Annotated in this window: 35 protein-coding genes and 1 pseudogene (1 of these 36 cut by a window edge); 16 read left to right on the top strand and 20 right to left on the bottom strand. The window is 37.2% G+C overall.

Annotated elements, in window-relative coordinates:
• Window positions 1–170 (top strand): annotated as a pseudogene (locus FJX03_05560) (response regulator).
• Between the two features lie 2,453 nt (window positions 171–2,623).
• Here FJX03_05560 and FJX03_05555 read toward each other — a convergent pair.
• Together FJX03_05555 and FJX03_05550 are read right to left on the bottom strand one after the other, a co-directional pair.
• A complete protein-coding gene (locus tag FJX03_05555; protein MBM3633150.1) occupies window positions 2,624–3,487 on the bottom strand; it encodes a hypothetical protein in 864 nt (287 codons plus the stop codon).
• Between the two features lie 152 nt (window positions 3,488–3,639).
• Window positions 3,640–5,340, bottom strand: a complete 1,701-nt coding sequence (locus tag FJX03_05550) for a hypothetical protein (protein ID MBM3633149.1) — start codon at window positions 5,338–5,340, stop codon at window positions 3,640–3,642.
• Between the two features lie 196 nt (window positions 5,341–5,536).
• Between FJX03_05550 and FJX03_05545 the strand changes: the two genes are divergently transcribed.
• A complete protein-coding gene (locus tag FJX03_05545; protein MBM3633148.1) occupies window positions 5,537–5,989 on the top strand; it encodes a VOC family protein in 453 nt (150 codons plus the stop codon).
• A gap of 54 nt (window positions 5,990–6,043) precedes the next feature.
• On the opposite strand, the gene FJX03_05540 is transcribed toward FJX03_05545, so the two are convergent.
• Window positions 6,044–6,613 (bottom strand): response regulator, encoded by a 570-nt coding sequence (locus FJX03_05540; protein ID MBM3633147.1) that lies wholly within the window; start codon window positions 6,611–6,613, stop codon window positions 6,044–6,046.
• Between the two features lie 228 nt (window positions 6,614–6,841).
• Here FJX03_05540 and FJX03_05535 point away from each other — a divergent pair, with 228 nt between their 5' ends.
• The gene (locus tag FJX03_05535) at window positions 6,842–7,843 is read left to right on the top strand and encodes a Fic family protein (protein ID MBM3633146.1); all 1,002 of its coding nucleotides are present in this window, start codon (window positions 6,842–6,844) and stop codon (window positions 7,841–7,843) included.
• Window positions 7,844–7,885: 42 nt separating this feature from the next.
• Here FJX03_05535 and FJX03_05530 read toward each other — a convergent pair whose 3' ends face one another.
• Both FJX03_05530 and FJX03_05525 read right to left on the bottom strand, forming a co-directional pair.
• Window positions 7,886–8,416, bottom strand: coding sequence for a hypothetical protein (locus tag FJX03_05530; protein MBM3633145.1), 531 nt, complete (start codon window positions 8,414–8,416; stop codon window positions 7,886–7,888).
• 297 nt (window positions 8,417–8,713) lie between these two features.
• The gene (locus FJX03_05525; protein MBM3633144.1) at window positions 8,714–9,172 is read right to left on the bottom strand and encodes a hypothetical protein; all 459 of its coding nucleotides are present in this window, start codon (window positions 9,170–9,172) and stop codon (window positions 8,714–8,716) included.
• Window positions 9,173–9,631: 459 nt separating this feature from the next.
• On the opposite strand from FJX03_05525, the gene FJX03_05520 reads away from it, so the two are divergent.
• Window positions 9,632–10,114, top strand: a complete 483-nt coding sequence (locus tag FJX03_05520) for a hypothetical protein (GenBank protein MBM3633143.1) — start codon at window positions 9,632–9,634, stop codon at window positions 10,112–10,114.
• Window positions 10,069–10,578: a TraB/GumN family protein gene (locus FJX03_05515; protein MBM3633142.1), complete on the top strand. Its 510-nt coding sequence runs from the start codon at window positions 10,069–10,071 to the stop codon at window positions 10,576–10,578. Before FJX03_05520 ends, FJX03_05515 begins: the two co-directional genes overlap by 46 nt.
• A 75-nt stretch (window positions 10,579–10,653) precedes the next feature.
• Here the strand turns inward: FJX03_05515 and FJX03_05510 are convergent, their stop codons facing one another.
• Window positions 10,654–10,929: a hypothetical protein gene (locus tag FJX03_05510; protein MBM3633141.1), complete on the bottom strand. Its 276-nt coding sequence runs from the start codon at window positions 10,927–10,929 to the stop codon at window positions 10,654–10,656.
• 274 nt (window positions 10,930–11,203) lie between these two features.
• Here FJX03_05510 and FJX03_05505 point away from each other — a divergent pair, with 274 nt between their 5' ends.
• Window positions 11,204–12,382 carry a hypothetical protein gene (locus FJX03_05505; protein MBM3633140.1) on the top strand — a complete coding sequence of 393 codons (1,179 nt, stop codon included), beginning with the start codon at window positions 11,204–11,206 and terminating at the stop codon, window positions 12,380–12,382.
• A gap of 231 nt (window positions 12,383–12,613) precedes the next feature.
• On the opposite strand, the gene FJX03_05500 is transcribed toward FJX03_05505, so the two are convergent.
• Window positions 12,614–14,917 carry a hypothetical protein gene (locus FJX03_05500; GenBank protein MBM3633139.1) on the bottom strand — a complete coding sequence of 768 codons (2,304 nt, stop codon included), beginning with the start codon at window positions 14,915–14,917 and terminating at the stop codon, window positions 12,614–12,616.
• Between the two features lie 687 nt (window positions 14,918–15,604).
• Between FJX03_05500 and FJX03_05495 the strand changes: the two genes are divergently transcribed.
• From FJX03_05495 to FJX03_05470, 6 genes are all read left to right on the top strand, one after another.
• Window positions 15,605–16,144, top strand: coding sequence for a hypothetical protein (locus FJX03_05495; GenBank protein ID MBM3633138.1), 540 nt, complete (start codon window positions 15,605–15,607; stop codon window positions 16,142–16,144).
• A gap of 123 nt (window positions 16,145–16,267) precedes the next feature.
• On the top strand, window positions 16,268–16,561 hold the full coding sequence (locus FJX03_05490) for a hypothetical protein (protein MBM3633137.1): 294 nt from the start codon (window positions 16,268–16,270) through the stop codon (window positions 16,559–16,561).
• Between the two features lie 88 nt (window positions 16,562–16,649).
• The gene (locus tag FJX03_05485; GenBank protein ID MBM3633136.1) at window positions 16,650–18,032 is read left to right on the top strand and encodes an MFS transporter; all 1,383 of its coding nucleotides are present in this window, start codon (window positions 16,650–16,652) and stop codon (window positions 18,030–18,032) included.
• 69 nt (window positions 18,033–18,101) lie between these two features.
• Window positions 18,102–18,767 carry an MHS family MFS transporter gene (locus tag FJX03_05480; protein ID MBM3633135.1) on the top strand — a complete coding sequence of 222 codons (666 nt, stop codon included), beginning with the start codon at window positions 18,102–18,104 and terminating at the stop codon, window positions 18,765–18,767.
• On the top strand, window positions 18,748–19,425 hold the full coding sequence (locus FJX03_05475; protein ID MBM3633134.1) for an MFS transporter: 678 nt from the start codon (window positions 18,748–18,750) through the stop codon (window positions 19,423–19,425). Before FJX03_05480 ends, FJX03_05475 begins: the two co-directional genes overlap by 20 nt.
• A gap of 469 nt (window positions 19,426–19,894) precedes the next feature.
• On the top strand, window positions 19,895–20,605 hold the full coding sequence (locus tag FJX03_05470; GenBank protein MBM3633133.1) for a hypothetical protein: 711 nt from the start codon (window positions 19,895–19,897) through the stop codon (window positions 20,603–20,605).
• Window positions 20,606–20,650: 45 nt separating this feature from the next.
• Here FJX03_05470 and msrB read toward each other — a convergent pair whose 3' ends face one another.
• On the bottom strand, window positions 20,651–21,208 hold the full coding sequence (msrB, locus tag FJX03_05465; protein MBM3633132.1) for a peptide-methionine (R)-S-oxide reductase MsrB: 558 nt from the start codon (window positions 21,206–21,208) through the stop codon (window positions 20,651–20,653).
• Window positions 21,209–21,440: 232 nt separating this feature from the next.
• Between msrB and FJX03_05460 the strand changes: the two genes are divergently transcribed.
• Complete coding sequence (locus FJX03_05460) at window positions 21,441–22,214, top strand: Hsp20/alpha crystallin family protein (GenBank protein MBM3633131.1); 774 nt, start codon at window positions 21,441–21,443, stop codon at window positions 22,212–22,214.
• A gap of 63 nt (window positions 22,215–22,277) precedes the next feature.
• Here FJX03_05460 and FJX03_05455 read toward each other — a convergent pair whose 3' ends face one another.
• From FJX03_05455 to FJX03_05415, 9 genes are all read right to left on the bottom strand, one after another.
• Entirely contained in the window at window positions 22,278–22,481 is a 204-nt protein-coding gene (locus FJX03_05455; protein MBM3633130.1) for a hypothetical protein, read from the bottom strand.
• Between the two features lie 351 nt (window positions 22,482–22,832).
• Window positions 22,833–23,084: a hypothetical protein gene (locus FJX03_05450; GenBank protein MBM3633129.1), complete on the bottom strand. Its 252-nt coding sequence runs from the start codon at window positions 23,082–23,084 to the stop codon at window positions 22,833–22,835.
• 41 nt (window positions 23,085–23,125) lie between these two features.
• Window positions 23,126–23,314 (bottom strand): hypothetical protein, encoded by a 189-nt coding sequence (locus tag FJX03_05445; protein ID MBM3633128.1) that lies wholly within the window; start codon window positions 23,312–23,314, stop codon window positions 23,126–23,128.
• A 215-nt stretch (window positions 23,315–23,529) separates the two neighbouring features.
• Window positions 23,530–23,724, bottom strand: coding sequence for a hypothetical protein (locus tag FJX03_05440; protein ID MBM3633127.1), 195 nt, complete (start codon window positions 23,722–23,724; stop codon window positions 23,530–23,532).
• Window positions 23,725–24,176: 452 nt separating this feature from the next.
• Complete coding sequence (locus tag FJX03_05435; protein ID MBM3633126.1) at window positions 24,177–24,380, bottom strand: hypothetical protein; 204 nt, start codon at window positions 24,378–24,380, stop codon at window positions 24,177–24,179.
• Between the two features lie 211 nt (window positions 24,381–24,591).
• On the bottom strand, window positions 24,592–26,766 hold the full coding sequence (locus tag FJX03_05430) for an ATP-binding cassette domain-containing protein (GenBank protein MBM3633125.1): 2,175 nt from the start codon (window positions 26,764–26,766) through the stop codon (window positions 24,592–24,594).
• Between the two features lie 38 nt (window positions 26,767–26,804).
• A complete protein-coding gene (locus FJX03_05425; protein ID MBM3633124.1) occupies window positions 26,805–29,444 on the bottom strand; it encodes an ATP-binding cassette domain-containing protein in 2,640 nt (879 codons plus the stop codon).
• Window positions 29,441–30,736 carry an NHLP bacteriocin system secretion protein gene (locus FJX03_05420; protein MBM3633123.1) on the bottom strand — a complete coding sequence of 432 codons (1,296 nt, stop codon included), beginning with the start codon at window positions 30,734–30,736 and terminating at the stop codon, window positions 29,441–29,443. Before FJX03_05420 ends, FJX03_05425 begins: the two co-directional genes overlap by 4 nt.
• A 93-nt stretch (window positions 30,737–30,829) precedes the next feature.
• Complete coding sequence (locus tag FJX03_05415) at window positions 30,830–32,836, bottom strand: glycosyltransferase (protein ID MBM3633122.1); 2,007 nt, start codon at window positions 32,834–32,836, stop codon at window positions 30,830–30,832.
• A gap of 153 nt (window positions 32,837–32,989) precedes the next feature.
• On the opposite strand from FJX03_05415, the gene glnA reads away from it, so the two are divergent.
• Window positions 32,990–34,396 (top strand): type I glutamate--ammonia ligase, encoded by a 1,407-nt coding sequence (gene glnA / locus FJX03_05410; GenBank protein MBM3633121.1) that lies wholly within the window; start codon window positions 32,990–32,992, stop codon window positions 34,394–34,396.
• A 2-nt stretch (window positions 34,397–34,398) separates the two neighbouring features.
• On the opposite strand, the gene FJX03_05405 is transcribed toward glnA, so the two are convergent.
• Both FJX03_05405 and FJX03_05400 read right to left on the bottom strand, forming a co-directional pair.
• Complete coding sequence (locus FJX03_05405) at window positions 34,399–36,720, bottom strand: hypothetical protein (protein ID MBM3633120.1); 2,322 nt, start codon at window positions 36,718–36,720, stop codon at window positions 34,399–34,401.
• A gap of 295 nt (window positions 36,721–37,015) precedes the next feature.
• Window positions 37,016–38,047 carry a hypothetical protein gene (locus tag FJX03_05400; GenBank protein ID MBM3633119.1) on the bottom strand — a complete coding sequence of 344 codons (1,032 nt, stop codon included), beginning with the start codon at window positions 38,045–38,047 and terminating at the stop codon, window positions 37,016–37,018.
• A gap of 225 nt (window positions 38,048–38,272) precedes the next feature.
• On the opposite strand from FJX03_05400, the gene FJX03_05395 reads away from it, so the two are divergent.
• Together FJX03_05395 and FJX03_05390 are read left to right on the top strand one after the other, a co-directional pair.
• The gene (locus FJX03_05395) at window positions 38,273–39,934 is read left to right on the top strand and encodes a phospholipid carrier-dependent glycosyltransferase (protein ID MBM3633118.1); all 1,662 of its coding nucleotides are present in this window, start codon (window positions 38,273–38,275) and stop codon (window positions 39,932–39,934) included.
• 13 nt (window positions 39,935–39,947) lie between these two features.
• Window positions 39,948–41,138: a DegT/DnrJ/EryC1/StrS aminotransferase family protein gene (locus FJX03_05390; protein ID MBM3633117.1), complete on the top strand. Its 1,191-nt coding sequence runs from the start codon at window positions 39,948–39,950 to the stop codon at window positions 41,136–41,138.
• On the opposite strand, the gene FJX03_05385 is transcribed toward FJX03_05390, so the two are convergent.
• Window positions 41,107–41,144: the 3' portion of a lytic transglycosylase domain-containing protein gene (locus FJX03_05385; protein MBM3633116.1), read on the bottom strand. 955 nt of this gene lie beyond the right edge of the window; 38 of the gene's 993 nt are visible here — the last part of the coding sequence; its start codon lies off the right edge, out of view; the stop codon is at window positions 41,107–41,109. The genes FJX03_05390 and FJX03_05385 overlap by 32 nt on opposite strands.

Raw genomic sequence — 41,144 nt, 5'->3', positions numbered from 1 at the left:
TTGGATTTGCTGATGGATTAGGTGGTGTTAGCGTTCTTGGTGCTGCTCCTCCTGGTGTTGCTCCTCCTGGTGTTGCTCCTCCTGGCGCTGCTCCTCCGGGTGCTGCTCCTCCGGGTGCTGCTCCTCCGGGTGCTGCTCCTCCTGGCGCTGCTCCTCCGGGTGCTGCTCCGTTGATAGCTTGTTGTGTCCTTGTTGGATCAATAGAAGGTAAGCTACCAACATTATCTTTGACTACAGAACTGCCAATTTCCTTGCCATCACTACCATAGGCAACAAAATTACCATTTCCATCTTTATCTACCGTTTTAACATATCTAATGCCAGTATCACTATCTGTATAGCTCGTAATCGTATTTTCACCGACTGTTCTAACGGATCCTCCTCCCGTTAAGTTATTCCTATCGACGGAGCCAGCTCCTGTAGTGCCAGCCCCTTGCGTTGTAGGTCCTCCAATTGATGCCAAACTTCCAACACCATTATTTACAGTACCACTTGCACCAGCATTATTAGTGTTAATAGGGGTTGTGCTTACTACAGAACCATTTTTATCAGTTTTTACTACGGTTCCTTTGCCATTGCTGTCTGTAACCTCTTTATAATTGAAACCCCCATTTGAGTATGTAGTCGTCGTAATTACATTTCCATCTTTATCTTTTTCATAACTTACCGCTGTACCAATTCTAGGGCTGCCAGTATTGCCGCCACCGCCTGTATTACCGCCTGTATTACCGCCAGCATTACCACCAGTATTGCCGCCAGCATTACCACCAGTATTGCCACCGCCAGTATTGCCACCGCCTGTGTTGCCACCGCCAGTATTGCCACCGCCAGTATTGCCACCGCCTGTGTTGCCACCGCCTGTGTTGCCACCGCCAGTATTGCCACCGCCTGTGTTGCCTGTATTATCAGTATTGCCAGTGGTGCCTGTTCCTGTGGTCCCGGTGCCTGTTCCTGTAGTCCCAGTGTCTGTTCCTGTAGTCCCAGTGTCTGTTCCTGTAGTCCCAGTGCCTGTTCCTGTAGTCCCAGTGCCTGTTCCTGTAGTCCCAGTGCCTGTTCCTGTAGTCCCAGTGCCTGTTCCTGTAGTCCCAGTGCCTGTGTCATCTGTATTTTCACCGCCAGAATTATCCGTCGGATTGTCATTTTGGTAACCGCCATTATCTCTATAATCACGACCACCTTGATAACCACCACCATCTCGATATCCGCGACCGCCGCGATATCCTCCACCATAACTATTATCGCCGAAGAATCTATTACCTAAATTGGCAAGAAATCCGCCGCCGGCGCCCATTAATGCGTTTCCAATGCCCGAAAAGAAACCCCCCGTTGGGTCAGTTGGGGCATAAGAACTGGGATAGCTAGCACTTCCGTCATAATAGGGGTCATCATAACTTTCTATAGGGGCGGCAGCTCGGCCCCAAACATTTCCACCAATAGTGGGGGTGGCCATTTCCGTATTTCTAAATTGTTCAACCTGTTGTTGATAGACAGGATTATTGGGAGCCATCAACACAGAGTTTTCAAGCAAATTTAACTGATTGCTAGCTAAATTATCCGTGGGAACGGCATAAACTTTTTCTACAGCAGCACTACCCATATTTGCACGATCCAAAGGCTCAAGTGCCAAAAGGCCTGTTCCCGTATCAACGAGACGAATATCCGCAACTTTCGGCATTGTTTGATAGAGTTGGGCTAAATCATTATAGAGGGAAGAAAGAAATAATTTTTCTTCAGGCGCTAAAGAATCACGGCTTTCTAATTTTTTAATTTGTTCTAGAAGAATATATTCAGCAAGTAAATACCCCTTTAGTTGGGGATTTGCAGAATTATCGGGCTGCTTTGATGTCTTTAAGGCGTTGGCCATTAAATACCATTCATCATCATTCACATCGTCATTTGTATTAAAAATATCTTGGTCAATAATGTTGAGCATTTCCCCGTACGTATAGGGTTTATTGCCAAATTTCTTGTAAAATGCATCTTCACCTCGTTTAATGTTTGAAGCATTCACCGCGTTTGGATTCGTAGGCTGAAATGTCGTAACTCCCATATCAATATTGGGATGTTGTTTTAACAGACCAAAGGCGACCGAATCTTGAGAAAGCCTATTATACATCTTTCTCATGGGAGCACTGGCGGGATTTGTGCGGGCAAGTTCCATTCTTTTATTTAGATTATTGAAATAGGCATCTCGCGCTTGCATCGCTTGACTATCCACTTGAACGGGAGCCATGGGCGTAGCGTTCTGCGGGTTTACAGGGGTTCGTGCAACATTTTGAGGGCCATACACTTGTCCTTGTTGATTATTTTGTGTGTAGGCAACGGGTGTTGAACTCATTTGACCTGGCGTTGCCAATGATGTTTCCAGCAGAAGGAGGCTAATGAGAATTGTGTATTTTTTTTGCATGATTCTACTCTAATAAATTGTCATTATATTTTATTGTAGCTTTTAGGAGGTTAAATTTAAGTTAAGCGTAAATCTTTAATAATTTCCTCGAAGGAGTAGATCTAGTTGTATTTGAAATTTAGAAAATAAATATAACGGTCTTTCAGACAAATTAATGACTGAGAATAAATTTCCGAGTCCTAGGATTTGAAAGTTATGATTACCCAAAATATTATTTTATTTTGTTACTTGTTGTTTTCTTCTTTCCGCAAGAATTTGATCCTGTCGGGACATTTGCGCACCTGGCCGCATACTTTGCATTTGTTGAGAAGATTGACTCATTGTTGGTTGGCTCGGTAAAGCGGGTCTCGGTGCTTTTCGCTTTTGCTCAGCTAGCTTTCTTGATTCTTCCTTGCGAGCATAATTATTATAAGGAGCAGGGGAGGGTGTCGTTTTTGAACTAGAAGCGGGTTGAGACATTTGTTTAGAAGATGCTGGCGGGTTCATTTTTAAGTTTTTCATTTGTTCACGTGTTAAGTTTGATTTAGAGAGTGTTGAATAAGATATTCCCCCTTCTACCCCTCCAGTATCAGTCCAACTTTTATTACCACTTCCCAAGTAACTGCCAGATCCTAAACTCAATGAGTCACTATATTGGTTGCCAACCTTATTGGCACTTTTATCCATGGTAATAATATTAGCCCCCCAATCTTTATTGGTACTCCCCCAATTTTTATCGGCTTCATAAGTGCCCGGAACGTATGAAGAGCTATATTGGTTGCCTACCTCATTGGCACTTTTATCCATGATAATATTAGCACTCCAATTTTTATTGGCACTCCCCACATTTTTATCGGCTTCATAAGTGCCCGGAACGTATGAAGAGCTATATTGGTTGCCAATCTTATAGCTATCAGTATACTTATTAGTACTAATCCCACTCTCTAACTCTGAATAATTTTTATCATTTCCAGCATGAGAAATGCCTACATCCAAAGATTGATTCCAACTTGAATAAGAATTTTGGAGGGAAGGATCAATGGATTCGGCCATTGAAATATGGGCAATCATTAAAATAATGCATACATAACCTTTTTTCATGAAGGGCCCCCAAAAGAAAATTATTCTATATTCTAAATATAGATTTTCATGAACAGGCTTCAAGGGATTGAAAGATTTTAAAAAATAAAATTAGCGTGTATAGCGGTTAATTATTTATTTATAATTTTCACAATTCAACTCGACATTTAAATTTAGAATTTATAATAGGCGCCAAATTGAAAGCGATTCCCGATACCGGAATAGTTGTTAATGGTATCTCGGCGAAAGTAAGCATACTCAATTCCAACTTCAAATTTTTTCATCGGTGACCATAGGAGATTGATATAAAATTGGCGCATAAGGTTGGATATGCTATAACCCGTTGTGGCAATAGTCATAAGAGTATTGGCGTTTAATCCGATAACGTTGCTTCTTCCGCTGGGAATAAATTTTGCAACATCTGCCCGAGCTTGGCTATAAATAATATTGCTGCGCCATTGATCGCTCCAATAGTGTTCTGCGCCAATCAGAAATCCACAACCAAATTGAGTTTGCATCAATCCTTGACTCGCATCAATCGCGGCCGCATAGCCATCTAGAGCAAAAATGTAAGCGCCAATACCCTTTCCAAAGCTTGTTTGTGAAAATACATTTGATTTATCGCGAATAAAATATCGTCCCCCTAAAGCAACGCCATATCCATACTTCTTGCCAGCAAATATGGGGTCATTCGCTCCCGTAGTTACGACTTTTTTAACTTTTAACTCACGCACCATCCCACCGAGGAAAAAGTGGTAGGAGCTTTTTTTTTTGTAAGAAACTTGTCCCACTAAGTCGGGGAGGGATTGATTACCATCTCCGGAAATACCCCCTAGAAAACTACTGTGCGACCGGCGGTACTGGGAGGAATTATAAGATGGGCTTGTTCCGCCAGATCCTGCCGTTAAGACTCCAGGCCCACTTCCCACAAATGCAGGTGTAATATCAAGATATTCTGTAGCTCCGCTTTCTAAAGATGCTGCAAATTTCCAATTATCATGGGTATGGCTATAGCGGAGTTGGGGGCGTCGTATTTGAGCTGTTGTTTCGGGACCATTAAATTCAATCGTTGATCCGGCAGATCGGGGATCATAAAATAAGGACCACATTTGCCCAACGTCAATTCGGTGTTTTGCATTAAAACAATAGCTTCCATAAGCATGGCGGACCCGAAAATTGTAGGCGTTTGCACTGGAATTATCCGCGCGAGTGAAGCTACCTGTCGATCCTTCGGCAGAACTTCCAAAGAAGTCTCCTTCAAAATAAGCAAGGACTTGACCTTCGCTAGTATTCGTTTCTGTACCAACAGAAAAGCGGGTTTGTTTCGCATGAGCTTTGAAAACGTTGCTGCGTAAACCATCAACATCTAACCCTTTAAGCCTTAATGTTGGCAAATTGGAAGAGTCACCCGTATATTGATTCACATCATAAATTCCATCTACCTTGACATAGCCACCAAACTTAATAACGGTGTTAGTGCCGGGCAGAGAAATATAGCCTGCTTTGTCAGCACCTCTTTCATCCGGCAAGGCGGATGCAGGCGTTACGGTCGGAGTAATACCTGCTTCTAAACGATCTATTTTTTCATTAAGCAAACGAATTTGTTCTTGTACACCTTGGGCCTTGGGCATTGTGGCTACTTGTGTTGCTCTCTTTTTGGCTTCTCTCTTTATATGTTTCGCGCGCTTAACAGCTTTGGACTTCGGTTTAAGCTTTTTCAGTTTTTTAACAACTTTCTTCGAATCTTTTTTTAAACTCGGTTTAACTGATTCTTCTGAAGGCTCTTCATCCATTTGATAATCAAAAGCATATCCTGTCGTAACGGTGAGTGTAAGCACAGTCCCCAGAAGTATGGACTTTATCAACGTATTCACCGATTAATTCCTTTGTTAAATGTTCGCTTATCTAAAAGGTTAATATTTAATTAAAATTTAATCAATCCATAAATTTTTGTAATATCTTAGGGAAAGGTGGCTTTTTTTGATTGCGGCCGATTGACCTCTTGATTGCAAAGCCAAGTTAAATTAACTGTAAAAATTAAGAATAATATTTTTTGATAAGGATGAAGGTATGCCGAATCCATCTTATAAACCGAAAGGATTTCCAGGATTATTTCCCTATTTAACGGTTAAGGATGCAAGCCTTGCCCGCAAATTTTACGAATCAGCTTTTGGGTTTATATTAAGCAGTCCGCCATCTCGAGATGATAATGGGATTATTCAGCATGCAGAAATGAAATTTGGGGATGATGTGGCCATTATGTTTGCACGGGAAGGGGCATGGGGCTCTTCACGTAAAACGCCGAATTCACTCGGTATTCAACCATCTTTAACTCTTTATATTTATTGCGAGGACGTAGATACTTTTTACAAACGTGCCGTAGCTCAAGGAGCTAAGTCTGTAACGGAACCCTGCGACGGTTTTTGGGGAGATCGATTTTGTACCCTTGTAGACCCTGATGGTCATGAATGGATTTTTGCTACCTATCTGGGGGATTCAATGCATCACCACGCACAACAATAAAATTAACAGACACAACTCCAGAAGAATATAAGTCACAATAGAAATTGGCTGAAATTATTGTTTCTTCATAATTTCATCAATAGCATTACAGACAGTCCTTGCGGTAACGGGTTTCATAATAATAGCATTAGCGCCACATCCTGTGCATTTTTCTTTTAAATCTTCTGAACTACATGATGTGACAGCAAATATAATGAGAGTAGCGTTTCCAATTTCCTGTCGAATTGTGCGGATTTCTGTGTAACCATCCATAGGGTCCATTTCAATATCGGTAAAAATAAATGAATATTTATCTTGATTTTCTTTAACAGCAGCTACGGCTTCATGACCACCGGAAGCAAGATCCGTCGTAAAACCTAAAGAGTTAAGAATTCGGCTTAAGGCTGTACGCATCATCTTATCATCGTCCACCACAAGAACATGGCCTTTAAATTTGTAAGTTAGTGGCGGCGTGCGTGACAGGATCGGCGAGCCGAGAGGAGAATCTGGCAATTGTGTAGATGCTGCGACATTAACCGCACCTTGGAGCGAGTCATCCCCCATTTTTTGATCTAACTCCATCGCTTTAATAGAAGGCATAAAATTAAAAAATAAACAGAAAAAGATTAGAAATATTTTATGCATATGACTTCTCTCAAAAATGAAGAACTTATAAACTATAAATCCTGCGTTTTATTCATTTAGTCAAGAATAAACTGATGAATTTGGTGATTTGGTACAGATAATATAATCCAATAATTTACATGGTTATTTGTGGATATATATGTTAGTTATACGTTATTATAGAATAGCTTATATAAATAGTCTCCCTATGGTTATTTATAAATATTAGCTGAGTAGGAGAAAAATTAAATGATATCCCATGACATCCACATTACTCCTGAAATTCTAATGATACTTAGCGAAATTGATGAATTTAAAGGACGCTGGAATGCTTCCCCAAGTCTGACCTTAAATCGTCTAAAGACCTTAAAATGGTTGGCAACTGTGGAAAGTGTAGGGGCATCTTTGCGGATGGATGGCGAAAATTTACCAAACTCAGCAGTTGAAAGCCTATTGAGTAGCCTTACTTATCGAGAATTTCAAGAGCCATGTGAACAAGTCGCTGCAGGGTATGCTCACGCATTACATGTCATTTACGAACAATATAAAGAAATATCTCTTACAGAATCGCGTATTAAGCAGTTGCACGCCGTCATGTTTCATTACAGTCCACAATCTATACATAAAGGACGTTATAAAACGTCCCCTACAGACAGTAAGCTTCTTATTCCTCTTGACATTACGCGAGAGATGGGCACGTTGGTTGCATCAACTCAAAATGCTCTTGGAGACAGATTTACACATCCTTTATTGATTATTGCTCAATTTACCCTCCATTTTTTACGGATCCGACCCTTCGAAGAAGGTAACGAGGCCTTGTCAAGGATATTGACTGCTTTATTGATGTTGAAGTCTGGATATAGTTATGGGCCTTATTCATCTCATGAAATAATACTAGAAACAACCCGTGAAAACTATGCACAGGCGTACTATAACACCCCCAGCTCGTTAAACGAAAACCAAAATGATGACACTGAAATTCTCATCTTTTTAAAGTCATTAGGTAAACAGGTCGATAATCTCAAAGCTGAAATTCAAAAAGAGCATTTGTCCATGAAAAACACACCGGCGCTATCTGCTCAAATTATTGACTTAATTGAAAAAACTGGGCGAGCAACTGTTGCCCAAATCTTGAAACATACAGAAGCAAAAAGACCAACCATAAAGAGTTATCTAACTCAAATGGTCAACAATGGAAGTTTAACCAGGCAAGGAGTAGGGCGCTCAACCTGGTATACGTTATCCTCTTAACTGTTAGATAAACTCTTATAGCTTTAAAAATTGTCATCTCAATCATTTGGCGTTGCTTGAATTATATTTGCAATCAGAGATTTTATTATATATCTCATCTAGCATACCCTTTTTCGGCAACATACTTGAAGCAATATCTACTTTTCCGTTTGAATCAATAATTCTCAGAAAACGATTTTTATTTATTATTAATATTTCTAACGAATGTATGTCTTTAAAAAGGATTGTTCGCCCCTTTTTAAAGGAAAATATGCCCGTGTTAGGTATAGTGATAGATTTGATGGTTAATACAAGTTCAGCCTTTGAGATCAGAGATAAATACAAGCCACATAGACAAAATAGAGCTAAGACAGCACCCAAAACAGTTAAAATCCATAGCATATAGGTTGCTTGGGTGGCACCGAGTGTCAATTCAATTATATGTCGAATAAAAACAAGAGTTATCCCTTGATCATTCGTTTGAGCTTCATAAGCAAGCAACCAGGCCGCACAACCAAAAAAAAGCACACCCAATAGCATTATCACTACCTTGGGTTTGTAAGGATATTTGGTTGGTGGAAAATCTTGGGTCATATCGTTTTCTCTGCTTTTGTGGGGTAGATGTCGGACGTTTGAATGACGGATAGGTAACAAACTCCACTATAGTATAGGATTCTAAAAGATAAAAGTACTGACAAGAATTTTCGGGAAAGTTTCTAAAACTTTGATTTTATTGTGTAGATTCTTAGAATTTTTCAACAAAACCTGTAGTTTACCTCCAATTTCAATCTTTCAGCTAACTTTCTATCCAATCGACGTAGGATTGTGTGTAAAATTGATAAAACCCTCCTAATTTATTTTTAGGACTCTGAGAAATTATTCGGTAAAAATTCAATCAGAGTCATCTTCTCCAGATAAAACCTTGTCCCATGGATTTACATAAAACTTATCAATATTGATTTGAAGTGGGGCCCACTCATTTGTCAGCATTTCTTGTAATTGTTCACTTGCACTGAAAAAAGAGATTCTTATTGGGACTTCACGCTGTGTCGCAATTTCATATGCCTTTCTTATTAAGGCTCGCGTAAAATCGATATGTTTATCAGTGATATTCTTAATATGAATATACCTTTTTTCATTGTCATTTGCACCTTTTAGTATGGCTGCACCAAGTCTATTATAGTTTGACTGCATGGAGGCAAGATTAGGATTTGTATCTTTAGTCTCTAACATTACAAAGGCTCCTGTATGATGTTCTTCTTCACAATCATCATACTGATATTCAATTTTCATACCTGAAGCACTTTGCAGAATAAAAAATGTTAGTAGAATATAAATAGCTTTCATCATATTTTTTTCCTACTTCTGTTAAATATGCTCATTTATTAAGAATGTCCCATTAATTAATATCACAATTTACAATTTCTAGACAATGCTCACAAAGCTATCGTTAGTTTGATTGGTATCATTACGTATGTTGTAACTTTATGTAGAAAATAACATGAATCATTTTCCATAATATATATTATGCAATCGAATATATCGGCAGAAGCTTTAGTTATTTCTGGTATATAATCCTTAAACGCACACTCTTCTCTTTCATCATAAAGGTAAAGCACCTTGCTATAGTAAGCTTGTTAATGTCATATTGAGGAGTAAGACAGAACCTGATAATATTAAAACGCTTGTATTTCCATTAAAAAAAAATCAATAATTGTTAATTTTGCACAAAATTAAACTATAAAATAGCATTACCTATTACAATCTAAGTTTATTATTTATTGATTAATTCTCAAAAGCCAAATCCTGATGAAATACCTAATACTATGTGCCATGATCTTAACCGGATACTCACCGATTGTAAAAGCATGCTCCTACCTTGTCACAGATGCGGAAGACAAGCCTTTAGGCAAGATTGTTGGTAAATCCCACTACTATGACCTATTCAGAAGCAAAAAACCTATCGACATTCAACTATCACAGCAAATACGGGATATGATCAATCAATGCGATATGGCGTATGATGAGCATGGCGGCTTTACGCAAGGTGAACTTGAGTTTAAAATTATACTGCAACATGCTCGTCATATTGCTAATGGTAGTGCCGACAAGCCATTTAGCCAAATCTTTACAGTGGATGAACAAGCAAAATCATTAGAAAGTTACGTAGATCTTGGATGGATGCGGATATTGTTGAGGAAATTATCCGTGATATTGATCTCTATAAGCCTTGGTATATTTGTTAAATGTTATCAACTTGTCCAGACATGGCGCCGGAAGATGAAGCCTTAAATTTAGTTGTTCTGGCAAGGAATGTTGGAATGGATAAAGATATTGATTGTGCCCTCAATAGAACGGGTAAAAAAATCTATTATTTAGAAACATTGGAAACGTTTTTATCGCACGTATACCATGAACTTCCCCCAGAAGCGGCTATAATAGAGTGGATTAGACATTCTATTTCACAAGACTATTTCGAAAGTGATATAAAAACACAACCGCCTTTTGGAGCTGAGCCAAAAGTTTGGGAATTATTTTTACAAAGTCTCCCCAAACGTCCACAAACGATTCTATTTAATGATGGTGCAAATTTAAAACGAAACGCATTATGGGCAGATGTATTAGATAGAGAATTCCAGACCGGCCAAACCAATCTTTTCATCTCAGTGGGTATTGCTCACCTATATGGTCAAGGCAACCTCTTAGAACTGATTAACCAGAGAGGCTATAGGATAAAGTACCTACCCCTAGATTAAGAAGTTCAATTAAGTTAAGGGGTAATTTAAAGGGAGGGATCCAAAAAAAGATCCCCCCTACTCTATTTCTGATGATTACTGATTAGCAGTTTTCTTACGAGGAGCCTTTTTCTTTTTCTTATCCATATTCTTACCGATTTCTTTGCCCGCAAAACCCGCTGCTGCTGCCCCTACGCCTGCTCCCAAAACGGCGCCTGGAGGTCCGCCCATTTCAGCGCCTAATATTCCCCCGACCGCACCACCGGCTAAACCACCGACGACCATTCCACCTGTTTCATTGGGCCCTTCTGGGGTTGTGCAGGCCGCTAAGGAAAGACCGGCAAGACAAATTATAACGATATATTTTTTCATAATATTCTCTCTTTAAATAATAAATTTTTGTTTAATTTCACTATTCTTTTATACGCCCAATACGAGAGTTTGTATATTTAATGTAAGACATCCCCCAGAGATAAATTGTCGCACCACTGGTGTCTTCGGGTAGCATTATAATTGATAAATTTTAAAAAATTAGTAGAGTGAGATTTTTTTAAAGTTAATTTCTTATTTTAGCGAATTGACAGAATACAGAAAGATTATTATGGTATTTTTACTCAATAACTAAATTTGCAGCAAGGCTACGTTCATGATAAAAAAAATTCTACTCCTTTCTTGTTTTGTTTACAGCCAATCACAACTTTATGCGGCTGAGGAGCTTTCTGCCACATCTGCACAAGCCCCAAATGCAGATGAAATTATGAGATTATTTCGGACAGACCCCACTAATTTTGAGAAAAAAGGAGGTTTAGCCGGATGGTTAGCAGCTGATGCTCCCAAGGAAGAGGCTATTAAAGCCTATTTCGAAATGCTTGTTCAACAAAATAGAGATTTACGTGACCAGCTGAATGTTTCTAATGGGGCAGCTCAAAATGCTGATGCTGTTAGAAGAGCTTTAAAGGAAACACAAGACCAGTTGGACAGGGAAAGAGCCATTCGCGAACAAAAGGAACATGAGCTTATTGCCCAACAAGAGATCAATAGAGTTGTAGAGAAAAAACGTCAGGAGTTACTCTCAGGATTAAACAATGCAAAACTTCTCCTAACCGTTGAACAACAACGCAAAGAAGAAGTTGAAGTCAAAAATCGCGCATTAAAGGCCGTCATGAGCCAAATAGCGGCAATGGTACAGGAGATAGAAGCTCTTGAGAGTTCAACAGCCGACCTCAAAGAGTCCAAAAATTTGCCTCAAGAAGGAACAAGTGAAGAAATTTCAATAAGGTTGGGTCGCATTACAAAGATAATTGAACAAAATAATACTCAATTAGAACGGTTAAAATCTGATAAAAGGAATTTAGAAAAGCGTCAAATAGAAACAGAATCGCAAATTCAAGCTTTAAAGCAACGCATTAAAGAAAATGATTATTATGCACAAATCTTAGAAATGATTAAAGATCGAAGTATTAGTGATGAAGAGCTAACATTTAGAATTATATGTATATGCACATTTTTAGAGACCAATCTGGATATTCTCTCAGAGGGCCGTACTCGACTCATAGAAGAACTTTTGGACCATAGCTTGCCAAGATCAGAACGTCCTAACAATATACCCAACCCCTTACCTCAAGGATACGTAGAATTAGGTCATATTGAAAATAGATTTAGATATATTGGCAATGATTTCGGCCAAGAGTTGGACTGGTATGGCGAACCGATGGATTACTCTCAGTCCCGCCATGTAGACAGCCCTTTTGAAAAGAAACAAGGTCAAGTAAAAAACCAAGCTAAAGAATATATTCGGAGTTTGAACGAGGGTGAAAAAAAATAAAATTTTAAGACGCTACTCTGAAAGACCGGTTGAGAACTGCATCTTATAGGCTAAAACTCTCTACCCAAATCTTAAGCTTATATAAATATTGCTAGATTAACGGTAAAGCAAGGAGAGTTGAGACTTCTTTCATGTAACGCACATGTGCTTTGGATTTTTAAGAAACTTATTTAAATCCCCTATGCATCTATGGCGTGCTTCTTAAAGGAACGTTTTGTTTTAAGCGGCACCCTATTTTATTATATAAACATGATTACCAGGTGTACTTTTCTTGTCCTGAAGTTCAATTTTTCCCGCCTGAATAAGAGCATTAATATATGCAGATAGCTCTTTAGCACCCTCATACAAATCGCCGCTATTTCGGCGTGCATAAGCGACAATATCACTACGTTTCACGGGGGCATTATTATGCTCTCTGGAAAATTTTGTCATCCAACGTAAAAGAGGACTTGCTTCACTTAATTCGGAAGCAATAGCATCTCTCCTTTGTAAATTGGCACTAGCTAGTCTTTCTTGAACAAGTTGTTCAGGATTTTTGACTCGCCATTCATCTATTTCTGTTTTCTCAACTTGCATAAACTTTAGGCATTCACTCCCCACAAATAGAGATCTTTTCATTTTTTCTTGCTGAGATTTAGGAATTTTATTAAAGGGAGTGTTATCTGCAACTTTGTACGCAACATCTTTTTCTGCTTTTTTTGCTTCTTCTGCTTCAAATGCCGCAATTTTTTTTGAGGTACCGTGCTTTGGATGGTATACTTGATAAATATTGTGCAAGCCATCGTAGCCACACATTTGACACTGACCCGTTGCATCTCGAATTGTTCTAAGATGTTCCCAGTTAAAATGTGGAATAACAACTTGTTTAGAATGAGTTTTCCATTTACCTTGAATACTATCTGCAAAATGTGAGGGATAATACCAACACGAGAGTTCCCAATTATGCTCTCTTAAATAATTGATGAGTTCATCAAAGTTTTTTCGACCAACTTCATCTGTCGCCTCATAAAATCCTCGGATATCTCCCTGTATTTGTGCGGAACCAGTTTGTTCCGCTAATTTTCGTTTGTTTTCTACAAAAGCTTGCCCAATCCATTTACATAACTCTAAGCCTTCAGGGCTATTCGTCCAAAAAGCTTCTTTTTCTCCATTATTATCAGGATACTTTATTACATAAACTCTTAATTGCTGCCAAATTTCCTTCCAAAATTGCTTATCTTTGGGTTCTTGTACTTGAGAAGTTGTAATTAAACCTGACGCTGGATAATTATGCTTATACTGTTCACGTGCAACGACATTAAAAACAAGTCTAATACCATTTTGTCTGCAAAGTCTTTGATGTTTTTCTAAAAAACGGCTGTGACATTCATCGCAAATCTCCCACCAACTAAAAGCATTGATTGTTAAATTCTTAATCTTATTGGGATGTTGCTCCATCAATCGAGGCAAAATAAAATTTCTAAAAACTAAATCGTAGTAAAATTCAGAATGAAGAGTTTTCTCCTTGCCACGCAGCTTTTCGTAAAATCTTTTAGCTGATTCACCATTTTTTTTAAGAAGATGCTTATATATCCATTCAACTCGGACAATTTTTACCTTTTGCCCAAAGAAAATTTCATAGACTTTCGCAACGGTTTTTTCCCAGGCGTTATGAGTTCCACCACTAGCAAAAACACAAATCTTATCCTTAATTTTAAAGAATTCAGGGGGGCCTTTTTGTACAGAGCCGTCATCCTGCTTAAGATCCAAGACATATTGAGGGAGAAAAATGTTCGCTCTTTCGTCAAGATTTCCTAAATACACATTAGCTAGTAACTTTAGTGTTGTTCCAAAAGAAATCAAGCTATCAAAATTTACCTGATTAGTTATATCCTCAACCCCAGCGCTATTGTCAGTGCTATTATCGTCATCATTATTCCTTGAACTTTCCCTATGGTTATCGACATTTGCATGGTCTGATTCTTCATTATCGGAATCTAAAACTCTTTTATGAGGTTCTGACATAGCGTATCGTCTCTGCAAGTCGGACATTTCCGCCGTAATTCCCATATAATCATAGTAGACAATGTTTGGTAATTTTTTCTCTTTGGGCAATATTTCGTTATACTCATTTGCGGAATTTAAACTGCTTTGCCAACTGGAATCACTCAAGAGCGATTTTGATTGAGATAATTCTGGATCTTTTACTGTTAATGATCGACTACGTTTGCTTTTGTTTTGATTGGGGCTGTATTCTTCATCGTCACCGTCATCACTGCTTTCATCTTTTTTATGTTGTCTCTTTTTGACTAAAGTTTTTTGAGAGAGTGCTGAATATTGTCTGGTTTGAGATTTTGGAGCATCTTTTTTTGATAAATTTAGTGCCTCCTCTAAATCATCTATGCTTGAGTCGGTTTGTGTGAAACGATTAGTGCTTGTTGACTGTTCTCGTTCATCATATGCCTGCAAAATACTTGAGGAAAAGAGAGACAGCAGGATCAATGCTATAAAAAGAAAATAAAATTTAAATGAATTGAGAATTGAACTATCTGACATGTTTCTCTCCAGTTATTTGCTATTATTTATGATAATTTATAGCTACTTCTCTCTTATGTTGCAATCTATTGCACGACAGGACAAAGTAATAGGCTTTTTTAGGTGTTTCTGATCATTTATTGACTCTTGAGTTGTGAGGTAAGAGATAGAATTTATCGAATAATAAGGATGATACGATACTGAGTATTTATGGTCTAACATAATACATAAATTTAATTAGCAAAAAATAATAAGAAGATAATGTATAAAATTATCTAAAATTTTTTCTTTAATATTAATTTTTTATTGTCCACGAATAAGCATGACAACATAATTAAAAAGTAGGGTATAAGATCACTTTGTTTCAGGCAAGATTTGCATATCAGACATGTTAATAATTAATATATAAAAAATCTTGCAATTTGAAATAAAGTGCATTTAAAAGTATTTATAATTTTAAAGCACTTGGGCCAACGCGGAGCCTATAATCCGCGACAATTTTTTGTTTTTAATTAATCTTTGAGTTTTTTTATATTTTGATTCAATAATAATATAAAATATTGTCCTAAACATAGTCAAGTGTTACAATGTCGCATAATCGATGTTCCCTACATTTATTCAATAACAATTGGCCTCTAAATTTTTTTATGAAAATATTCCAATTATCAAATAAATTTCATTAAGTTTATAATTTAATGGAGAGAAAAAATGATGACTAATAAATCTTTTTCCATAACCTATCCTTATAAGATGAAAAAAAGTCATTTGATTCTTATTGCAGTCGTATTTGGTTATCTCACATGGATTTCGGCACTCGAGGCTCTAAATAACCAAGAGAGCCTAACTTATGTTCTTTATCAGAATGTTATTGAATTAACCTTCAATCCCACCCAAGCAACTTTTATATTGTGGATTCAGACAGTTTTGAAGGCATTTGGATGTTTTTACGGTCTATACGCAACGTATCTAACATACACGTCTAAATCTCAGATTGTGCTTACCGAAACATCAATCTTCATTCCCGGACAATTTAGTCAATTAAAAAATGACCGCACGATACTCTTTGAAGATTTAGATTCTCTAAGAACATTTAGACTTTATAAAATTACTATTTTAATGCTTGTTGGGCCTAAAGTAAAAGTATCGATACAAGATAGTATGTTACCTAAAAAATGCATGCTTGACGAGATTCGTAACCACATCATTACGCGCATTAAAAATGAGGAACAAGAGCATAGCTTTATTTAAAGAATTTTGCTTTCCCCCTTAATAATTCTTTCCTGTTGATTCGTTGTGATAAATTTAATTATAATATTGTCCTGTGTAGGAACACAGAGTTTTTAAATCATAATTGCAGAAGGAATCATCATTATGAAACAGATACTCGGATTTGTAGTGGTTTCAGTATTGTTTATACAAGTCAATCATATTTCAGCACTCGAGGAAGAAATTGAGAGACTTTATGAAGCAAGGGCAACAAAAGGAAACATTATGACTTATTTACGCTCAGAACAATCGCGTGAATTCAGCGATAATGGAAAAGCCAGAAAAAGGCTCGATCAAGTTGGCAAAGATGCCGTGAGGAACAGAGTATTTCGGGCACGAGGCTATTCAATAGAGCCAAACCTATACGAAATGCTCAGGCATTATCAACAACGTCGATAAGTTCTGATGGTTTTTTTGTCAAAATAGGTTGAGACCTTTTGAACATTGACAAAAGTTGGATTTTCCCTCACAGGTATTAGTAATAAAAATGCCTGTAAAGGGAAGATCTATGAAATTATATTCTTTCTTAAACCGAGAACAAAATGAAGCTTTAAAGCTTTTACAAATTGGTACTTTCCTTGAATATTTCGACCTTATGCTCTATGTCCACATGGCCGTTGTGTTAAATGAGCTCTTTTTTCCCAAAACGAACGCCCATACTGCAGCTTTGTTGGGAGCATTTGCCTTTTGCTCTACTTTTGTTTTTAGACCCATTGGGGCAATTGTATTTGGCTGGATGGGTGATAAAGTGGGGAGAAAATCAACTATCATTTTAACAACACTTATTATGTCCCTTTCCTGCTTAGTTATGGCCAATCTGCCAACATACGCTCAAATTGGCGTTACGGCCGCTTGGATAATGACAATCTGTCGAATGGCCCAAGGCATGTCATCAATGGGAGAATTAATTGGTGCAGAAATTTATATTGCTGAAAGTGTTCCCCGCCCAGCCTGTTACCCCGCCGTTGCCTCAATTGCTGTCGTTGCTAATCTCGGTGTGATGTCCGCTCTTGGGGTTGCCACAATGACAACATCCTTTATGTTTAACTGGCGCATTGCGTTTTGGGTAGGTGCCGCTGTGGCTTTAATTGGGGCACTTGCACGCACGCGACTTCGCGAAACGCCTGACTATTTAAAGTTAAAACGACAGCAAATGCAGGAAGCCGTTTCCCAAATCAACAATGATGATAAGAAAAAGGAAATAAATCAACCACCTGAGACAAAAAATCCTGTTTGGAAAGAAAAGATCAATCCAAAAACTTTAATGTGTTATTTTTTTATGCACTGTGGCTACCCCCTCTCCTTTTATTTAGCCTATCTCTATTTCAATCCTATTTTGAAAGAAAGTTATGGCATAAGCGGCGAAAGCATTATAAAACGCAATTTTTGCTTATCCCTCATATTTTTAGTTCCCTATATTGCTATGGCAATTATCAGCTACCGAGTCCATCCTTTAAAAATTTTGCGAATTAAGGTTGGGTTCAGTGTTCTTTTAATGATATTGCTACCCTTCCTTGTCCTCAACGCAACATCCGCCACTCAGTTGTTTTTAATACAAGCTATGATTCTTGTATTTGCATTTGACACGGTCCCGGCAAGTGTTATTTTGATTTATCATTTACCCATTTATAGCCGTTTCCGCTGTGCAAGCTTTTTATGGGCAACAACCCGAGCCATTATTTATATAATTACCTCTTTCGGTTTGGTATATCTCACACAATCGTTGGGCCCCTATGGGCTGTGGATCGTCACAATTCCCCTATCACTTGCCTTTTTGTATGGAATTCGCCACTTTGTAGATCTAGAGCGTAAAATGGGAATGTACCCCAAAATTGGGGAGGCAAAACGAAGAAAGGGTCATTTTAACTGATTGACAAAATTCGGACTTTCCTTCATGTGTAGACTGCAATCTTTAGAATACAAAAAATAAGGAGTTTGCATGGGTATACTGAATTCTTTGAATCGAGAACAAAAAGAAGCCACTGGACTTCTTCAAATTGGGACATTTCTCGAATATTTTGATGTCATGCTCTATGTTCACATGGCAGTTATCCTTAATGAATTGTTCTTTCCCAAAACAGACCCTCATACAGCTTCCCTCCTTGCAGCTTTTGCATTTTGCTCTACCTTTGTATTTCGACCAATTGGCGCGCTCATTTTTGGCTGGATAGGCGATCACGTAGGAAGAAGATCCACAATCATTCTCACAACATCTCTGATGTCTGTTTCTTGTATTCTTATGGCTTGTCTACCGACATATGCCCAAATTGGTATTACCGCCACGTGGATTATGACTTTATGTAGAATTGCTCAAGGAATGTCATCTATGGGCGAAATTGTGGGCGCTCAAATTTATTTAACGGAAAGTATTCGGCGCCCTACTTCCTACCCCATGGTTGCATATATCAGTGTAGCTTCAGACATGGGGGGCATGGTTGCTCTGGGTATTTCATATCTCGTAACTTCTTTTCTATTCAATTGGCGTCTTGCCTTTTGGATTGGTGCCATTATTGCTTTTGTGGGAGCCGTCGCTCGTACACGTCTAAGAGAAACACCAGACTTTTTAAGTCTTGAAGCGCGCGCAAATGAAAGAAGCTACCACTAAATTGCGCAATATTGATAGACCTATTTCCGCTAAGAAATCTGGGCATAAATCCGCATTCTCTTGGAAAGAAAAAGCATTTTCCCAAACCACACTTTCATATTTTCTAATCTATTGTGGTCGCCCCTTAACGTTTTATCTAGCTTATCTTTACTTTAATCCTCTGCTGAAAGAGGAATTTGGTTATACCCCTCAAGACATTATCAAACATAACTTTTGGTTATCCGTAATTTTGCTATTTTCGGCAATTGTTTGGGCACAATTAAGCGCTTATATTCATCCCCTTAAAATTATTAAAGTCAGAGGCATCCTCACCTTATGCCTTATGCTTAGCCTTCCTATCCTTGTTGGGCTTGTAACCGATCCTATGCACCTATTTTTCATTCAAACCCTTATTCTTATTTTGCAATTAAGTGGTATGCCGGCAGGAGCTGTATTTATTTATCATCTACCCATCTACAGCCGCTTTACCTATGCAAGCTTTCTATATGCTCTTGCCAGAGCAATGATGTATATTATTACGTCTTTTGGGCTGGTTTATTTAAGCGAGTACTTTGGATTTTATGGCTTGTGGCTTATTACGATACCGGTTTCAGTTGCCTTTTTATATGGAGCTTCCCATTTTGAAGGCCTTGAACGAAAAGGCGGTCACTATGCTTAATATAAGGGGAAATAATGCCTGAATAGGAAAATAACTAATGTAAGGCGCTACCCGTTTCTATAGGCTTTAGATTTCACGAAATTTTAATAGATTCCGATTACTCTGAGATAGAGTAGATGGAGCCTCCAGAATAATGACGCCTAATTTCTTACTTTATTTTATTTTTAGCACCCTATTATTTTATATAGACTCATATGCTTCCCGCGCATTTTGCTTGGACAGAGTTAATTCACAAGGAAATAGCCCCCAAAATTTGCCAAAGTGCAAACGCGTCTTTGAAAAGACAATCCCCCCAAAGGTAATACCTAAAAAGGACCCGTTAGACCTAATTAAAGAACTTTTCAAATTAATTAAAGAAGATACCAATAATCATTCCTATGACCAGATGTTGGAGGATGTGAAAGCTGAACATAGTATCAAATATCACAAACCTAACGCGCCGTTTTTCTATAGTAATGATGCCTTTGTGATGAAAGATATAATAGATCTTCTTCTTGAGGACCCTGATGGATTTATTGATGAGACTAAAACAAAAGGAGTTTTAAAAGTTTATCGCAATAATGACTTTCACAACGAAATTGAAGAATTATTTGACCGGGAACCCTATTATCGACGCGATATTCCTCAACCCAAGAAATTTCAAAAAGATTATCTGGGGCTGACAGCAAACGGCCCGACAAATCAGGTTATGGTGACGCTGAAATTAAAAGGTGATGAGCAGAACGCTGATACCCTAGAAAAACGGCTGGCTTATATTGGGAACAATATTGTTTTTGTGGATGCCTTTCCCGTCAAAAACCCCCCTCCTCCTTCAAAAGCTAAAGCATCACGCCCTCTTACAGAGAATAAATCATTAATTAATGAAGTAAAACCTGATAACTCAAACTCGGAAGACCTTAAAACAGGAGAATCAAAGCCTACAGATTCCCAATCGGATAAAACGACCCCTGAAGAATCAAAAGTAACAGACACCAAAGCTGAAAATCTCAAGGAGGATAAGTTACCAGTAGATAGCAAACAAGACAAGCCGATGACTGAAGACTCAAAAACCACAGACGCCAAATCTAAAAACATACAGTCTGAAAAATCTCAAAGTGAGGACTCAAACGCTGAGAAAGGTAAGCCTGAATCTAAAGAGTCTAAATCCGATAAAACCAAACGAACAGAACCTACAAAATAAGTAAAATATGCTCTTTTCAAGCTAAAAAGTTCGCAGCCGTACTTTTTAACCCGTTGGTTTTTCATCCTTCTCAAGTTTATGGATTGGCTTCTGCCCTTGCGGCACAAAAGTCAAAGCTGGCGAATTCATGCAATACCGTTTGCCTGTATGTTCTTTGGGGCCATCATCAAACACATGCCCCAAGTGACCCCCACATCGGGAACAGATTACCTCTGTGCGTGTTTCTACGACTCCATGAAGTCCACTTCTGTCTTCCTTCAAGGTTACGCTTTGAGGGGAAATAGGCGCCCAGAAACTTGGCCAACCTGTTCCGGAGTCAAATTTTGTATCTGAGGCATAAAGCGCATGATCCCCGCCGCAACAGGCGCAGTAATACGTTCCTTTTTCCCAAAAATGATTATATTTGCCGAACCCAGGCGTTTCGGTGCTTTTTTGACGACAAATGGAATAGACTTCTGTGGGTAAAACTGCTTGCCAAAACGTATCGGGCTTATTCATATAATCAATTGTCATCGTCGTTTCCTCGGTTAATAACTCATTCGACCATAGACCATTCCCGAAAATTCCAAAAAACACAATACTTATAATAATTTTTTTTATCATGCTCTTTAACCCTTATTATAGCCCATATCCATTATACTCATAATTATAGCTACTTTTCGTTGGGAACAATCTCTTATATCTCCAAATATACAGGATGCAACCCTTGATAACATAGAAATATTATTTTTAACCTTAGCTTTTTATTAAGAAGTTTTGGGTATTCTTAAATATTGTAAGCAACAATAGTAAGTATTAACAAAATAGTATTAATCAATTTAGAAAGGATAAGATAATGACAACGCAAGTAAGCACATTCATTCCTGTACAAACACAATTTGCAGGTCTAGGAATTAATGGAATGAATCAGAATACAGTTCTAGGTTTTAATAACTTAAATCAAAACCAAATTCTTGGCTTTAATGGTTTGAATCAAAATTCACTGATCGCACTTGGTGGTTTGAATCAGAATTCAGTTCTTGCATTGAATGGCTTTAACCAAGCTCAAAATCCAAATGCAGCAACAGTTTTTGTTGTACCAGCTTATGGAACAAATCAAGCCGAGCTCAACTCAGCTTTCACTCCAAACAATTCACAAGTTGCGTTTGTTCCTCAAAATGCCGCTCTTTCTGGAACATCCATTCTTAACGGAAATACAGCCGTACAAGGCATTCCAACAAATGCAACAGTCTTTGGTGTTGCAGGAACATTGCAAAATGCACAACAAAATTTCAACACACAATCCTTGGCAACTGAATTGTCCGAAAATAACAATGAATATGTTATTTCCTTTGACGTTCCTGGAATTGAAATCCAAGATTTAGATATTTCTTTGGCTGGAAATACAATTTTGATCAATGGTGTTCGTAAAAATACTTATGATTCATCAACATTAGCTTACTCAGAGGTTGCTCGTGGTAATCTTTCCCGTGCAGTTGCTGTACCTTTTGATATCAGCCCAAGCAAAGCGATTAATACATCCTTAGAAAATGGTGTTTTGAAAATCAGAATTGCAAAAGAAAATCAATCTGAGAGAAAATCAACAACACGTAAAGTAAAAATTGGTTAATAAAAAAATTCTCACCCCGACATTATGTTCGGGGTGAGATCTTATTATAGTAAGTATTAGTATTTATAAATTAAGTTGACCCAGCATTGCTTGTAAAGAGCCTGAAAAATTATTGCCGGCTACAACAATGAATCCAGTATTAGTTTGAATATTTGGCGCAACTATTATTTGGGGGGCTATATTAATATTTATACCGCCACGACGCCTACTGCCTACGATACTTTTCATTTCATTTTCCGTTAGTTCTATTATTTCCTGATTTGACATCTCTTATCTCCTTATAAATAAATTGCAATATAAATGATATTTATCATTATTATTTTATATTCCGAATTACACTAACAATAGGTAAAATAGGTCAATAAAGAAATTATTCAATATATGAAATCAATTTTAATATAATATAATTATTTTATATTATTAATTTTATAAAGTTTAAGCCACGGGGGCACGTTGTACATGATTTAATTTAATTAAACGCATTCATATTTGTGAATATATATCATTCTAAATAATCTTTATGGCAGCAAAATATATATATGAAACAATTATTTATATTTTAAATGCAATAAGGCGACTATAAAGCCGCCCTTGCACTATAAATCTCATCTATAATTCTTAAATATAATTAGCCTGAGTTACGTCAATTGCAAGCACACTGTTAATAAGTGTTAAGTTTTGTATAATAATAATAGAGCTATTTGTTTGGATGTTATTATTATAGCTGTTAATATTATGTGTAACACCCAAGCTACCGCCACTTTGTCCCCCGCCACAAGCAGTTGCCCCAGGTGTAGGATTAAAAGTAATATTGTTACCGCCACATATAGAATCTAATTGCATTTCTGTCAGTTGTTTCATCATAGACATTTGAATTCTCCTCTACAGAAATAAAATAGTTTTTTATAATATTATCCAACATTATTAATTTGAGTTATTGAATTAATAATAGCTCCATTATAATTGGCATTACCACTATTTATGATATAAGCTGTATTTGTTTGCGTATTACCGCTATAAGCACTTAAATTAAATCTTCCAAAATATCTGTATCGACCACCAACTACTTCTTCAGTCATGGATTCATTTAATATTTCCATTGGAACCTCCTAGATAATTTTTACTTCTGCTTAAAAAAATAAATTTATATGCCGTCACATATTATTAAATAGGTCATTATTAAATTTGTTCAATATATATAATAAAATAAATAATTATTTTATAAAAATTTTATTATTATCAAAGAGCAAATAATAAATCTCCAGATGCACCAATAGGACACCTGGAGATGAATTTATTTAGTCAAATTACAATGTTAACCAACATTATTTCCTTGTTCAATTACATTTTGAACAGCTCCATTTGTTCCATTTGCGCTTCCAACATTGAAAATAGAAGCAGTATTTTTTTGTTTGTTAAAACTATAGACGCTCAAGTTAAGTGTAACTTTTGTACGTGTAATAGATCCACCTGAAACTTCTTCTAACATTGTATCGTTTAATGTCAACATGAGAACCTCCAATATTTTATAGATTAAACTTAAGTTTGCAAATAAAAACCAGATTTATTTGCCATTACGAATGATAAGATAGTGCAATAAAAAAATTAATCAATATATCTAATAAAATTATTTATAAATTTAAATTGTTTATTGCTTAATTATTAATTTCTCTAACACTATGAACTATATAAAATAAAATAGAGATTCCATAAATTATTAAATAATAATAGAAAATTTCAAATTTATTATATAAAAAGAGGATATTGGCATTTTTTAGAAAAATTCATTATTACGCTTTAACTGTACAAAAGCTATATCGTCTATTTTTAGTGTTAATTATAAATTCTTATAATTTATCAATTATGGTATTTAATTTACGCTAAACAATAAAATCTCCAGATATCCTAGAAGATATCTGGAGATAAGATTAATAAACATAGATAAGTAAAGAATTAAATTACTTACATAGGACCAACATTGTTACCTTGAGATATTCCATTATTTACAAAACCATCACGGCCATTTGCACTACCAGTATTAATGATAGCAGCTGTATTCTTTTGTTTATTGAAGCTAAATAAACTTACATTAATCTTAGTAGTTGTAATATTTCTATTTGTGCCGCCTGAAACTTCTTCTAGCATTGTGTCATTTAATGTCAACATAGTGACCTCCAATATTAAGTGATGAGATGCTCGCAAATAAAAACCAAATTTATTTGCCGTTACGAATGACAAAATAGGATAATAAAAAAATTAGTCAATATGTAACCATAATTTATTTATATTTTTATAATATTTTTTATAAATAATACCGATATTTATCTATATATAATAAATAAATAATATAAACACTATTAAATTTATGCAATTATATTCAAATACTTAAAGGAAAATTAGTATTGTCTGGGTTGGATGGCGATAGGATCGATTTATTATTCTCTTCTGTTTTATCAACAACTTTACCTTGTTCTAAATGAATAATGCGATCAGCGCAGCGTATTGTTGACGAACGATGGGCAACAGTAATCCGCGTAATGGGAAGCTGTTTTAACGTATTTAAGATGACATCTTGGCTAAAATTATCCAACGCACTTGTCGCCTCATCCAATAAAATAAGGGATAATGGCTTTGCCAAACACCTGGCTAATACCAATCTTTGCCGTTGACCCATGGAAAAGGTTCGACCATCTCCCATAATAACCGTACTTAAACCCATTGGCATTTTTGTTACATCATCTTTAATAGCAACTAAACTTAAAAGAGCCATCATCTCTTGCTCGGAAAGATTTGGATTGGAAGCATGCAAGTTATCAAAAATGCTCCCTGGTAAAAGCTGCGTATTTTGAAGCACTGTGGCCACCTGACGTCTTATGGTTTGCATATCAAGTTGCTGCAAGGGAATATCATCAAGAAGAATTGTGCCACTAATACACTCTTCTAGCCCTAAAATCAATTTAACGAGCGTAGACTTCCCCGCCCCCGAAGGGCCAACAATAGCCACCCACTCCCCTGGATTAATCGTAAAACTCACATTATCCAGCACCAGAGGGCCTGTTGAACCATAATTAAAACTTACATTTTGAAAGGTAATTTTTCCTTTCAAGAATGTTTGAATCTTCTTGATTCCATCTTGTTCTCCAGGAATTTTCAAAATGGGCCCTACCCGTTCAACATGCGGAATAAGGTGGAGAAGTTTATCAATAACCCCAATCATCCCAATAATGGCAGCAAAATACTGCCCCATAGCCATTTGAAGGCTAATAAATTTCCCAATGGAAAGTGCGGGGGCAACAGGAGCTAGGGGATTATTGCCAATCATGAGAAAATAGAAAGAAACCGTAATAATAATAGGAACAACAAATTCTAAAATGTGGCTATAAACAAGTAAGTACTGGGCGCCAATAAGATGGTTGGTTTTACTAAACTCCATATTCAACCATCGCTGGAAGATTCGTTTCTGCGAATTTGAGGTTTTTACCTTAATCACACTGCGAATGGCTTCGAAAAGAAAACTCATGAGCTTGGCGTTTGTTTGCGTAATGGATCGGTAATAAATAATCATGCGGCGGGTCAATAAGACACGGATAATCCCAAATATAAGAGTAAGGCCAAGTAAAACGAGTCCCAGCAAAGGCATATACACAGAAATGAATATCAGAATGATAATCGAGAAGAAACCTTGAGATAGCGCATTCATGGATGCAGTTGTTAATTCCTTTTGAATTTGATCAACGGCAACAAGTCGTTCATGAAGGTCTCCAAGCCTGTATATTTTAAAAAATTTTAGCGGAAACGTTAGAACGCGATGCCACAATGCAGATTCCAAATAGGCACTACTTTTGACATGAAAACGCATCATAGAAAAGTTTTGAACAACTTTAAAAGCCATAACACCAATGGTCGCGGATAAAAGTCCAAAAAAAACTTGGTCAATTAAGCTATACTGACGCAACTTAACAACATCATCAAAAATAATGCCCGTTAACAAGGGTTGTAAAAGCATCACAATGCCAACGCAGATTTGAATAATAATAAAACGCTTAAGATCTTTGTGGGTTTCTCGATAGGCCATTTTCAACATTTGAGCTATGGTTTTTGATTTTTGTGGCCATTTTTTATAAAGTACAAAGCCTAATGTTTGGTAATTTTTAAGGAGTGCCTCGTCTAAAAGCTTATTGGTGCCCGTTGCCGGATCGTAAACGTAAGGTTTTTCATCCTTATAATAGATTAACCCAGGATTCGAAGTCTCTTCCATAAAGGCAATTGCAGGATTTGTTTCTGTTGTTAACATCATATTATGAATATTAATTTCTCGAGGCATAAAGCCACAGCTTCCTGCCATTTTTTCAACAACTTCTTCAACCGTGCGCGCAAGTGGATGCAAACTTGGCTTTTCATTCGTGTTATTCATAAAGGCCAGGGCTTCAAAACAGGCTAATAGAGCTTGATCATGATTAAAATTGTTTAGGTTCGGAAACATCGCCTTTTGCAATGTAGGAGCCGCCTTAAATAAAGGATTCTCAAAAGGGAAGTTATCTTGCTTTGTCATAACATAACCTCCATATATGTCTGATAATATTTCATTGCTTAAGCTGTCTCCAATTTCATGAGGGTTTTATAAATTCCCTCATTTTCCGCAAGAATATTATGCGATCCACTTTGAACAATTTTTCCTTCATGAATAACGTGAATCATATCTGATTGTTGGATGGTCGATAAGCGATGCGCGATAATAATGGTTGTTATACTAAGTTGGCTTAAAGATTTAAATATATGCAACTCATTGGGAACATCTAAGGAGCTTGTCGCCTCATCAAGGATAAGAACATCCGCCTTTCGAATAAGGGCACGTGCAATTTCTAACCGTTGGCGTTGCCCCCCGCTCAAATTAACCCCATTTTCTCCAACAGGACTGTTGAGAAGACCTCGAGGCAACAATTCATTATATAATCCCACCAATTGCAAGGCATCGATAAGCACTTCATCATCAACGTCTTTATCCCATGAGGTAAGATTGTCTCGCACCGTGCCGTCAAATAAGTAAATATCCTGATCTACAAGGGAAATGCGTTTGGTTCGCAACTCTTCTTTAATTTCATGTATGGAAACGTTATCCCATAAAATTTCACCCTTTGTTAACGGGTACAAACCACAAATAACTTTAGAAATAGTTGATTTTCCGGAACCACTCACCCCTACAAAAGCCACAGTTTTCCCATACGGAATTGTCAAATTCAAATTTTCAAAAATGGGGGGATCCAAAGGAGCATAACCAAAAGTTATATCTTTTAAGATTATATTATCTTTGAGCGCAGGTAATTCTTTCTCTTTGGCTTTACGCTTTGAAGCAAGAGTATCTTTTTCTTCCAGGGAATCATGAAGTAAAATATCGTTAAATCTATTAATTGAAGCTTTGATTTTTTCAATTTTGCTGGAAAAGTCTAAAAAGGTCATTAAAGGCCCATCTAAATATGCTGAAAGAGTCATAAAAGCCATAAGCGTACCAATAGTTAATTGTTCTCCCATAACCAAATAGGTACCCTTAAACATCAATCCTACTGTCATGAGGCCAGCTAATGTCATCAGCATGATACTGGTGCGCTGATCAATTAGTGATACGCGCTGTTGTTTATTCAAAAGAACATCGTGATTAGCTGCCCAATTTTTAAAAAAGATATTCTCGAGATTGTTTGCTTTTAAGGTATCAACCATGTCCAAACCATTCATGGCAATACCAGAGACCTTACCGAATTGTTGCTGAAAATGGATGTTTGATTCCCTTATGCTTTCCCGAGAGAAGTAAAATACAAGAATGCGCAAAGCTATAAAAACAAGCATAACAAGAAACAGAGGCAAAGATAGCTGCATTAAGACAATAGTGAAAATAATCATACCAAAAATATTGGATAGAGCACCCATAATTTCAAGGGATAAAAGGTCAGAAAGCTCTTCTGCTGAAGAAAGACGATATAAAATGTCGCCACTGAAACGTTGATCAAAAAAACGAAGGGGCAAATGAAATAATTTATGAATAATAAGACTTTCTAAAGTTAACTTAAAATGAAGACTTAAGCGGACAAGCAAGCGTTGTTGGAAGGAGAGAAGTGTTGATTGTAAGATCACACATCCTGCTAAAATAAGCGTTAGGGGAATCAACCAATATGACATATTTTTAACCATAATATAGTCAATAAAAACTTTACTGGAAAACGCAATCAGGAGGGTGGGAAGTATCTGTAAAATGCTTAGGAAAAATGCAGCTAAAATACCGCTTACACCTCTTTTCAAAGATAGAGATAAAAAATTTCCAAGCGCACTTTCCTGTTGTTTTTTTCTAAATTGTTTCGTGGGTGTTAAAATTAATATGACGCCCGTGAAATTTTGGTTAAATTCTTTGAAATCAACGCGTCTCCGGCCTGTTGCAGGATCATTAATATAAAAATATTTGCCAATACGACCCTCGTAAACGACAAAATGGTCAAAATTCCAATGGATTATAGCTGGCAAATCGCATTTATCTAAGTCCCCTAAATTTTTTAGGCTGTATCCCGCAGCTTTCATATTATATTGACGCGCCGCCATTATTATATGGCTTGCCTTGCTTCCATCGCGCGAAACACCACATGCACAACGAGCTTCCTCTGCGGTTAGTTCGTGCCCATAATGGGCCAGCACAATCGAAAAACAAATAGATCCACATTCTGTAGCCTCCATTTGCAAGAAAGTTGGTGTTTTATGAACACTTTTTCGACGTGAAAAAGGGTTACCAAATAAGGGAGAATCTTGCATAGATTTAAAAATATCATAAGCTTTTCCGAACACAGATGATTTGTTCGCAATTCTCTGGTGGAGCCATCGCTTAACAGCTTTTTTTTGACGGTGCCAGTCGTCTCGAATCCTCAGCAAATGTTGATACAATTGAGGTGTCCACGTCATCAAGAAAGATATGACGGCTAATTGAGCAGCTTTTTTCCATTTTTTAAAATTTTTAGAATTTCTTCGCACAAACACCATCATTGCGGAAATTTTAGATTTTAACACCTTCGCCACCTTATTTATCGTCTTAAGGATGGAGCGTATAAAAGGCTTTGCTTTTTTATCTGCGCGCTTTGCTAAACTACTTAAAGTATGAAAAAAGAATACAGTATTAGCTTTTATCCACTGTGCTAGCGGAATTTTTTTGTTAGAAAATGATGACTTTTTTTGCGAAGGTTGTCGCTTTGTCATGGCGCAATCTCAACCAATTTTTTTAGTTCTGGAATAATAATGGCAAATGGTGACCGACTCTCAATAATGACACGTCCATATATCCAAGTTCCTGGAGATAGTTTAAAGGTCTCTACAGGCGATTTTTCTTTATTCTTTATGTTTTTTATAATACGAATACGGGCACTAAGTGGTGGACTGGTCTCTGTAAATTTCTTAACAAGTTCCTCGTTTTGAAGTGTTGACATGAGGCTTCGAGCTGTTTCGGGGTAGGAAGAAATTTCCATCACTTCACCTTGTACATAACCCACATGTTCCTTCTCCAAGTGGGTGGGTATCATATAAACTTTCATACCAACTTTAACTTCTTTTCCTTCAAGCGGGTTCAGATAGATCAATCCCTCAAGCTGACTTTCATCACCTTGACTAACTGTAATTAAAGGTTCGTTTGCAGGCACATTATCTTTTATTTTATGGTGGACACTGATGACCTTACCTTTTAACGGGCTTTTAATTACGCGTGATGTCTCCTGGCGTGTTTTTAAGTCATCAAGACCCCGAATTTCGTCTCCAAGTTTGAGAGCGATTTCTCGTTCACGCTGTGACCAATTCTCTTGATCTACCATCAATTCTTTCTTAAGTTGGACAAGCTTTTCTTGAGCATGCAAGTCTTCTTGCTTTATGTTGTTAATTTGGCTTTCAACATCAAGAACATTTTGTTGTCTTGCATATCCTTTTTCTAAAAGTCCTTTTTGTTTTACGAGATTATCTTCAAGGTTTTTTAAATATTCGACTTTTGTTTTTAAACTGTCCTCAATGATTTTCTTTTGGTGTTCGTAGTTTTCTTTCTTTTCTTTAATGCTTTTTACGGCTGCAACCGATAGTTCATCACGCTTTTTTGTGAGATCTGCAATATATTCCGTACGTACAGCAATAGATTTCGTAATTTCAGGATTATCTAAAATGGCAACGACTTGATCCTTTTCAACAATTTGATCCGTCTTGACCATCAGCTCTTTAATAGTGTTGTAGCCTTCTGGAGAGGTAATCGTTTTAAATATACCACCCTTCGGAATGAGGATCCCATGCCCTTGCAATGTAATTGGAATACTTCCCCAAAACAACCAACCGACGCCCATCACCATCGCAATGATAAAAACAGTTATTAAAATCCAAGTTCCAGAGCCAACCACAGAGATAATTTTATTAACGTCGCTGGGCGTGGAAATATAAGCCAAAGCTTCGTCGCGGAATATGGTTTGTGTATCGTTTTGTTGCTTACCATCTGTAGTATCTTGGTTAGAATCTGACATAACGGCTCATCTCTATTTGCCTTATTATTCCCCTACTTAAATTGTACGAATTATTTGCTAAAGATTCGTTAAGTTAGCAATCAGAAATGTGATTTATTGGGCCTTTGTGTCAGGCGAATAGAGCGATTTATGATTATGAAAAATGCGTCGCAAAAGACGTCGCATGAAATTATCATATTTCAATTCACTCACATTGCTATATCTTCCTGTATAAAGATGCTGAATCAAAGTATGCCGCAGCGTACCCGTTAAATTATTAAATTGGACTTGGAGAATACCACTTTTTTCACGGACAACGGCTGCAGGGATCTTGCCGTAAGATGGCAGCAAAATCTCAACTTCCTGATGCTCCCGCAATTTGTCGTGCGACGTTATTTCTTGGCGAATCCTTGCCCCCCCAAGTGAGATATCATAAATATGAATAGGAAATTTCTTGCCATCCACGAACATTTCCCCAGCTTCATCGATTTTGAAACGTTCATCCGTTCTTGGCCGAGGATGCTCTACGCTTAATAAGGTCATAATAACAAGCATGAGGACATTCATGGTTGCCCAAATAGAAGCTATAGGAAAAAATCCACCTTCTGAGATTGGGCTTGTTTCAGGAACAAGATTTATTAATATTCCAAATGACGTTAAGAAAAGTAAGGTTAAACATACCCAAAATGAAAAATGATGAATATGTCGTTTCTTTTCTGGACGACCCATACTTCCCTTAGGTGTAACACCAAACTCTTTCTTAAAGGGAGCCATGAGACTATCCATAACTGTGGGGATAACTTGAACAGCTTCCAGTGATGCAACCGAACTGCTTAATAAAGGAATATAGTGGCGTGGGGCAAGCCAAAGCGTGACAAAAAGATTTATGATGTAAGCCGGAAAGTGGTAATAAATTAGCTCAGAATAATGCGTAATTACCAAAGCCGGGAACCCTGTCAATAAAAACACAATAGGAACAATAAAGCTAAATATTCTGGTAAAGGGGCTCACCAACCAGTGCCAAGGGAAAAACAGCACCCGGTGTATAAACCTAAGTCTCGGTCCCAAAGGGCCATCATTCATAAACATTGTTTGAATGGTGCCTCGACACCAGCGTCTACGTTGAGTAAGAAGACTTGGTAATGATTCGGGAGCGAGACCATGGCTTAGCTTTTGATTGAGGTAGCGTGTAATGTACCCATGGCGCAATAAAGCCAGCGTTGTTGTCAAATCTTCCGTAATAGATTTCGTGGGAACACCCCCCGTCACTTGCATGGCGGTACGTCGAGTGAGACTACAAGATCCACACCAAAAAGCGGCATTCCACCCGTCACGTGCAGGCATCATGACATCAAAAAATAATCGTTGATCATCGGGCGCGGAATCATAAATATGCAAGTTTGTCTGGACATAGTCTTTATTGAAAAAATGTTGTGGTGTTTGAACAATGGCAACCGTCGGATCAACGAAAAATCCAACAACGCGATACAAAAAATTACGGAAAGGAACAAAGTCAGCGTCGAATACAGCAATAAAGTCACCCTTCGTGACTTCAAAGGCGTGATTTAAATTTCCCGCTTTAGCATGAATCCATTCTTGACGACGAATATATCCTGCCCCCACTTCTTCACAAAATTCCTTTACCCAATCTCGCTTTCCATCATCAAGGACCCATACCTTGAGTTTCTCTTTCGGCCAATCAAGATGTAAGCAACCCAAAATGGAGCGCTCAATAACCTGAATTTCTTCATTATATGTTGGCACAAATACGTCAATAGTGGGCAAATCATTGGCAGGCAAATCCCGTAAAGCTTTTTCATATTTATCCGCCTGACCCAGGCGATCTGAGTGACGGAGCATGGTGATATAAAATATTAAACTTTCAACGGAAACTAAAATTTCGATAAAGAAGCAAAACCAAATCCATATTCCAAGTCCAGTGGGCATAGGGATAGGTAAAGTAGTATCACACAAGCGCCATAGCATATAACGTGCCCAAAAAATGGTCAATATGCCTATTACGGCAAGGCGAACCCACCGATTATCTCTGTTAAGATGAGGTAAAAGCAATAAACAAAATGCAAATACCCCTACAGAAAGCGCATAAATGTCGAAACTCATGAATTTTCCTTCCTATCTTAATTTAAAATAGAAATAAAAAATAAATCGTTAACTTCAATCAAAAAATATACATAATTTGTTAAATCTTATTGGAGTATATTTTAGAGGTAGATACTCTTAATATAGAATAAACCAAATTACGAGGTGAAGGTTATGGCAGGCCCGAAAGAATTTCTTACCCAATTAGTGTCATCTAATACCCAATATGTAGACTTTCGATTCACGGATTTATCAGGGGCTTGGCATCATATGTCCATGCCAATCTCTGCTGTTACTGAAAATCTTATACAAGAAGGTATTTTCTTTGATGGCTCATCAATTCCGGGTTGGAAGGCCATTCATGAGTCTGATATGATTTTGATTCCCGATCTAACGCGGACCATGATAGATCAATTTTCATCTCAACCAACAACGATTGTTTTTTGTGACGTTTATGATCCCGTAACCCGTTTACCTTATGATCGTGACCCTCGCTCCCTGGCAAAAAGAGCTCAAGCGTATCTTTTAGAATCAGGCATTGCAGATAATGCCTGTTTTGGTGCAGAACCAGAATTTTTCATATTTGATAATGTATCGTTCGATTCTGGCACAGCAACTTCATTTTATGAACTCGCCTCAGACGAGTTTCCCCAAGCAAATGGACAGTCTGTAGACACTTCTAACCATGGACATAGACCATTAACTAAAGGTGGATATATTCACGTTGGTCCCAAGGATTCACTGTGCGATTTGCGAGCAGAAATGGTCACGACCATGGCAGAATTTGGTTTAATTATGGAAAAACACCATCATGAAGTCGCTCCCGCTCAACACGAAATTGGCGTAAAATATGCAAATCTATTGGATGCGGCGGATGGCCTTCAAATTTATAAGTATGTAGTCCGCAATGTTGCCCATTCTTACGGAAAAACAGCGACTTTTATGCCCAAACCCGTGTATGGGGATAATGGCTCTGGAATGCACGTTCACCAATCTCTTTGGTTAGGAAACAATGCGCTGTTTGCTGGAAAAGAATATGGTGGATTATCCGAGACAGCTCTTTTCTATATTGGGGGTATTTTGAAGCATGCCAAAGCCTTAAATGCATTTACAAATCCCACAACAAATAGTTACAAACGTCTAATTCCAGGTTTTGAAGCCCCCGTGATGCTTGCCTATTCTGCAGGAAACCGATCAGCCGCTTGTCGTATTCCTCTTACTTATGGTGATAATTCAAAAAGGGTAGAAGTTCGTTTTCCCGATCCAACAGCGAATAGTTATTTAGCCTATTCGGCCATGATGATGGCAGGACTAGATGGAATCAAAAATCGCATTCATCCTGGTGAGGCTGCAGATCATGATCTTTACGAAGAAAAAGAGATAGCCAAAACCTTACCTACTGTATGTTCCTCCCTTAGAGAAGCTCTGATGAGTTTAGAGAAAGATTCAGCTTTTCTAACAGCAGGAGGCGTTTTTTCTCTCGATTTCATAAAAAGCTATTGCAATTTAAAGTGGGCAGAAGTCTTTGCACTTGACCATGCACCTCACCCAATAGAATTTAGGCTCTATTATAGTTCTTAAAGCTATGTAAAGGTAGATTTGCTTATATTTTTTGATGGATTTGTAAGGAAATATTTTGATTTCTTTTGCAAAATCATTAAGCCAAAAGTAAACCAAAAAACGCGCTGATACATTATATCATGTGCCATGCTCATCAGTAGAAAAATGGTTAATGATCCTATTAAAAAAGTCTCATTATGTGGCAAGGGAATTTTATTTTTCTTAGCTAAAATTACACTTTTATATAATTTTTTTAAACATAGATATGAAAACCATAAAATTACAGCTATTCCCAAAAGACCACACTCAGCCCATATCCAGACCCAAACATTATGAATCACGAGAAAGCGATTATTACTCACCGCCTCATCATGCACAAAAGCACCTAAACCCGCCCCAAATATAGGGTGATGCCACCCCATCTTTAATCCCTTAAAAATTGTATATATTCGCTCTTGTATTGAAGAATCCATAGAAATATTTATTGAAGGAGGTGATAAATATAATAAATGAAACCCAGACAAAGATAGATTTGATGCAAACCTTAGACCTAATAAAAGAATTAAACCCAAGAAGCTTGATAAGGTATATCGAATAAGCTGGCGAAAGTTAATGGCACGAATTAAACTATAGACTAAGATTAAAAATACACATGTTATTATGGCTGATCGAGAGGCAGTCATAATTATTCCAGCAAGAATAAGTCCTAAATGCAGAGAGTGCCGATTTGGCATAATGCTTTTATTCCCATCATCCCGCCCCCGGATAAAGTGAAATAAAGAAATGGTCAGCAATTGAAATGCAAAAGCATTTCTGTTCAGAGCATACCCGTCAAGATTATGATCCAAAACAAGATTTTTAAAAATAGGCACTACTTTTAAAAGATATAGCCCATGTTTGACCAATAAGATTGTCGTTATGGAAAGTATAAGTATATCAATGAGGCGTTTATTAAATTGGTCATTAATATAAAATCGACATAAAACACCAATAGAAAAATATCCAACTAGGCAAAACCATCCAAAATAGCGAGACAAAAGGGCCCAGTGTGTTAAGCCAAAATTCATTATACCAATTAGGAGTGATAATGTCAGAATACCAGTAATAATTATTAAAAATTTTTGTACGTTAGGTAGAGAAAAATCTAGTGTTTTATTGGACCACATAATTTCTGAAACAAATATAAAAAGAGCCGCGTAGGCGAAAATATCGGCAAGATTTACAGTTATTGAATAAATTTCATAGTGAATTCGAAATTGAAACAATATCAAAAAAGCAACAAGATACCCCATTAAACCAATAACAGTTTTTACCCGTAAGGATGATATAAAAGAATTTAATACATTTTTTTGATCCCTTTTTAAGGGATGGATAAGTATTTGTGAGAACAAATTTTTTCCTAATTTTGCTTCTCGGTCATCTCTGGATTTTCCAAAAGCATTTTTGACTTTTGTATAATACTTGGAATATATAAGGATCTTTATTCCATATAATAATAAGATAGCCAAAACTGAAGAAATACCAACCAACAGTGAAACTAGAAGTGCCGTATCATGTTTTACGCCTAACTCACCAAAAACCTTTATTGACGCAAGCTCTCTTATTCCCCATCCATTAACACTAATCGGCAAACTGGCGAGAAAACTCGTTACGATACCTCCTCCCACATAAGATGCCGTTGGAAATAATTTATTGAATATGGCAATACCAACGATAAATGAAGAACCAACAACAAGCCAACCGATACTTGTTATCAATGTCATTATCCCAAAATATTTCAAAGACCTTTTTATAAAAAATGATTTAGCTAATTTTGCTTCATGTTTATTAAAGCCTTGTAGGATAAAGATAAGCACTACCCCTACAAAAACCACTAAAGCTTCGATAAGTCGAGAATATTGACTTATGTAATATGATAGGGATGGTTTAAATAAAAGAACACAGCTAATGAGGGACAATACTACGCCAATAATGCTGACAAAAAGTCGTTCATAAACAACCGCAAATGCAATGAGTGTATTAGGAATATTCTTTGTAGAGAGTCGAGACTTTTGACCCATCATCGACCCTACAAACGGGATAAAAAATAGGTTTGAAAGTTGTCCAGAAAGACTCGCGTCACAAGCTTCGCTAAATTTTAATTTATAGCCAAATTGACGATAAAGAAAATAAAGTCGCAAAGAAACAATATAAAAATTTAACAAAAAGAGCGCAAGAATTGCATTAAAAACGAAAAGTATTTCCCCTATGGAAAATGACGAAAATTGTTTCCACTGCAGGTCCAGTAAATAATATACAGATATTGAGCAAATAATTAGACCAATTAATTGGAGCAGCTTAATCATTCTTTATCAAAATCCCTAATATTCAAAGAATTTACACTACTCAAATAATTTATATTCACTTAAAAATTAGCCATTCTTTTTCTCTAAATTTTTAATTTAAAGAAACAGACCTAACAAAAATTTAAAGGCATAAATATGATTCTATTACCATTATTGAATCTATGAAATTATGTGAGGAAGTGTCAATCTGCTAAAATATGAGCGCCAGCGAATTAAAACTAAGCTTTGTAATAACATTAGACCTTGAAATCTGAAAAAAGCACTTTATCGATCATAATTGTAAGGTGCTTGGATATTAATGATAACGACCTATTTTACGCTGCTGATCACGATATTCTTCAAAAGGCAAGATACGTGCCACATCAATATCATATAAATTTGGGGCAAACGCGTAATAGTAAGATCGCCCCTTCCCTTGTATTGTTTTGGCAGGATGTGCATAAATATCCCAATGACTTTTGTCTGGTTCCCCACCATCAACGGATGCGTGATAGCACATCATTTTCTTTCGATCTTTAAGTTCTTTTAAAAGCGGTGTGTTAATACCCTTTGCTTGACCTGTACGCGCCCAATTATCAAGTTGATCGCCAATATTTACAACCAATCCATGATCTTGTGCTTGTTCATCCAAAAACAAATAACTGCCCGTCGTTTCACACAAATACGCTTCTGTGAAACCGTAATTTTCTATAATTGTTTTGAAGAATTTTTGAAAGTTAGGATCGTTTAAAGCGTATTCATTGACATGCCCTGGGCGAACTTTTTCAAAAAAAATTTTTGATAATTTATTAAAGTACTGCCATTGAGACTCCTGCAATTTTTGGTAGAATGTCTCAAGCCAATTAAAGTCAGTATCTACCAAATAGTCGTCAATATCACCTTTTTCTAAGGCTTGCTGTGCTAGCTCTTGATTGTCATCATTTATTAAGAGAATTTTCTGGACATGAGGGTTATCAATCTTTCCAAAAAATTCCAACCCGGTCATTTCATTGATGTTCTTCAAGGGAATCTGAGATGGAATTTGACGAATAACGACGGTAGAAATTTCATCAAATCTTTGAGGACGGTATATCTCATTATGCGTGTCAACAATATGAGTTTTCACCCTAGATTTGCTTTTTACCCGATTTTCTTTTAGTTCGCGATATCGATTATAGAAAGGCTCATGTTGATATATTTCATTAATATAATGTAGAGCTTTGTCTGAATTTTCAAAGAAGTCTAAAGTCATATGAGATCTTGATAATTGTTGATTCAGACTATCGAGTAGTTCTTTTGAATCATTCAAAATTATAATACGCGTAGGGTGAAAACAACATGGAATCATTATACACTCCTGATAAGTTAAGATATATTTCTAACCAAAACCCCAGTCCACTTTCCGACCAGCAACACATTAAAAATAGCATGGTAGGTATTAATTACATGCATAGCAGAGCTAATGCTATGTGACATAACGTCAGACTTTTCAATTTGCCTCTAAATAGCCAATTTTGTCACAATAGGCTTGAAAAGTCTTGCATCCCACATAGGGTAAGCTTATGAATAAGTCATGAAAAAAATTCAATACATTACCGAATCTTCTTGGTTTTGGATTATTCCCATCCTTACCATTTGGTTTGGCTTGCTTATCGGAAATCGCCCTTTTGCAACGCCTGATGAAGGTCGATATGTTGAAATTCCTCGTGAAATGGTTTCAACTGGTGACTATGTTACACCGAGATTAAATGGCGTAAAATACTTTGAAAAACCTGCCCTATTTTATTGGATCCAGGCGGCAAATATTAAATTATTTGGCCTTCACGAATGGGCTATGCGTATTAGCTGTCTGTTATTTGGATTAATTGGATGTGTTGCAACCTATTGGTTCGGCCGTAAAATTTACACGCCCAAAATAGGAATGGCAGCGTGTTTTATTCTTGCAACCAGCCCCCTCTATTACGCATTAAGTCGACTCATTATATTGGACATGGCCGTCACAACGCTCATCACCTTAAGTTTATTTTCATTTCTTTTGACTGTGCAAACGCCTGCAAGTGCAAGACGAAGATTATGGGCATGGGCATTTTATGGATTTTCTGCTCTCGCTGTCCTCACTAAGGGCCTCATGGCTTTGGCTATTTCTGGTCCCGTCATTCTTATTTGGGCTACACTAACAAGGCGATGGAAAGATTTATGGCCGGCCTATATGCCGTCAGGTATCCTTCTTTTTTTAGCTATAGCCGCGCCTTGGCATATTTTAGCAAGCCTAAAAAACCCCGAATTTGCTTACAAATACTTTGTAATTGAGCATTTCTATCGCTACACAACATCTATGCACCTTCGCACGCAGCCCTTTTATTTCTTCGTACCCGTTATATTGCTCGGACTATTCCCTTGGGCAATATTTCTTCTAAATGCCATAAAGGATAGTGTAAAAATGCAACCATCACAGGAAAAGCGGGATACGACTATTTTTCTTCTCATTTGGGCTGGCTGGACATTTGCCTTCTTTTCCATATCAAATTCTAAACTTGTGCCTTATGTTTTACCCTGTTTTACGCCGCTGGCGCTTATATTGGGTATCTACTGGACAAAATTAATTCAACCGGAATCTCATAGGTTAGCACGCTTTAACCTTAAAGTATTTTCCTTCGTCTTAGAGATAATGAGTCTTATTGGTTTGATAACTCTTTGGCTACTACCGCAGTTAATTGATCACAGGCCCTACCTCTGGATAGATTTTACAACTTTTGCTATCGTCCTAATGATTACAGGTCTCATAACACAATTTTGTCTTTATAAAAACCAGATCAAAGTAGCGTTAAACATGGTACGATTCGTGGCTATTCTCTTTATTGCCGTTGTTATTCATCTGACACCAGAACTCCAACGTCCTTCCATAAAACCGTTAGCTCAAATTATTCAAACCCTAAAGAAGCCAGGTGATGTAATTGGATGCTATAAAAATTACTATCAAGATTTACCTGTCTACACTAACCAAACCGTTATGGTTATTGACACAAAAGGAGAATTGGAATTTGGCTGTGAAGTAGAAGACTGCTCTAAATGGATGGTCAATGAAGATCAGTTTTTAAAACTTTGGAATAGTGATATACGTTTTCTCATTGTTTCACAGATTAAAGAAATTTCTCAACTGACCAAACGACAACCAAACTTCCATTATAAAAGCTTAGGCGTAAGCCAGAATAACATGTTAATTTCAAATAAATAAGGAAACGAAATCCATGAGTGTTAAGCCTATACAAACTGATACCCAAAATACTCCTTCCAAAAAGGAATTTTCCGAGTTCCTTCCTTTTTCACGACCCACAATCAGCGAAGAAGCCATTGCAGACGTCGTTGCAACACTTCGATCAGGTTGGATTACGACCGGACCAAAAGTTGCACAATTTGAAGAAGATTTGCGCACCTATTGTCAAGCACCACACGCCCTTACCGTCACTTCAGCAACAATAGGTCTAGACTTAGCCCTACAAGCTCTGGCATTTGAAAAAGGGGATGAAATTATTACAACCCCAATGACCTTTGCTGCTACTTTAAACGTTATCCATCTTAATGGTCTTAAGCCAGTCTTAGTTGATGTGGAGCCCGGCACGTACAACATAGATGTAAAGCAGATTGCCTCTAAAATTACATCACGCACCAAAGCCATTATGCCTGTGCATTTTGCGGGATTGCCCGTAGATTTAGATCCTATCTACGAATTAGCGAACAAACATAATCTCAGAGTTATTGAAGATGCTGCTCATGCAATCGGAACCGAATATAAAGGCCGCCGCATTGGAAGCTTTGGTGATATTCAAGTCTTCAGTTTCCATCCCAACAAAAATATGACCACGGGTGAAGGAGGATGCATCACCACTCGCGATGATGCTTTTGCGAAAAAAATTGCCCTTTTGCGTTTTCATGGAATGGACCGGGAAGCCTGGAATCGGTTTGGTAAATCAGGTTCACAAGACTATGAAATTGTTTGCCCAGGCCACAAAGCAAATATGATGGACTTACAAGCCGCAATTGGCATCCATCAGTTAAAAAGCCTCAATTCATTCATTGAGCAGAGAACAACCTTAGTTCAACGCTATCAAGAAAGTTTGAAAAATTGTGGGGGGTTAACACTCCCTGCAACTCCGTCATACTCACACCGTCATGCATGGCATCTCTTTGCTCCTCTCACAAATCACAAAAGTCGAGATGAAGTTATGCAAACTTTAAAAAATAGAAATATTGGTACAGGACTTCACTACCGAGCCGCTCACCTTTATCCTTTTTACCGGAAAACTTATGGGTGGAAAGAAGGAGATTTTCCTCATGCAGAATCTATAGGAAATCGAATATTTAGTTTACCGCTATATCCTCAACTCTCCCATGAAAATCAAGATCTCGTTATCGAGATTTTGCATGAAATTTTGAAATAGACGGAA

It is taken from the genome of Alphaproteobacteria bacterium, assembly GCA_016870095.1.
Classification (GTDB): Bacteria; Pseudomonadota; Alphaproteobacteria; order Paracaedibacterales; family VGCI01; genus VGCI01.
The sequence above is the reverse complement of the archived record's forward strand: the minus strand, read 5'-3'. Positions and strand labels throughout refer to the sequence as shown.

What these genes read in the sequence shown, in the direction of transcription:
- FJX03_05450 (MBM3633129.1), bottom strand. Translation starts at nt 23,084, where the DNA reads ATGTCTATGATGAAACAACTGACAGAAATGCAATTAGATTCTATATGT.
- FJX03_05440 (MBM3633127.1), bottom strand. Translation starts at nt 23,724, where the DNA reads ATGTTGACATTAAACGATACAATGTTAGAAGAAGTTTCAGGTGGATCT.
- FJX03_05490 (MBM3633137.1), top strand. Translation starts at nt 16,268, where the DNA reads ATGAAACAGATACTCGGATTTGTAGTGGTTTCAGTATTGTTTATACAA.
- FJX03_05390 (MBM3633117.1), top strand. Translation starts at nt 39,948, where the DNA reads ATGAGTGTTAAGCCTATACAAACTGATACCCAAAATACTCCTTCCAAA.
- FJX03_05415 (MBM3633122.1), bottom strand. Translation starts at nt 32,836, where the DNA reads ATGAGTTTCGACATTTATGCGCTTTCTGTAGGGGTATTTGCATTTTGT.
- FJX03_05495 (MBM3633138.1), top strand. Translation starts at nt 15,605, where the DNA reads ATGATGACTAATAAATCTTTTTCCATAACCTATCCTTATAAGATGAAA.
- FJX03_05545 (MBM3633148.1), top strand. Translation starts at nt 5,537, where the DNA reads ATGCCGAATCCATCTTATAAACCGAAAGGATTTCCAGGATTATTTCCC.
- FJX03_05530 (MBM3633145.1), bottom strand. Translation starts at nt 8,416, where the DNA reads ATGACCCAAGATTTTCCACCAACCAAATATCCTTACAAACCCAAGGTA.
- FJX03_05485 (MBM3633136.1), top strand. Translation starts at nt 16,650, where the DNA reads ATGCCTGTAAAGGGAAGATCTATGAAATTATATTCTTTCTTAAACCGA.
- FJX03_05435 (MBM3633126.1), bottom strand. Translation starts at nt 24,380, where the DNA reads ATGTTGACATTAAATGACACAATGCTAGAAGAAGTTTCAGGCGGCACA.
- FJX03_05480 (MBM3633135.1), top strand. Translation starts at nt 18,102, where the DNA reads ATGGGTATACTGAATTCTTTGAATCGAGAACAAAAAGAAGCCACTGGA.
- FJX03_05425 (MBM3633124.1), bottom strand. Translation starts at nt 29,444, where the DNA reads ATGACAAAGCGACAACCTTCGCAAAAAAAGTCATCATTTTCTAACAAA.
- FJX03_05540 (MBM3633147.1), bottom strand. Translation starts at nt 6,613, where the DNA reads ATGCATAAAATATTTCTAATCTTTTTCTGTTTATTTTTTAATTTTATG.
- FJX03_05525 (MBM3633144.1), bottom strand. Translation starts at nt 9,172, where the DNA reads ATGATGAAAGCTATTTATATTCTACTAACATTTTTTATTCTGCAAAGT.
- FJX03_05455 (MBM3633130.1), bottom strand. Translation starts at nt 22,481, where the DNA reads ATGTCAAATCAGGAAATAATAGAACTAACGGAAAATGAAATGAAAAGT.
- FJX03_05445 (MBM3633128.1), bottom strand. Translation starts at nt 23,314, where the DNA reads ATGGAAATATTAAATGAATCCATGACTGAAGAAGTAGTTGGTGGTCGA.
- FJX03_05460 (MBM3633131.1), top strand. Translation starts at nt 21,441, where the DNA reads ATGACAACGCAAGTAAGCACATTCATTCCTGTACAAACACAATTTGCA.
- FJX03_05395 (MBM3633118.1), top strand. Translation starts at nt 38,273, where the DNA reads ATGAAAAAAATTCAATACATTACCGAATCTTCTTGGTTTTGGATTATT.
- FJX03_05405 (MBM3633120.1), bottom strand. Translation starts at nt 36,720, where the DNA reads ATGATTAAGCTGCTCCAATTAATTGGTCTAATTATTTGCTCAATATCT.
- FJX03_05515 (MBM3633142.1), top strand. Translation starts at nt 10,069, where the DNA reads ATGTTATCAACTTGTCCAGACATGGCGCCGGAAGATGAAGCCTTAAAT.
- FJX03_05520 (MBM3633143.1), top strand. Translation starts at nt 9,632, where the DNA reads ATGAAATACCTAATACTATGTGCCATGATCTTAACCGGATACTCACCG.
- FJX03_05420 (MBM3633123.1), bottom strand. Translation starts at nt 30,736, where the DNA reads ATGTCAGATTCTAACCAAGATACTACAGATGGTAAGCAACAAAACGAT.
- FJX03_05475 (MBM3633134.1), top strand. Translation starts at nt 18,748, where the DNA reads ATGAAAGAAGCTACCACTAAATTGCGCAATATTGATAGACCTATTTCC.
- FJX03_05535 (MBM3633146.1), top strand. Translation starts at nt 6,842, where the DNA reads ATGATATCCCATGACATCCACATTACTCCTGAAATTCTAATGATACTT.
- FJX03_05500 (MBM3633139.1), bottom strand. Translation starts at nt 14,917, where the DNA reads ATGTCAGATAGTTCAATTCTCAATTCATTTAAATTTTATTTTCTTTTT.
- glnA (MBM3633121.1), top strand. Translation starts at nt 32,990, where the DNA reads ATGGCAGGCCCGAAAGAATTTCTTACCCAATTAGTGTCATCTAATACC.
- FJX03_05400 (MBM3633119.1), bottom strand. Translation starts at nt 38,047, where the DNA reads ATGATTCCATGTTGTTTTCACCCTACGCGTATTATAATTTTGAATGAT.
- FJX03_05470 (MBM3633133.1), top strand. Translation starts at nt 19,895, where the DNA reads ATGAAAGATATAATAGATCTTCTTCTTGAGGACCCTGATGGATTTATT.
- FJX03_05430 (MBM3633125.1), bottom strand. Translation starts at nt 26,766, where the DNA reads ATGACAAAGCAAGATAACTTCCCTTTTGAGAATCCTTTATTTAAGGCG.
- FJX03_05555 (MBM3633150.1), bottom strand. Translation starts at nt 3,487, where the DNA reads ATGAAAAAAGGTTATGTATGCATTATTTTAATGATTGCCCATATTTCA.
- FJX03_05505 (MBM3633140.1), top strand. Translation starts at nt 11,204, where the DNA reads ATGATAAAAAAAATTCTACTCCTTTCTTGTTTTGTTTACAGCCAATCA.
- msrB (MBM3633132.1), bottom strand. Translation starts at nt 21,208, where the DNA reads ATGATAAAAAAAATTATTATAAGTATTGTGTTTTTTGGAATTTTCGGG.
- FJX03_05510 (MBM3633141.1), bottom strand. Translation starts at nt 10,929, where the DNA reads ATGAAAAAATATATCGTTATAATTTGTCTTGCCGGTCTTTCCTTAGCG.